Raw genomic sequence first — 40,958 nt, forward strand, 5'->3', positions numbered from 1 at the left:
GGCTTAAGCGATGCTGTTCACGGATGTGAGCCAGGATCACCATATCATCGCGTTGACGCTGGCTCATCGGGCGAACCCGCCACGCGCGAAAACCACGTGATGTGACCCGCATAACTTTGCACAGGAACTCAACTGGCCATTCTTCTTTCCAGGCGTCGATGAACGCAAATCTCACCGGCTTTGGCCTGCAAAGAAGATTGCCGCCTTTTTTAACACTTCCCTCTCCTCGCGCAGCAGACGGACTTCCTTGCGAAGCCGCGTGTTCTCCTTCTCAACGTCTTCATGCGGTCCTGACATCAGGTCATCGTGTTGATGCTGTTGAACCCATTTGTTCAGCGTCGAAAGCCCAACCCCTAAATCTGATGAAAGTTGAGGCCGCGTTAAGCCACTCGTCGTCGCCATGCGCACCGCATCACGCCGAAACTCGTCTGTGTATCTCTTTGCCATTCTCTATCTCCTTCATAGCAAACATTGCTCGAAAGAGACCGGAACTAAACCGCGACAAGACCAGTAATAATTCACACGTGGGCCACTGTTATTGGCCATCATATAGCCTTGCTCGCGCTCAGTGACACCTTCGAGAGATATAACCTCTTCATCCAATTCATGGATCGTGGCGGAACTGCCGAGCTTGCGCAACGCCTCGATTGTGGCCAGCATCATCCCCGGCAAATCGGGTAGGCTATCGGCATCTATTTCAAATCGTCTGGTCATTTCAAATTCCTATGCAGCAAAGCGGCCACCTTGGATCTATTCGGCCTGGCCCAGCGCGGCAAGGCTTTCGAGCCGTGGTAGAACAGCGGTTGGCCTCGATGCTGACGCGCTTCACGCGTTTACCGGTGTTGCCGATTTATAATAACGGTGTAACAAACTATGAAATCTCTTCAGGCACAGCAATCAGCTTATTCTAAATTCGCTCAGTGCGATCAATCATTTTTGACCGAACACGGCGGACGCATGGTCAGATCGGGAGTTTCTATATTAGCACTAATCTAGTGAGTGGCAATGATGCGACATGGGCTGTAGAGAATGTGTACCTCGAACGAGATCAAAGACCGCTTCTTCTCCCGCTCGACCGTTGCATGACTGTGCTGTAGAATGCCCAATGCTGATCGGCAGGCAGCGCCTGCAGCCAGTTTGTCAGCGGGCTGCCTTCTGCGAGAGGTTTGCGTGATGACGTATTGCTATGCCACAAAATGCACCCTAAGGTTGTGAAATGCGTATGGCGTTCACTGTGTCACCCTCATGAGAAATCCTTTGGACATTTCGATCGTTCGGCGTCACGCGGTTTTACGCAAAGGGATGGCTTTGGCGATGCGACCCGTGGGGAACATACAAGCCACCGTCATGCCTGCGGGATCTTGGCAAACGCGGCCCCCTATCATAGTGCATTCTCTGCCCAAAAGCGGAACGCATTTGCTGTTGCAGCAGGTCAGGGCCGTGCCCGGGGGGCGTTATTTAGGGCGGTTTATTGCTTCAAGCCCATCGATTTCACAAAAAACACGCCATCCGCAGGCGATAGTACGGCGACTGCGCAGTGTGGCGCCGGGGGAACGTGTTGGGGGGCATCTGTTCCATTCCGAAAATCTAGTACAGACGCTTCGAGAGCGGAATTTTGTGTCTCTGTTCATTTGTCGGGATCCGCGTGATGTGCTGATCTCTGAGTTGCACTATCTCACAGAAATGAACCGATGGCATCGGATGCACGGATATTTTAAGAGGTTGCCTGATTTTTCGGATCGATTGTCGTTGGCGTTGTACGGGATGGATGATCGTTATCCCGAGTGTAACAAACGGTTTTTGCCCTATGCAGGATGGATGAAATCTAAAGGAACACTTGTGGTCCGATATGAGGCATTGATTGGCCCCGATCGCGACGATGTATTGCGCGAGATCATTGCACGTTTCAAAATCCAGGGCGGATTTATTCCAGATGCAGAATCTGTGTTGTCGGCGATGAATCTAGCTGGGGATCCCTCCACGTCTCATACATTCCGGGAGGGCGGGATTGGAAAGTGGCGTAGAGGCCTCGCAGACCAACAGGCTGAAGAAATTACAGAATGCTTGGCACCTTCCTTGTCGGCATTCGGGTATGTCGATTAGCTTATCTTAACACTGCTCGGGCGCGGAGATGGAGGGCAATGCAGCTGCCAAGAGTTACCGCAAAGCCGAAGTCGGTTTCAGCCGGCGCAAGTGCGAACTTTGCCAACCACATGACCGAGGCCAGTGCGCAAACATCTGTCCAGAAGCTCATGCGATGACGGTGGACGTTTCGGTGAAGCGGATGGAAAAGCCGCATGACCCCAATTGCGCTGGCATAAAGAAGAGGTGCCAGGAACAGGATTAGACCAAGGATCCCTGTTCTATACAGCAAACGAAGAGGCCCAAAGTGTAAGACGAAGGCTTCGCTGGTCTCTGTAAAACGCCAGTCAATCGAGGGGTGATTTGCATTGAGATCGAGCAACAGCAAACGGGCAGGGTAGGTCGCGCCATGGCCATGACCAAAGATAAGTTCCATTGGAGAGGCAATTGACAAGGCCTGCCAAGCTGATTGGACCTCAAGCCCGCGTCGTAAGATGACTTCTGTGTGGAAGCCTTCAAGGGTGGATAGCTTGGCGAGGCGGCGTGCGCCTGGGATCTCGCCGTTTGGCCAAGTTGGGATCATCGGGATGAGTAAGACCAGAAGCCCAATGCATAGAAGCGGAAGGCAGATTCGTAGTTCGGGGCGTGAGAGTCGGGTGAACGTTAATACAAGGCCAAACCCTACGATGATGATGAAATTGACACGAACCTGAGAGGCAAGTGAAAACCCAATGACAATGATCAGTGCGAGGATAGGCATAAGGCTTTTACTGCGTGCAAACCAAATTAATGTGGCTGCCATCAACAGAAAGCCCGGGGGTTCAAATCGGTTGGCTTGCATTAACACCATTGCCAGTGGCGCGCAGAACATCGCGATCAGTTGTGCCGCTAGATAAGCCTTGAGTAGATGTTCATGGCCTTCTTCGCTAAGCTTCAGGGCAAGTACGGTAAAGGCCGCAACTGAGCAATATGTGACAAATGAGCTTAGCACCCACCCCGACCTGATTGTGTCAAAATCGATGAGCGGGAAAAACAGCAAAGCGCTGTGGATCACGACCGTGCTGCACCATATTGGTATAGATGGCTTGGTGCGTATGTGTTTTAGCCCCAGAGCCAAGGCAAAGAAGAATATGAGAAGGAAGCAAATTCCGACCAAAGGTTTTTCAAATGGCAAAATGCGAGCAGAAAAGCCGCTGTAAAACGTGGTTAAAAACAGTGGGATGACTAAGGCATACTTAGGGTTTAGCATTTTATGCCAGACAGGCACGCGAGATTAAGACTGCGTTTAATATGTTTGCGAGGGTCGAAAAAACCTAGCATAGGCCAGAGATTTTCGTTTCCGATCCAGTGCCAGTTATCTTTGGATGTAACCTGATACATAAATACGTCTCCTATGAATTTATACCATAGGTTGCATTTCATTATCACGTGCTAATTGTGGTGAGGGGAATATTTTTGCTTCGGCCAATGACAACAGCATTGGCCTGAAGCGTGTTTTTATTGCGTTAGTGCGATCAGTTCTGAGTTTGTAAGGCCCTGAGGGAAATAGACCAAGCTGTGAGCAACGATCTCGCTGCGATGTCCACTGAAGGAGGCACCGATGTTCAACGTGGAAACTGCTGATGGCAGTAACGCCGATGTATCGCTTAGGACAAACCCGCCGTTCACGAGAAACCGAACGTCATCCGTATCGAATGTGGCTGCTGTTTTTACCAATTCAGGCAAAGACACTGCGGTTGAACCCCCAATCAATGCAGCTTGCGTCGCGGCGTTGGCGCGTGTGACACAAGCAAGCCGCGCGTCCGCTGCGTTGTAAAACACCGAAACGCGGTTGTCGTTGCTGCCGTCATTAAGGTCCAGCAACCGGTCATAGCCCCCGTTGTTTGCCAAAATGCTAGCTTCCAGGACAAAACATCCCGGGCCGTTTGACCACCAGTTGCCCGCTGTCACAGAGACGAGATCAGCTGCGCCACCCCCTAGGCCCGCTGAAATATGCAAGCCACGACGTCCCGTTGCCCAGTCAAAGCCCGGTGTGTCGGCCGTCAAAGCTTGGGGTGTGCCAGTTTCATCGGTTACGACCTTGCCTGAGGCGCGGCTGAAGTTGACCGCCGCACCAAAGCTGTTGTGCGGTGCCCCCGCTTCGGTGCGATAGACCCCGTTCTCAAAGTCAAGCACAAGGGACGGAGGTGGTAAATCTAACCCTTTGGTATAGGCGCTGTGCCAAGCCACAGAGGCTTGGGACACTTGCACAGACCGTCGGCCCTGGTTCTCGGAAATCTGCATCAGACCATGAATCCATGCACGCCTGTTGCAGTGGTCCCTGTGGCATGCACACGGCTTGCCGCAACGGGGATAATCGAAAAGTCGGGCACATTGATGACGCGTGTATTCCCGCGTTCCGTGGTGATGGTTAGACTACCTGCACCTTCGACGTAAAGACCGACACAGAGCGTTTCTAGGTCGATGCCGTCGGCAGGGGTGATGGGCAGCATATCCCGCGCCGGGCCTGACAGATTAGGGGCGCGGCCATCGAATGGGTTGTTCATATCATTCTCCTGAGATCATAAGGCGGGCGTTTCCCGCTCGCGACGCAGAATGTTTTAAACCCGTCTTTAATTTCCTAATGCACCGTTCGATGGGGGCAGCGCTAATTGGTCGCCGCAATATCCATCGGTGTGGTGATAAGGGATGGAGAGATTTGATTTACGACACGCCCCCAACGAGTCACGGGCTGTTCCGCAATGAAGATGATATCATTGGGTCGTAATTCAAATCTGGTTGTCTGCAGCAAGTTAATCGCATTGCGTGCATCCAAGTGCCAAGCGTTCATGGTACTTGGGCCTTCGGTGCGTTCTTGTGTTCTCAGCACATAGATTTCCCGCGGGTTTGCCGTTGCGTTCGGAAGGCCGCCACCACCTTCAAAGATAGCATCGGCAAGCGTCGCACGTTGCTCATAGGGCAAGGTGAACCGGCCCTGTTGTGCAATTTCCCCCGTCAAATATACGAAATCACGCGCAACCGCGCCAAGTTCTTGTCGGGCGGCGAAATTGCTTCGTGCCTCATCCCTGCGCGCCTGTGACAGGGCCATCTCCGCAGATAGGGCATTTAACGCTTCTCGGTGGGCAGACTGGCGTAGATTGGCCAGTTGAATTTGTTCTTCGAAATAAGCACGGGCCTGTTGTGGATCGGTGCCCGCGTCCACATAGACTGCGTCACCTGCGGCAAGGGGCAGGTTCTGAAGATCGGGTTGCGCGAAGTAATCTGACAAAGGAATACGGTATAAGCTGCCGCTTCGATAGAGACGAATAATGGCGGTATCTGTGTCGCTGATTTGCAAGCCACCAGCGCGTGTTAAGGCTTCGTTCATGTAGAGCGGGGTCAATCCAAGATTGGCGATTTGCGGTTGGGCGACGGCACCTGCGATGGATACGCGGCTTGAATTGAACTCAGAGATTTCCACGCTGAACACGGGGTCGATCTGATGTTCAACAAGCGCGCGAAAAATTTCGGCTTCGGCTTCTTCTAGGGTCATCATTGCGACATTGACACGCCCGACGTCTGGAATTGTGATGGCCCCATCATCTTGAACTGTGTAACCTAATCTGCGGTTTTGCGCGGCCAACAGGCCTGTCAGTTCTTCAAGCGATGAGTTGCCTTGCCTCGTTGCCAATACAATCACATCCCCGACGCCGATGTGGTATGGGCTCGGTGTGATTTCTGGCGGAAGGCGCAGGTTTTGCACCATTTCGGTTTGTGGAGCGCGGGACCCGTGTATAGGTATGGTGACCGCGCCACGCGCAGTCGGCATCGTGCCTGTATGTTGGGAAAACATGTTCGGTATGCGGCGCGGCGTATATGGGGATTGGTTCGCAAGAGCCACGTTCTGAGGGGTCATTGGAATGACGTTCACATCCGTGCCATTGGTCGATGTTTCGATGACACGTGGGCTATGATAAGCGACGCCACACGCAGAAATCATGCCCATCAAGATCGTCAGACCTAAGGATTTGATAATATGCCTGTGTGATCTGTGTGTCATACGTTTCCTGATGCCAATTGACTAAACGCCTCTGAGGGGCCTTCCCACTCGTAATGTATAATCAATTAAAATACCGTATAAGTTGTATTTTGTATATTGTTTTCTACATTGCTGCGTTTCGTGGCCTTTAAGGTCGGCATTGCGGGAGGCCTATTCTGAAAGGTTGCGTGAAGCATTCAGGGACAGGTTTGCGGAATGTACTAGTTGTCATAGTAGCCAAGATGTTGCCCCATGCGCCCGCCATAGGCAAAGTCGCGAAGGCCCGCAGGACTGATTTGGTTCAAGACAAAACCAGTGGGTTTGAGGTTCACCATTTCAAACAGGCGCAACCCGGATTTGATCTGTGCGCTTGTGGTCTTATCCCAGCGAACTGTGAATAGGATTGTATCCGCATGCTGGCCAAGAACCCGGGCATCAGGCACAGCAAGTACAGGCGGGCTATCGATTAAGATCGTGTCCCAAGAGGCGCGCGCGGTATCCAGCAAGTCGCCGAACTTGGAGGACCCAAACAGATCTGCCGCGTTTACGCGCGAGGTGTCCCCAGTTAAAATATCAATACCTGACGTTTCTACGTGATACGTTGCATTCCGAAGGGGTTTGCCATCGATCAACACATCTGCAATTCCGGAAGTGTTTGGAATTTGTAGGAATTTGTTTAGCACGCCGCGTCGAATGTCCCCCTCAATCAACAACACCTTTTTGCCGCTCTGCGCAAAATTTTGGGCCAGGGCCAATGTGGTCGTTGTTTTGCCTTCACCTGGAATAGCTGAGGTGGATAAGATGATCTGGGGCGGGTTGTCTGGGTTGGACAGCATCAGTGATGTGCGTAGATTTCGTATGGCCTCCGCAGCGGATGACATGGGTTTTTTGTCAAGATAGTTCAAAACGGCTGCTGTTGTGCCGTCGGCGATTTTGGGGATCTCACCTAACACACTGTAACCGGTCGCGTCTTCGATGTCGCGGGCACTACGGATGCGCGGGCTGATCATCTGGCGAAGCGCGACCACAGTCACGCCAGCTGCGAGACCCATGACCAACGCCAGCGCAAGTATAAGCCCCCGACGCGGCGTCGCAGGTGACGTGGGCACCATGGCTTTTGATAGAACGCGACTATCAGCCTGTTGAATTCCTTGCTGCGCAGAGGTTTCTTTAAAGCGGGTTAAAAAATGTTCATATAATATGCGATTTGCGTCGCCTTCGCGTGTGAGTTGTTGCAGGCGGATTAAGTCTTGGTTTTGCTTGGAAATACGATCTGCCAAGTTCGCCATGGCGATGCGCAGTGTTTCCGCTTGGGCCTGCAGGCGAGATGCGTTCAATTCCGCACGCTGTATAAATTGCGTTGCTGCCTGTTGGAATGCAGTCTGGGCCTGGGGGTCGTCTGTCGACATCCACGCGCGGAACAAAGCCTCTAGGTCGCGATCATTTGCAAGTGCCGTCAACAGTGATGGGTCATCGGTATCTCGTAGGGACTGTACAAACTGTGCCTGGGCCTCTGCGTCGGACTGGGCATCTCCATAGCGCAATCTTTGATCTTTGAGTTGACGTTCCAGCGCGTGCAAGCTTTCTTGACTGATCAGGTCTGTGTTCGAACTGAATGTGTTGATCTGACGCTCAGAGTTCTCCAACGCGACTTGCAGTTCACTAACTCGGCCCGATAGCCATGACGTCGCTTGGCGCATGGCCTCGTTCTTGGCGTCCAATTGGTTCTGAATGTAGACTTGAACGATTGTATCCGCGATCAGCGCGGATTTTTCCGGGTTATAAGTTTCAACCACCACGGTGAAAACCAAACTGAACGGAATATTGCGGACATGGGTCTTGGAGATCAACGCATCGACTGTTTTGCTTAATATTTGGCGTTCTGAAGGTGAAGGCGCAGGATCGAGTCCCAATGCATTTTTGAGCCGCTTATACAATCCGTCGGGGCGTAAGGATTCGTTGAATTCTGCATCTCTCATCAGATCCAATTGTTGCGTCACCTGTTTCATCAGGTCACGTGCACGCAGAACTTCGACCTCTGAATTCACAATGGCGCTGTCGTTTGACAGGCCACTTACAACGCTTTCGATATCAACGACTTGTTCCAGTCTTGTCTCGAGAATGATGTCTGCGCGGGCTCGGAAAATTGGGGATGAGGCGACAAATGCAAAATAGCCGCCAACGCCACAGAATATTGCGGTGAGCCAAAAGATCGTCCATTTCCCACGCCACATCGCGCTGGGCAAGGCCAGAATATTGATCGTGTCCGCAGGGATATGATGGTGTCCGAAGTGTCGATTGAGACTTGGTTCTGTCATGGGGCTCCGATGTGGGTTCTTTACGTCGGTGGTGTCGTTGGATGGGTGAACTATATCAAGAAATCCACGCATCTAAGTTAACGCAAACTATGATGAATGATTGAAAAAAACAACCCTAAGGAAATATTGATACAACTCAGAGGTGTTTGGTGGTATGTTGCACAAACGTGCTTTGCGGACCATCAAGAGGTAAAATCAGATGTTTACAGTCTATCCGGTCATTTTATGTGGTGGGTCAGGGACACGGTTGTGGCCATTGTCACGCAAAAGCTATCCGAAACAATTCGTCCCGGTGGTGGGCGAGAAAACCCTATTTCAAGCCTCAGCAGAACGTATGTCTGGGCGGGGCGAAAGGATGGATTTTGCAAAGCCATTGATACTGACCAACTCGAATTTTCGCTTCATTGTAACCGAACAGCTGAGCGAGATCGGAATCGACCCCGGCGCAGTTTTGATTGAACCGGAAGGGCGCAACACCGGCCCTGCTGTCCTTGCCGCCGCGCTCCATTTGCTGGGGCAAGACCCACATGCGGTGATGCTGGTCGCCCCATCTGATCACGTCGTTCCGAACGTGGCAGCATTTCACAGGGCGATCAGTCGGGGTATGGCCGCTGTCCAAGACGGTCAACTTGTGACATTCGGTATTCAGCCTACCCATGCAGAAACCGCATATGGGTATCTCGAACTTTCCGAAACCCCGGATGCTGACGAGACTGCTGTTGCTCTTAACAGATTTGTAGAAAAGCCCAGTGCAACACGAGCGGCCGAAATGCTGAAGGCAGGAAATTATATGTGGAATGCCGGTATCTTTTTGTTCCGGGCGAGAGATATTGTTGCTGCGTTTAAATCTCATGCGGCGTCCATGATGGAACCGGCCATGTCTTCGGTCGAGAATGCAACATCCGATCTTGGCTTCTTACGTCTTGAACCAGACAGCTGGGCGCAGCTGGACGACATTTCCTTGGACTATGCGGTTATGGAGCATGCCCAGAACCTATGTGTTGTTCCGTTTGGGGGCGGCTGGTCTGACTTGGGGGGGTGGGACGCAGTTTGGCGTGAAAGTACAGCAAATGGGCAAGGTGTTGTGACCTCAAGTCAAGCCAGCGAAATTGATTGTGAGAATACATTGCTGCGTTCGGAAAATTCGGGGGTTGAACTTGTTGGGATTGGCCTGAAAAACGTAATGGCAATCGCGACTAAGGATGCGGTTTTGGTGGCCGATATGTCTCGTGCGCAAGACGTCAAAAAAGCGGTGGATCTCTTGAAGGCTAAGGGAGCGCAGCAAGCGACCGTATTCGCCAAAGATCACCGCCCGTGGGGATGGTTTGAAAGCCTCGTCGTTGGGGACCGCTTCCAAGTGAAACGGATCCACGTGCATCCTCAGGCCTCGCTGAGCTTGCAAAGCCATGTTCACCGATCTGAACATTGGGTGGTTGTTGAAGGAACTGCAACGGTCACGATCGGCAACGAAGTGAAATTGGTGACAGAGAATGAAAGCGTCTATGTACCGCTTGGCGCAGTTCACCGCATGGAGAACGCGGGCAAAATTCCAATGGTTTTGATCGAAGTGCAAACTGGGAGCTATGTCGGAGAAGACGATATCGTACGATATGACGATATATATGCCCGAGGGTAGTTTTGTAGAATACTTCACTGTCGTTACTTTGAAATGCGTAAATGTAAAACGTATACATTCCAATCCCTTACCTAAATACCACCTTAGATTGTGCATATCGTTAAATTTTTGTTAACCAATCTCGCCTTTATTGATCAGGATCATGGTGAATCCCAATTGGCAAAATTCATCATTCATTACGTTCATACGTACCACAGGATACGCAAGGAAATAGGCATGAATGTGAATGGCTTAACATCGAAGGCAACCCCGCGGCCCACCCCTGCCGCCACAGCTTCAACGCTGCGATCACTGTCATCGGATGCTGAGTTTCGACCCAAATTTTATGCGCGTATCGGAAAGCGCGTATTCGATGTTGTTGGCGTGCTGCTGTTACTGCCATTGGTTGTGCCTTTGATCTTGTTATTTTGGATGATCACACGAAAAGATGGTGGGCCCGGCCTATTTGGGCACCATAGAATAGGACAAAATGGGACGCGGTTTACATGTTGGAAGCTGCGGACAATGGCTGTGGATGCAGAAGAACAGCTGGCGCAACACCTGAAGAACTGTCCAGCTGCACGAGCGGAATGGGACGCAAACTTTAAACTAGCCATCGATCCCCGCGTGACCCCGCTTGGGAATTTTCTACGCAAATCGAGTTTGGATGAACTCCCTCAGTTTTTGAACGTGTTGCGCGGAGACATGAGCCTTGTGGGCCCGCGTCCCGTGGTCAGTGATGAATTGGCCCTATATGGGACGCAGGCGGCGCTTTATCTTAGGTGCAAGCCAGGATTGACTGGCCGCTGGCAGATCTCCGGCCGCAACAACGTAAGCTACGCAGAACGTGTGAAAATGGATGTGGAATACATCCAGGAAATGTCCCTTTTTAGGGATCTAAGTATCGTCTTGCAAACCGCTTTCGTGGTCGTGAAGGCGACTGGAAAATAACACCCTTGGCCAGGCAGGTGGCGACGGGGGAAACCCACAAAGGATCACTTGAAGAACGGGAGTAAGTAAATGCAAAGAACAGCCCTTGTATGTGGCGCCGGTGGCTTCATTGGCGGTCATTTGGTCAAGCGTTTGAAAGCTGAAGGCTTTTGGGTGCGTGGCGTTGATCTGAAAGAACAGGAATATGGTGTTTCCGCTGCCGATGATTTTGTGCTGGGTGACTTGCGCGAACAAAGCACCATCCGCGAAGTGATCAATATACAATTTGATGAAGTTTACCAGTTGGCCGCTGATATGGGGGGGGCAGGGTATATATTTACTGGCGAAAACGACGCAAATGTTATGCATAATTCTGCATCCATCAATTTGAACGTCGTGGACCAGTGCCACAAACTCGGCATTAAGCGCGTTTTCTACAGCTCATCCGCTTGCATGTACCCAGAGCATAACCAACTTGACCCGAATAATCCAAACTGTGCCGAAGACAGCGCATACCCGGCAAATCCCGACAGCGAATATGGGTGGGAAAAGCTTTTCTCGGAACGTTTGTATCTCGCCTATAATCGCAATTTCGATATGGAATGCCGGATCGCTAGGTATCACAATATTTTTGGCCCAGAAGGCACGTGGGACGGAGGCAAGGAAAAGGCCCCGGCTGCGATTTGTCGAAAGGTTGCCGTTGCGCAAGACGGCGGCACGATTGATGTATGGGGTGATGGCCTTCAAACGCGTTCTTTTCTCTACATAGATGAATGTGTGGAAGGCACGATTAAGTTGTTGCGTTCCGACTTTGAGGGGCCTGTTAACATTGGATCAGAGGAGATGATCTCGATCAATAACCTCGCAAATATGGCGATATCGATCTCGGGGAAGTCTCTTAAGATAAACAATATCGCCGGTCCCGAAGGTGTCAGAGGGCGAAATTCTGACAATCGATTGATTATGGATCGACTGGGATGGGCCCCGAACCAATCGCTGCGCACCGGAATTGAAAAGACATATCATTGGATTGCCGCCGAACTCATGCGGAAGCACAGTCAGGCCGCATGAGTCCGCACGAAAAGCAACGCCTGCAGAACTTACAGATCTTGCGATTTGTAGCAGCTTTCCTTGTTGTTTGGTTTCATTGGACTTCGTTGTATGCCTCTGTTGGGCATGAGATTCGAGTGTTTCAGATTGGCGTATTTGGGGTTGATCTGTTTTTTGTTCTCAGTGGGTTTATCATGGCGCATATGTATGCAAATGCCCGGCCCACTTCTTTGTGGTTTCTACAGCGCCGTGTTGCACGATTACTTCCCTTGTACTGGTTGGCCACGGTATTGTTCTTTGTGACGGTGCAAGTCGCGACCCATCTTTCCAGCGAACCCGCAACCCTTGTAAAACTGGCCAAATCTCTGGCGTTCATCCCATACCTTCGTGAAAGTGACAAAATTCAGCCATTGTTGTTCTTGGGCTGGACATTGAATTACGAGGTGCTGTTTTACGTTGTATTCGCGATCGGATTGCAAACCCCCAAACCTGTCGGCGTTACGATATGTCTGCTGATTGGTGGCGTGACGGCAGGATATGTATTGCAGCCGACCCAAGTGATTTTCCGTTTTTGGTTGGAGCCAATTCTATTGGAATTTGTTGCGGGCATGGTTGGCTTTAAGATCTACGATATAATGCGCAAACATCCAATGGCCCGCTTATGCGGTGTTGCATTGATGTTGGGTGGGGCTTTGCTCTGTGTTTTGCTATTTCAGCGGTTTTCGCACCTAGGAACACATCGTATCATTGTGTTTTTACTTCCTGCGACAATGATCGTCGTTGGTGCGTCCCTAGCCCCGAATTTTTCCGTTATTTGGACGCAAGTTTCATCCAAACTGGGCGACGCTTCATATGCGATCTATTTGGTTCACCCATACATGATGAAAGTGTTGATCATGGCCTTGCCTGCGACGTTTCCCTTTGCGCTGACCTCGTCGATTATGATCATTACCGTCTGCGCCATGTCTTATGTGACCTTCGTGTATTTCGAACGACCTGCAATGAAAGCTATTCAAAAGGTAAGATTGCGGAAGGAGATAAGAACATGAGCTTGAACATCCTAATTCATGACTATGCCGGGCACCCTTTCCAAGTTGAATTGTCGCGTAAATTGGCCGCCCGGGGGCATCGGGTGACACATGCCTGGTTCCACGCTGATGCGGGGCCAAAGGGAGTGATGAAACGGTTACAGCAAGACCCAACCGAGTTGGTATTTCGGCCCGTAGGTGCGGACATTTCCTATTCCAAAACAAATTTCCTTAAACGCCGTGCCGGTGATCGAAAGTATGGGCGGGCTGTCGCCGATCTTATTGCTGAGATCGCACCAGATGTCGTCATCTCGGGCAACACCCCCACCGAGGCTCAGGATCCGATCGTTCGGGCATGCCATGATCACCACATTCCGTTTGTGTTCTGGTGCCAAGATTTTTTCTCAATTGCTGCGTCCGATTTACTGGCCCAAAAAATGCCGGGAATTGGTCATTCGATTGGAGCTTGGTATCGGTATCTTGAGCGTCGGCAAATGCGGCGCTCGGCGCGGATCTTGCACATAACGGACGCTTTTTCAGAACAAACGGATCGGTGGGGTATTCCCAGATCGAAGGTGGTTGTTATTCCGAATTGGGGTGCGCTTGAAAACATTGATGTTCTAGATCGCGACAGGATGTGGGCGCGTGATCATGACTTGGGGGATGGTATACGATTTCTTTATTCTGGAACACTCGCGCTGAAACACAACCCCGCGCTTCTTGAGGCCCTGGCAGGAGAGCTAAGTCATGCTGAGAAGTTGGTTGTTGTCTCTGCTGGGGTTGGAGCTGAATACCTGCGGAGCAAGCAAAGCAGCGGAAATCTATCTCACCTAACGCTTCTGCCGCTGCAACCATTTGAAATTATGCAGGATGTACTGGCATCAGGAGATGTATTGCTCTGTGTGATTGAACGCAATGCTGGGAAATATTCAGTGCCATCGAAATTGTTAACTTATCTATGCGCTGGTCGGCCTATCGTTTTGGCGGCTCCTGCTGAGAACCTTGCAGTGTCGATTTTGCGCGAAAGCGGTGCTGGCATCGTCGTGGAACCGGAAGATGTCTCAGGCTTCGTAGTGGGAGCTTTGTCATTTCGGGATGACCCAGAAAAGGGGCTACAGGCGGGCAGGGCCGGACGGGCATGGGCCGAGAAACACTTCGACTTGGAGGCGATCTCGGATCGATTTGAAGACTTGTTTCACGCCGCAATTTCGGAAACGAAAGGTCATCGTCGTTGCAGTGCCGAGGCCTCTAGCTCAGCCAGTGTCGGGGCCGGAAGTTGATCAAGCAGATCGAATGTAAGATCGCGGCAGGCTTCCCCGCGCCAATTTGGGGGAAAAAACATATCTGGCAGGTTGGGAATGCGCAGCACGATTTTCCGCCAGCGGTGTACGGTCAACGTCCGTAATGCTGCGCGTTGAACAGGGTCAAAAGTTCCGGCGGCACTGATCATCGCATTGGTCTGGGTCAATGCATGTTCCAATGCGAGTGCGGCGTCAGCCAAATCTTGTGGACAAACAGAACTTTGCATCCAATGTGGAACCGTCTTCGGTGTGATCGCGAAGACCATAAGATCCTTGGGTAGATCCATGTCATCACTGGGGATCAAAGCAAACCGCCGAGACAGCTCTACGGCAGACGTCACTTCACGCAAAACCGGCTCCAAGCCTGTATCACTGGATGCACCTACGATATTCCAATGTTGTGTGGTCGTTCGTGCGCGGGCATAGATGCGCGGTGTCGCGGATACAGTATCCTTGCGCCCTCGTTGGGTGAGCTGGTGCTGACTGCTACGCCCTTCACGAATGCTATCAACCCAGCCTTCCTTGCGTAAACGGTGCAAGGCGACGCGAATGGCCTCAGCTCGGATCCCCATCAGGCCTGCGATTTCAGTAAGGGCAACGCCGCTGATGTGGTCGCCGTCATGCTGTGCTAGGTCGCCAAAAAGCGAAACAATCACAGACCAAACCCGTTGGGGCAGGGGATCCCTCAGTGCCTCAACTGCGTTACTGAAAATATCTATCTTGGAGTTTTGTGAAACAATCATGCCCCCTTATAGGTCAGGGGGCATGCAGATGCTATCGTCCAATCTTAGAAAGAATTCATGGTCAGAAGTTCATATTCCGCCGCAAGTTCGCCTTCTATATCAGTCAGGCTGACGTGCCAGCGCACTTCGCCGTATTCGTCATTCCGGGGGGTTTTCTTTTTCACAGTCAGACGCACTTTGATGCTTTCACCTGCTTCAATTGGTTTCATAAAGCGCAGATTATCAAGGCCAGTGTTCGCAAGAACTGGGCCTTCATTTGGCTCCACAAACATACCCGCCGCAAAGGACAGCAGCAGATATCCGTGCGCGACGCGACCGGGGAAGAATGGGTTCCGTTTCGCGGCGGCATCATCCATATGGGCGTAAAACGTGTCCCCGGTGAAATGCGCAAAGGTTTCAATGTCTTCCAGGGTCACGATGCGTGGATCGGTGTGCAGGGTTTCACCAATGGACAGTTCACCGAATTTGCGTGTGAACGGATGGGATGGGCCTTTGATTTCGGCCGCGCCAGGGACCCATTGTTCGCCAATCGCGGTCAGAATATCGGGGCTGCCCTGAATGGCCGTGCGCTGCATGTAATGCATCACGCCACGCACGCCGCCCATTTCTTCGCCACCACCGGCACGACCTGGACCGCCATGCACCATATGCGGCAGGGGCGAGCCATGCCCGGTGCTTTCCTTCATTGAATCGCGGTTGTTGAAATACAGCCGCCCGTGGAAGGCACCTGCGCCGATGGTAACCTCACGTGCGACGGCGGGGTCATGGGTAATGACCGAGGCCACAAGCGAGCCTTGCCCCTTGTTGACCAGTTCAATCGCGTGATCCACATCGCGGTACCCCATGATGGTGGACACCGGGCCGAAGGCTTCGGTGTCATGCACGCGCTGGGCCGTATCGGGGTTCGCGCAGTGAAACAACATCGGCGGAAGGAACGCGCCTTTGTTGGCGTCTGCACCATCCACGTTGAAGTTTTCGGGGTCGCCATAAACGCGTTCGGCTTCCTGACCAAGGATCGCGGCTTTTTCCAACACGTCGCGTTTTTGACCACCAGACACAAGCGCGCCCATGCGGGTGGTGTCCAACGTTGGATCGCCGATTTGAGTTTTATCCAGGCGTGCAGATAGGACTTTGATCACGGCGTCTACGTGGTTCTCGGGCACCATCATGCGACGAATTGCAGTACATTTTTGACCCGCTTTTGTGGTCATCTCGCGCTGTACTTCTTTCACGAATAGATCAAACTCGGGGGTGCCGGGTGCAGCATCTGGCCCAAGAATGGAGGCGTTCAGACTGTCCTGTTCCGCGACAAAGCGGATGGAGTTCTCAAGGATATGCGGCGCGGAACGCAGGGCAAGGGCCGTCTGCGCAGAACCCGTGAAGCTGACCACATCTTGCAGGGTCAAATGATCCAACATGTCGCCAATCCCGCCAGAGACCAGCTGCAATGCACCCGCAGGTAGAACGCCACTATCGAGCATGATCTTCACAGCAAGTTCAGTCACATAACAAGAATTTGTCGCAGGCTTCACGATCGCGGGAACACCGGCGAGCAGAGTTGGCGCAAGCTTTTCAAGCATCCCCCAAACCGGGAAGTTGAACGCGTTGATGTGCACAGCAACACCCTGCAAAGGCGTGCAAATATGTTGGCCCATGAATGTGCCATGGCGCGAGAGTTGTTCGAGATCGCCGTCTAGGTAAATCTGGGCATCGGGCATCTCACGACGGCCCTTAGATGCAAACACAAACATCGTGCCAATGCCGCCGTCGATATCAATCATGTGGTCAGATTGCGTGGCACCGGTGGCAAAGCTGAGGTCATATAGGGCTTGTTTCTGTTTGCTGATCGCCAGTGCCAAGGCCTTGATCATCTTCGCACGGTCATGGAAGGTCAGCGCACGCAGGGCTGGGCCGCCGACATTGCGTGCGTAATCCAACATACCTTGCACATCTAGGGCGTTGTTCCCCGCGCTAGCAATCACGTCACCGGTGACAGCACTTGCGATATTGCGCGCACCCGCGCCTGGGGCAATCCATTCACCGGCGGCGAAACTATTGATTTGCTGGATGGTCATAACATGTCCTCATCTGAGACGGTATTTAGAAAAGGTTTAGGCTTAAGAAAGCTTAAGACTCGCGGGCAATTTTGCGTAGCCGCGAAAACGAATGCGGCCGCCACGAATAGCGCCCGGCGTCAGGGAATAGTCCGGAAAACGCGCGATAAAGCGTTCAACTGCAATGCGCCCTTCCATGCGTGCCAATGTCAGGCCAACGCAGGTATGTGCGCCCCCAGCAAAGGCCAGGTGTTTGTTGGGACGGCGATCCAGTTGAAGATCGTCAGGGTTTTCAAAAACGCGCGGATCTCGGTTTGCAGCGGCCATCGATAGGTGAATATCGCGGCCTTTGGGGATTATCACGCCGTGAAATTCGACGTCGCGCGTGGTCAGGCGGTTGCCAAATTGGTTCGGGCTTTCAAGACGCAGGAATTCATCGACGGCGGTGGTGATCAGTTTGGGATCGGCCAAAAGATCGGCGCGTTTATCCCTGTGCTGATCAAGCAAAGTCAGAGCATTGCCGATCAGGTTCGTCGTGGTTTCATGGCCTGCGTTTAGGATGAAAATACAGTTTTGATACAGCTCGATTTCACTCAGACCCTCGCCCGTTTCATCGCCGCTTTGTATCAGGCGCGTCAGCACGTCAGTGGCGGCATCACCCGGATGGGCGCGACGATCTTCAATGATGTCACGCAGATAGGCCATGAAGTCAGACACGGCCTGATTGCCCTCAGCCATCTGAGCATCTGTCAGTTGTGGTTCAAGCGCCCCAAGGATCGCCAAAGACCAATCACGCAGGGGGGCGCGCCGATCCCGGGGAATGCCCAGTAGATTACCAATGACCTCAATTGGGATGGCACCCGCGAAATCCTCGATCAACTCGACCTCGTCTTTGCCCGCCATCGCGTCCATCAAGTCATCCACCAGGGTCACTAAACCGGGTTCCATCGCGGCCAGCGCACGTGGATTCATCGCACCAACCATCACCTTGCGCACACGGGTGTGCAGCGGGGCGTCGTTGAACACAAGCGATGTGGTATGATGTTCATATAGCGGGCTGCCGACACCGTATTTCGGACCAAAAACAGCTCGTTTGTCTGAGATAAAGGTCTCTGTGTCGCGGTAAATCACATCAAGATCCGCATGACGTGACAGAATAAAGCTGCCATCGGGCTGGGCACACACAGGGTGATTTTCCCGCAGATCCGCATAATGCGGCCAGGGGTTCTCATGAAAATCCCCTGGAAGGTTTGTCAAATCAAACATCAGTGCCCAATCGCCCCCATTTGTTCTGGCAGAACCAGAACAAGCCATGGAACAAGAACGATCAATGCCAAGCGGAAGATATCCGCGATCCAAAACGGGGTGACGCCTTTGAAGATTGTCGCGGTGGTTACATCGCCCACGACACCCTTCAGGATGAACACGTTGAGGCCCACGGGCGGTGTGATCAGAGAAATCTCTGTCACCACCACAACCACGATACCGAACCAAATGGGATCAAAGCCAAGGCTTGTGACTAGAGGGAAGAAGATCGGCACGGTCAAAAGCAACATAGAAAGGCTTTCGAATACGCAGCCCAAGATGATGTAGATTCCAAGGATCATCAGGATCACCATGAAGGGCGAAACATCCCAAGCGGTGACCAAGCTGATTAACGCTTCCGGTAGGCCCGCAAGGTTTACAAAGTTCGAAAAAATCTGGGCCCCGATGAGCACAGCAAAAAGAGACGCTGCGGTAAAACTGGTTTCACGTAGCACCTCAAATGTGGATTTGATCGTTAATCCACCGCGTGCAAGGGCAATCAGGAAGGCCCCCATTGCGCCCATGCCCGCAGCTTCTGTGGGCGAGAACGTTAGGTTTAATGGCGCAAAATCAAATGCACCATAGAGACCGCCAATGACTAGGAAAAATAGCAAAAGAACGGCCCAAACCGACCCAAGTGCTTTGATGCGTTCAGACCAGCCGGTGCGCTCACCTGCCGGGCCGGAACCTGGATTGCGCCAAACGGTATAGCGCACGGCCAGAAGGTAAAACAGAATGCCAAGCCCACCGGGAATGATGCCCGCCATGAACAGCTTGCCAATGGATGTTTCGGTCAGAAGCCCATAGATCACAAGGATCACGGAAGGTGGGATTAAAATGCCAAGGGTGCCGCCCGCCGCGATGGATGCGGTGGAAAGTTCATCGGAATATCCGTAACGGCGCATCTCGGGCATTGCGACTTTGGACATGGTTGCCGCGGTGGCAAGCGATGAACCACAGATGGCAGAGAACCCGCCACAGGCCGCAACAGTTGCCATGGCAATGCCGCCCCGGAAGTGCCCGAGGAAGGCATTGGATACGGCATAAAGTTCCCGCGCCATGCCGCCTTTGTTCACAAATAGGCCCATCAGGATAAACAGGGGCACAACCGAGAGGCCATAATCCTGGGCCGTATCAGTAATTTGACGGCCAACAACCGACATGGCGGCCTTCATACCGCGTTCGCTTAGCAGATCACCGCCGCGTTCCCAGACGATACCAAAGGTGCCAACAAGACCCATGGAAAAAACAATCGGGATCCGCAGCAAAACAAGGATCAAAACAAGGGCAAAGCCAATAAGGGCAGCAGTCATTATGCGCGCTCCAACAGTCGAGGGGCAAAGAGAATAAGCAGGCCGGTACCCACCATCACGAGGCCAGAGACGGCGACGGATAGGGCAATGAACCAACCGATATAGAATTGAGGAATTGCGAGATACTCGGTCACATCACCGTAATCACGCCACCGTTCCGCGAGGATCCAAATGCGCTGAGCGGGCCAATACATTAACGCGCCACACAGTACATAGCCAAGGCCATCCCTGATATTATGCAGGCGCCAACGGAAGAAGAAGCTGTCCATCAGATCCACGGCAATATGGCCAGCTTGGGCCGAAACTTGGGGCAAAACTGAGAAGACGACGATCGCCATCAGGATGCGCGTCAGCTCGGTTGCGGCTTCGATCGGAGAGTTGAACACAGATCGGAAAATGACATCAAAGAATGTCATAGTCATCAGCGCAAAAAGCGCCATACAAGCGAGCACAACCGGAAAGGGGCTCAGCCAGCGAACGGCGGAAATAACGGATTGCATGGGGGCCTCATTGGCTTGCGGCTGGGGCATGCAGCGGATGCTGCGGTTGGGGCGCTCTGGCGGATTTCTCCGCCAGAGGTGTTTGTTTGACAGAGAGCTTAGTTCGCTGCCATTTCAGATTTCACCATGTCGTATGCTGCTTGGGCGTCGATGCCTGCTGCGGACAGTTCTTCCAACACGGATGCTGTGACCGCTGTGGTGATCTCGGCGAATTTCGCAAGATCAGCTTCGGACGCCGCGTTGATCGCATTGCCTTCGGTTTCAAGCGTTGCTTCGCGACCAACAGTGTCGATTTCATCCCAAATTGCGCCAAGAGCACGGGACAGTGGCTCACCAAAAACTTCATCATTCAGTTTCTGTTGCAGATCTTCAGGCAGGTCGGCGAGGGTATCTTCGTTCATGATAAAGGCGAAAGACCCACGGTACAAACCACCAGGCAGCTCATAGACGTTCTGCGCAACTTCGGTCAGTTTGAAACCACGACGGCTTTCCATTGGCATCACAACACCATCCGCCGCATTGGACGCCAGTGTTTCATATACTTTCGGTGCAGGCACCTGAATGCCGGTCGCGCCCAAAGCCGCACCAACGTCACCGCCAACGCCGCCAGGAATGCGCACTTTTAGACCAGCGATTTCAGACATTTCTGTCACTGGTGTTGAGGAATGCAATTGTGCTGGGCCATGTGTATGGAGCGCGATCAGCTTCACGCCGCGGTGTTCGTTCGCCGCTGCAAGATGCGCCTCATATGTGCGCCAATACGCAACAGAAGCGGCCTCCGCAGAGCCCTCATAGCCGGGCAATTCGATCAGTTTTGTCGCAACAAAACGACCAGGCTGATAGCCGTGGAAAATGATGGAAACGTCAGCGGCGCCATCTTGGATTAGGTCCATCTGTGCCGGGGGTGGGGCAAGGCCCATCTTCAACTCAGCGGTCACCTGACCATCGGTCGCTTCTTCAACCATTTCAACGAATGTTGGCCACATGCGCGCGTTGATGCCATGTGTGGGCGGGGCCCAGCTGGAAATCGTCAATGTGTAGTCAGCTGCAAAGGCAACCGTGCTGGTCAGCGCCATTGTTGCACCTGCAACGATGCTCGCGAGTTTCGTGAAGTTGGTCATGTGTTCCCTCCCAAGATAATTTCGTAAACTTTCTGATGTGAAAGTTCGCCGTCAAAGAAATTCAGTCCGATGTGCCGAAAGATTCTCCCGTTTCGGCGCTCTGAGGAATTTATTGACCAACCGTTCGGTTTATGCAAGAAAATTATCAAAATTAGCCTGCGGATGAAATTATGAACCCCACTGACAGCCAGACCGTCCTTGTAGAAGTCCATGAAAATTGGGTTGAAATCACACTCAACCGCCCTGAACGCCTGAACTCGTTTAACGAAGAAATGCATCTTGCGTTGCGTGCGGCATTCGAATCAGCGCGGGACAATGGGGCGCGAGCGGTGCTGTTAACTGGTGCTGGACGTGGTTTTTGTGCCGGGCAGGACCTGTCAGATCGTGACCCTTCCAAATCCGAAAAGCCCCGTGATTTGGGTGAAACCGTTGCAACCTTCTACGCGCCGCTTGTGCGCTTGATCCGGTCGCTGGAATTTCCGGTCGTCTGCGCGGTGAATGGGGTCGCGGCCGGGGCAGGCGCGAACCTGGCGCTGGCCTGTGATATCGTGGTCGCCACGCAAAGTGCGAAATTCATTCAAAGCTTTGCGAAGGTCGGCCTGATCCCGGATACCGGCGGGTCTTGGCATCTGCCGCATCTGATCGGCGAAGCCCGCGCGAAGGGTTTGGCCTTTACCGCACAGCCCTTACCTGCCCAGCAGGCCGAAGATTGGGGGCTGATCTGGAAAGCCCTTCCCGATGAAGGGTTTATGGATGCCGCGCGTGAGATAACTGAAAATTTCGCCAACGGTCCGACTTTGGGTTTGGGTCTGACGAAATCCTGTATTCAAGCCGCCTGTGTCAACACGCTTTCTGATCATTTGGATTTGGAAACCGAAGCCATGCGCGCCTGTGGGAACAGTGATGATTACCGCGAAGGGGTGGCGTCCTTCCTTGAAAAACGCGCGCCTAGGTTCACAGGAAAATGACTTTGACGCCGCAACAACGCGCCGAAAAATCGGCAGAGGCCATGTGGTCCGGTGACGGTGCCAGCACCTGGCTTGGGATGGAGTTGGAAGAGGTTCGCGAAGGCTATGCCCGTCTTGGCCTGACCGTACAGCGCCACCATACCAACGGCCATAAAACCTGCCACGGCGGCATCAGTTTTTCCCTCGCGGACAGCTGTTTTGCCTTCGCCTGCAATTCGCGAAATCAGGCCACCGTCGGCCAGCACGCGATGATCAGCTACCTAAAACCCGCCTTTGAAGGCGACCGATTGACGGCTGAGGCGCGTGAGGTGTCCCTTACTGGGCGCTCGGGCGTTTATGACGTGCGCGTCACCAAGGAAAACGGCGATGTGATCGTAGAATTTCGCGGCATGTCCCGCGCGGTCAAAGGCCAATTGTTCGACGAAATGACCGATGAAGCCCGTAAGGGCTGATGAGGAGAGAGACCCATGAAAGACCTGACACCAAAGAAACCCGATCTCGACCCGATTGAAATCGCTTCCCGCGATGAAATCTCGGCGTTGCAGCTGGAACGCATGAAAAAGACCCTGCGTGCGGCTTATGAAAACGTGCCGATGTATAAGAAGCGCTTTGATGATGCTGGCGTGCATCCCGATGACCTTAAGGATCTGAAAGACCTCGCGAAGTTCCCCTTCACCTATAAGAACGACCTGCGCGACAACTACCCATTCGGCCTGTTCGCCGTGCCACGTGAACAGATCGTGCGTCTGCATGCGTCATCGGGCACCACCGGCAAGCCAACCGTTGTGGGTTATACCGCCAATGACATTTCCAACTGGGCGGATCTGATTGCGCGCAGCCTGCGTGCCTCCGGCGTGAAACCCGGCAATATCGTGCATAACGCTTATGGATACGGATTATTCACAGGCGGCCTTGGTGCGCATTATGGTATTGAACGCTTGGGCGCGACGGCTGTGCCCGTGTCTGGTGGACAGACCGAACGTCAGGTCAATCTGATCCAAGATTTCCAACCACATGCGATCATGGTTACACCTTCTTATATGTTGAACATCCTGGAGCAATTCCACAAAGCGGGTCTTGATCCCAAGGAATGTTCGCTTGATGTCGGTGTTTTTGGGGCAGAGCCTTGGACAAACGCGATGCGCCTCGAGGTCGAAGCGGCCTTTGATATGCATGCCGTTGATATTTACGGTCTATCTGAGATCATGGGCCCAGGTGTCGCAAATGAATGCGTGGAAACCAAAGACGGTTTGCACATCTGGGAAGATCACTTTTACCCGGAGATCATCAATCCTGAGACTGGCGAAGTGTGTGAAGACGGTGAGATGGGCGAACTTGTGTTCACCACCTTGACCAAAGAAGGTCTGCCGATGATCCGCTATCGCACCCGCGATTTGACACGTCTTCTGCCAGGCTCGGCGCGTTCCATGCGCCGGATGGAAAAAATCACGGGTCGTTCTGATGATATGATCATCTTGCGCGGGGTAAATGTCTTTCCAACCCAGATCGAAGAACAACTTATGGCAACTGGCGGCCTTGCGCCGCATTTCCAGATTGAACTTTATAAATCTGGGCGTATGGATGCGATGCGCGTGTTTGTTGAGGCTGAATCGGATGCAACTGACAACCTGTCCAGAACCGCTGCCGCACGTATGTTGACCAAACGGGTTAAAGATATTGTCGGCGTTTCATGTGAAGTTGTCGTCGGAGACCCCGGCGCAGTGGCGCGCTCCGAAGGCAAAGCGCAACGCGTTGTCGATAACCGCAATAAGTCTGAGTGAGGATAACCCCCTGGCCCGTACCATCGCAAAAGATCATGATCAAAAGCGGCTTTCAATCCTGAAAGCGGCAGCAAAAACCTTTGCAACAGAAGGGTTTGATGGCGCATCCATGGCCCAATTGGCGCGCGAATGCGGGATATCCAAAGCCAATATTTATCACTATTACGGCAGTAAGGATGCGATCCTGTTTGATGTTTTAGATGCCTATTTGACTGATCTACGCACCCGGATTTGTGATTTTCCGTTGACGGGGACGCCTGCGGAAAATCTGCGGGCGTTGATTGGCGAAATCTTGATGGCTTATCAAGGGGCGGACCACGAACATCAAGTTCAGGCTGGGGGGATGACGTCCTTGCCTGAAGAGCAACAAGTTCTCTTGCGCGGTTATCAACGAGACATGGTGCACAGTTTGAACGATGCGATCCGCGCGGTAAAACCCGATGCTTTTGCCGATGATAAAGAAAAGCTGCGCAATATGACGATGTCGGTGTTTGGCATGTTGAACTGGTATTATATGTGGAATTCAGGTGCGGGAAGTGCGGCGCGCGAAACCTACGCAAATCACGTTGCGGATCTCACACTTGGAGGGCTGATTGGTTTGTAAAATCAGCTGAAGCGTTCCAGTTTATGACGCAAGTTCATTCTCACGGCCGACCATTCCCCGGAAATAATCGAAAAACAGACCGTATCACGCAAGCTGCCATCCGGGCTGACCATGTGATTGCGCAGAATACCGTCTTGCTTTGCACCCAATCGCGCAATGGCCGCGCGGCTTGCTTGGTTCATGAAATGGGTGCGGAATTCAACGGCGATACAGTTCAGATCTTCAAAGGCATGAGACAGTAACAACAGTTTCGCCTCGGTGTTCAGCCCGCTGCGCTGAACAGATTTTCCGTACCAAGTAGACCCGATTTCTACCCGACGATTGCCAGCGTCGATGTTCATGAATGTGGTCATGCCAACAGGCGTGCCATCCGGGGTCATCACCGTGAACGGCTGCATGTCGGGAAGGGACAGACGGCGGGTGATCTCTGCTTCCATACCTTCTGGCGTGGGCACGGATGTGTACCAAAGGCCGGGGATTTCCGCGCAGGCCCGTTTCAGATCATCGGCGTGATCCATGGAAAGCGGGGCAAGGATGACGTGGTCGCCTTGCAGGGTAACGGGTGCAGGCCAAGTGCAAGTTGGTGTCATGGTGGTCCCTCAATATATTGGGACCAGCCAATCATGCAAATCGTCAGCGGGCAACCGAATTATGCTGGGCTTAAACCGATTTGCTTCAACACGCCTGCGGCCTCGGCCTGCCAGCGGGTGCGCATTTCGTCCGGGCTGTTACGGCGCAGCCCCATGGTTTTCAGGCTTTCAATACGGTCAGAACCCGCCGCGCCAAAGCTTGCCGCAACTCGGGGCCACCAATAATCAACCGAGGTCTGAAGCGTCGCGGCATCGGTATCCGCGATCAGGGCGACCAGCCCTTCTTCGGCCAGTTCCGCATGGCGTGCTTCCACCGGTGTGATCGTGCGAAAAACTTCGGCCAGCGGTTGATAGGACACCATCTGAAAATCGGCCAATTGCACACAGACGGCACGACCCATGAGCAGATTCATCACCACCGCATCGGCCCATGTCGTTAGAGGATAGTTGAACACCGCAAGGCGCATATCTTGTTGCACACGTTGGGTGCCGATGGCGGCGTCACGGTCAAGGCGGGCTGTCCAGGGATGGTGATTGGCGTAACGTTCCGCATCAACGCCAAATTCCGCCATGAGCTTAAGAACCATGTCGGCATGATCGGTCTTTTCCAGCACGATTTTTGCCGCCGCAATGCGGGATTTGATGCCAGGCCCAAGGTTGATGATATCGGCGAAACCAGCAGCGCCCGCCAATTCGCTGTCCACAAAACTGGTCATCAATTTCAACAGTTCGGCGCGATAACGGGGCGGCACGTTATGTGGGTTACTCAGAACGCCACCCTTGGCCAGATAGCTTTCAATCGACATATCTTCAGACATCTTTTTTCCCTCACGTCTAAAACGAAAAACCCGCCGGATAAGGCGGGTCGTTCAGAAATTATTGATCGTAATCCACAACAACCTTATCGGTCACCGGGTAGGATTGGCAGGACAGAACATAGCCCTTCGCCACCTCGTAATCTTCAAGCGCATGGTTCGCGGCCATCTCGACCTCGCCCTCAATCACCTTGCAGCGGCAGGTCGAACAGACCCCGGCCTTACAGGCCCAAGGCGCATCCATGCTGTTGTTGCGCGCGGCGTCCAAAATGGTCGTATCGCGGTCCATGGTGATGGTTTGGGTGGACCCATCCAGCGTGATCGCCGCCGTGGTTTGTCCTTCAGAACTGGTTGCGCCTGTGCTGGCGGCTTTCTTTTTGGCGCGTCCGGGTTGTGAAGACGCAAACAGTTCAAACTTGATCTGTGCATCTGTCAGGCCAGCACCGCGCAGAGCGCTTGCAATGCCCAACATCATCGGTTCCGGACCACAGATAAAGGCTGTATCCACATGTTCAATGTCAATCCAACCTTTGAACAGTTCAGCGCATTTTTCCTCAGTCACAAGGCCGGTGAATAGATCAATTTCCTGGGCGTCGCTTTCCAGAATATGGATGACATTAAAACGCCCCATATAGGTGTTTTTCAGGTCCTCAAGTTCTTCGCGAAACATGATCGAAGTCACGGATTTATTGGCATAAACCAGCGTGAAACGGCTTTGTGGTTCAGCGTTTAGCGTGGTCTTGACGATCGACAACACAGGCGTAATGCCGGACCCGCCTGCAAAGCCCAGATACTGTTTCTGGTTCGCAGCATCCAGCGGGGTAAAGAAACCACCCATCGGGGGCAGGGCCTCAATCATATCGCCTGCTTTTAGGTCCTCGTTGGCCCAAGTGGAAAAGGCACCGCCGTCCACACGTTTGATGCCAACCTGCAAAACGCCATCATTCTTGCCTGCGCAAATCGAATAGCTGCGGCGCAGTTCTTCGCCGTCAAAATCTTGGCGAAAGGTTAGATACTGGCCTTGGGTAAAATCGAAATCGCCTGCCTGCGCATCATTGGCAGGTTTCAGCGTCACAACCACCGCATCGCGGATGGTTTTTTGAATATCGGTAACGATAAGCTCGTGGAAACGGGCCATAGTATCCTCCCTTAAAGCATCCGCATCAGATGCATTTGAAGTAGTCAAAAGGTTCAAGACAGCCCAAACATTTCCACTGCGCTTTGCAGGGGGTCGAGCCGAATTGACTAAGTTTCTCAAGATGTGTGCCGCCACATTGGGGGCAACGTTTGGGGCCGCCCGCCGCTGTTGGCGGGGCAATGCCGTATTTTTCCAGTTTTTCCGCACCTTCTGGGGTCAACCAATCGGTGGTCCAAGGTGGAAAAATCTGTTGTTTCAGACGGATATCCGTCATCCCTTGGTCCCGTAGGGCAGTCTCGATATCAAGGTTGATGATCGAGGTCGCAGGACAGCCGGAATAGGTCGGGGTGACAGTGACAACCAGGGTCTCACCATCATAAGCCACATCGCGGATGATCCCCAGATCGGTCAGGGAAATCACGGGGATCTCCGGATCGGGAACGGCGTGCAGCCAGTCCCAGATCTGATCAATAGGGGGATGTTCCGCAATCTGTGTCATATCACCAGCTCGCATCCGGATAGACCCGCTGCAGCCATTGCATGGACGTCAGCAAATGGCCCAGATGTTCCGTATGGATCGATCCATCACGCCCGCCCTTATGTGCAAATGTGCTTTGCGGGATGTTCAGCGTGGCTTGGGTCAGAACGCGGGTGATGATCGCATCAAATTCACCGCGTAGACCGGCTGGGTCCGTCGCAATACCTGCTGCAACCATGTTTGCATCCACATCGTCAGATGCGAACATCTCACCGACATAGGGCCAGAGATATTCAAGCGCGGCCTGCATGCGATCATGGCTTTCTGCGGTGCCATCACCAAGGCCAACAATCGTGTCACTGGAACGCTCCAGATGATAGGCAACTTCTTTAGAAGCCTTCGCAGCAATGCCTGCCACACGCTCATCCGATGATTTCTGCAGATGCGCGAGGGTCACAGAGGCCCAGGCATCAAACAGGAACTGACGCATCAACGTCTGCCCGAAATCGCCATTGGGCATTTCGCAGATCAGGAAGTTGCGAAAATCCCAGACGTCCCGGCGGAAGGCCAGCGCATCGGCGTCTTGGCCTTTGCCTTCGACTTCGCCTGCAAGACCCAGCCAGAATTGCGTCTGACCGATCAGGTCAAGGGCCGTGTTCGCCAGCGCGATATCTTCTTCCAGCACTGGCGCATGCCCGCACCATTCCGACACCCGATGCCCAAGCACCAGCGTGTTGTCACCCATGCGCAGCAGGAACTGAAACAGGGCCTGTTGATCGACATTTGCCATTACATATGCCCCACTTCGTCAGGGATGTCATAGAAGGTCGGGTGGCGGTAAACCTTGCTTTCGCTTGGTTCAAACAGTGGGCCTTTATCGCCAGGTGCGGTTGCTGTGATGTGCTTGGCTTCTACCACCCAGATTGACACACCTTCGTTTCGGCGTGTGTAGACATCGCGCGCGTTTTTCACGGCCATTTCAGCGTTTGGCGCATGAAGTGAGCCGACGTGACGGTGGCTCATGCCATGTTGACCACGGATAAAAACTTCCCAGAGGGGCCATTCGTTTTGCATTTGATTTCTCCTCGAAATTTTATTCAGCGGCCAGTTTGGCAGCGGCTTTTTTCTGAGCATGGACCATCAGCCCTTCGCGCACCCAAGCACCATCGTCCCAGGCTTTGTTGCGCGCCGCGAGGCGATCAACATTGCACGGACCATTGCCTTTGATCACGTCAAAGAACTCGTTCCAGTCAGGATCGGTGTAATCATGCTGACTGGTTTCCTCATTCCAAACAATCGCGTCATCCGGCAGATCGAGCCCCAAGAATTTGATCTGTGGCACGGTCTGGTCTACGAATTTTTGACGCAGCTCGTCATTGGTGTTGATCTTAATTTTCCAAGCCATGCTCTGTGCGGAATGCACGGAATCTTTATCCGAGGGGCCGAACATCATAAGCGACGGATACCAAAGACGGTTCAATGCATCCTGCGCCATTTTCTTTTGCGCAACAGTGCCTTCCGCCATCTTGCGGATCGCGTCATAGCCCTGACGTTGGTGGAAACTTTCTTCCTTACAAATGCGGATCATCGCACGCGAATAAGGGCCGTAAGATGTGCGTTGCAGCGGCACCTGGTTCATGATCGCCGCCCCATCCACAAGCCAGCCCACCGCGCCAATATCGGCCCAGTTCAGCGTGGGATAGTTGAAGATGGAAGAATATTTCATCCGGCCATCGAGCAACATTTCTGTCAGCTCGTCGCGGGTCACGCCAAGGGTCTCAGCAGCGGAATACAGATACAGACCATGGCCCGCTTCATCCTGCACTTTTGCCAGCAAAATCGCTTTGCGCTCCAAGGTCGGGGCGCGGGTGATCCAGTTGCCTTCGGGCAGCTGCCCGACGATCTCAGAATGGGCGTGTTGACCCATCTGGCGGATCAATGTCGCGCGGTAATCATCGGGCATCCAGTCGCGCGGTTCAATCTTGATATCCGCGTCGATCTTGTCCTGAAAATCACGTTCTTGATCCGTCATCTCTTCACGAGATTTGACGCCAGTGCCTGCGGATTTAACCATTTGTGCATACATCGGTGATCCTCCCCTATACGCGTTCGATGATGATGGCGGCCCCTTGGCCGACACCCACGCACATGGTGCAAAGCGCATAGCGCCCGCCTGTGCGTTTCAGTTGATAGGCGGCCGCCATCACAAGGCGTGCACCAGACATGCCCAGCGGGTGACCAATCGCGATCGCGCCGCCATTTGGGTTCACATACGCTGCGTCATCAGGCAGGCCTAATTCACGCAATGTGGCGATGCCTTGACTTGCGAAAGCTTCATTGAGTTCAATGACATCCATGTCCTCAATCGTCAGACCAGCACGTGCCAAAACCTTACGTGTTGCGGGCACTGGGCCAATGCCCATGATGCGCGGTTCAACGCCTGCGGCTGACATGCCAACGATCCGGGCCATCGGTGTCAGGCCGTGTTTTTCAGCGGCTTCTTTTGAGGCAATCAACAAGGCCGCAGCACCATCATTCACACCCGAAGCATTGCCTGCGGTGACGGTCAAATCAGAGCCGTTCACGCCTTTGAGTTTACCCAATTTGGCGGCATCTGTACCGGGGCGCGGGTGTTCATCTGTGTCAACGACAATCGCGTCGCCCTTGCGCTGCGGCACTTGAACGGCTGTGATCTCATCGTTGAAAATACCCGCGTCATTTGCGGCGGCCCAACGGGCCTGACTACGTGCGGCAAAATCATCCTGATCGGCGCGGTTTACATTGTAATCCGCCGCTACATTATCAGCGGTTTCAGGCATGGAATCTGTGCCATACATCTTTTGCAGTTTCTTGTTGATAAAGCGCCAGCCGATGGTTGTATCAAACATCTGCGCCGCACGTCCAAACGCCGAGGTCTGCTTGCCAACGACAAAAGGTGCGCGCGACATGCTTTCAACACCGCCAGCAATTGCCAAATCGTAATCGCCAGCCTTTACACCACGAGCTGCCATGCCCACCGCATCCATGCCAGAGGCACAGAGGCGGTTCACGGTCGTACCGGGAACATCTACCGGCAGACCAGCCAGAAGGGCTGCCATACGAGCCACGTTGCGGTTGCTTTCGCCAGCCTGGTTTGCATCACCAAAGATCACATCATCAACGCTGGACCAATCCACTTGGGGATTGCGCGCCATCAAGGCGGCAATCGGAAGGGAGGCCAAATCATCAGTGCGGATAGAGGATAGCGCGCCCCCGTAACGACCAATCGGTGTTCGCGTTGCGTCGCAAATATATGCGTCCATTAATGTGCTCCCTTATTCGGTGGCATGCGTTCGTACAGGTCAATAGCCGACCGTGTGGTTGGGATATGCCGGATTTTGATTCGTTGCAATTTAAATGTTACAGAATTTTTGATAATGTTGATTGCTGTAACGTATTTCGTGACGTTTCTTGCTGTTTACACGCTTCATCATAGACCTGTATTTTGTAACGGCATAGTTTGCTCGGATATAGATAGGTGTTGAGAGAACATGGATAATTCCAACTGGATCGAACGTTTCATGGGGCTTTCCCAACTTAAGCCTGCATTGCGAGAGCAACTGACATTGCGCAGCAAAATCGTGACCTTGCCTGTAGGGGCCGTGATTTTTGGGCCAGATAAGACCCCGGAAAATCTATTGTTGCTGCTGGAAGGGTCGGTTCGGGTTCAGCAGTTGTCGGAAGGTGGTCGCGAAATCGTGCTGTATCGTGTAAACGCGGGCGAAAGCTGTGTGATGACCACAGCCTGTCTATTGGCATATGACGATTATTCCGCCGAGGGGATTGCTGAAACCAAAGTGACCGCCGCCGCCATCCCGCGTGTTGTGTTCGAGGAATTGATCTCGACCTCGGAAACCTTCCGCCGGTTTGTGTTTACCGCCTATTCCCGTCGGATCACGGACTTGTTTCGGGTGATTGAAGACATCGCGTTTCAACGTATGGATATTCGTCTCGCCCAACGCCTGCTTGAACTTGCTAAGTCCGGCGATGTGATCCAATCCACACATCAAAAAATGGCAGCCGAACTGGGCACGGCACGGGAAGTGATCTCGCGGCAGTTGCAGGAATTTCAGCGCCGTGAATGGGTGGCGCAGCGAAGAGGTACAATCACTTTGCGTGACAGGGATGCTCTGGAAAGCCTGGCGGCGACGGTAGTCTAATGGCTTTGGTGACAATGTCACCGATACCTTCAAGGCACCGAACTATGAGAAGTAAACATGACGCGGTTTAAGCGGCGACACCCTTGTCAGCTTTTGTGCGCTCTGTACACTTGCGGGTATCAGAACGAGGCGCTGCGAAGCCAAAGAGGAGACCGGAATATGACTGACGACCAGATTGTCACGGGCGTGGAAATGCCTATTTCGATGGATGTGCAGCCCGAGGTTGCCGCTTTCTTTGACCCGGCGACCAATACCATCAGCTATGTAGTGAAGGATCCGGCCTCTCGAGCTTGCGCAGTGATTGATAGCGTGATGGACATTGATTATGCGGCGGGGCGGATCACGTCTAAAAATGCGGATAAAATCATCGCATTCATTCAGGAAAATAACCTAAACTTGGTGTGGCAAATCGAAAGCCATGTACATGCGGATCACCTTTCCGCAGCGCCCTATATTCAGGATAAGTTGGGCGGAAAAATAGGTGTCGGACAGAACATCACTATGGTGCAAGACGTCTTCGGTAAGGTGTTCAATGAGGGTACCGAGTTCCAGCGCGATGGCAGCCAGTTTGATCGGCTGTTTAAGGAAGGTGACGTGTATCACGTCGGCGAAATGACATGTTTCGCCATGCACACGCCGGGTCACACTCCGGCCTGTATGGTGCATGTGATGGGCAATGCGGCCTTTGTAGGGGACACGCTGTTCATGCCTGATGGTGGCTCTGCTCGGGCTGATTTCCCGGGGGGATGTGCCGCGGAACTATACGACAGCATTCAGCGGGTTCTTGCGTTACCTGACGAGATGCGCCTGTTTATGTGTCATGACTATGGTCCCAATGGCCGTGAAATTCAGTGGGAAACCACCGTCGCCGAGGAGAAGGCGACCAACATTCATGTGGGCGGTGACAAAACAAAGGAACATTTTGTTAAGTTTCGCACAGAACGTGATGCAATGTTAGATATGCCGAAATTGATTATCCCGGCGTTGCAGGTAAATATGCGTGCGGGGGAAATACCTAGGGACGAGCACGGCGATCCTGTGCTTAAGGTGCCCGTAAATAAACTTTGAAGGAAGTACACATGAATTTGCGTCAGGTTTCCGACACTTTAAGTGTTTGCCCGCAGCTTACATCAAGCGACATCGCAGGCGTCGTAGATGCTGGCTTTAAGTCTATCGTTTGCAATCGCCCCGATGGCGAAGAAGGGGCGCAGCCAATGTACGGCGAGATTGAACTCGCGGCCAAACATGCGGGTCTTGAAATCCGTTATGTTCCGGTGACTGCGGGTGCGATCAGTGAAGACAATGTGTCTGAGTTCTCGCAAGCGTTGAAAGAACTGCCCACGCCTATTTTGGCCTATTGCCGCAGTGGCGCGCGTTGCGCGATGTTATGGTCCTTGTGCGAAGACGGATCGTAAAAGTCACTGACATCATGTGTCGTTTCAATTGAAAAATTGGTGACGAATGTAACAATATCACCGACGGCCGCGTTGGATGCAGGCAGTATCTCCCCAATACCGAAATTTTCGGTTCGTTTCATAACGGGAGACAACTCATGTCTGTTCATTCACACAATACGGCCAGCGAGAACTGGTCGCCGCTTTATTTTCTGGCCGCGCTCGGGGCCGGTGGCCTGTCGGTCACTTTTTTCATGTATTTGATGTTTTGGGTGCCGCATCCTGGCCGTCCTGTTCCGGTGTTTGAGGACATGATGTCATTCTTTGCCAGCGCTGGTGGATTGGGCAAAGCCACAGTGATTATTGCCATGATAGGGATCGCTGTGATGACGGCCCTGCATCTGTATCTGATGGTGTTTAACATGCGCCAATTGACAGCATTCAAGAAAACAAAAGCCTATCAAATGCTGATGGGATCCAACGCCGAGACACAGTTGTTGGCTGCCCCCTTGGCTGCCGCGATGACGATCAACGCAGGGTTTATTGCAGGTTTGGTCTTTGTTCCGGGCTTATGGGGCATCGTAGAATATCTATTCCCATTGGCTTTGATCGCATTTGTGGCGGTTGAGGTTTGGTCGTTCAGCCTATTGGGTGGCTTCCTCGTTCGTGTTTTTACAGAGGGTGGGTTTAACCACAAAGCCAACAATTCCTTCGCGCAAATCTTGGCATCTTTCACGTTATCTATGGTTGCCGTTGGCATGGCCGCGCCTGCAGCGATGTCCGAAACGCCTTGGGTTGTGGCTGCGTCCCTGTCTCTGTCCAGTTTCATGATGATGACGACCGTGGTCGTTGCGGCAGTTGCGCTTGTGTTGGCTGTTTGGTCTATCCTTGAACATGGCGTGAATGAAGAAGCCGCACCAACGCTTATGGTGATTGTCCCATTGTTGACGGTTGTTGGGATTGCATTGCTGCGGATTGATCATGGGTTGCACACAACGTTCGACGTGTATGGCGCCAAAGGTGCAACCTTCTTGATGCTGACACGCATACTTGCTGTACAGATTTTGTTTCTGATGCTTGGTGTCGCTGTTCTCAAGCGTATCAATTACAACGCAAAGTTTCTGACCCCTACAAGCAAGCGGTCCGCCGGTTCTTACGCGTTGATTTGCCCCGGGGTCGCGCTTTCCGTGATGTTGCATTTTTGGGTGAACAAGGGGCTTGTTGCTAACGGGGTGATCGAGAAGTTCTCAACTGTATACTGGATTGCGAACATTCCTGCCTTGGCCGCACAGCTTGCGATGATTGCGCTGCTTCTTAAGTTGCATCGCCTGCACTTTGCCAAAGGGTCACATGCCGGTGCGACCATGCCCGCAGAATAAATGGCCTTGATACGCCCCGGGCCTAAGCACGGGCCTAGATAACATGGGCCTAAATAACACGGGCCGGGGCATATCTTTGGCGAATGCCCTATCGGGTGGCGTTGAAAGTGAACAGTTTTTCGCCATCGATTTCATAGGCGTCAATCAAGCTTTGGGCGCGTTCTGATGTCAGCCAGTTTTCAAGCTGTGCCGCCAGATCAGACTTAGCATGTGGGTGCAATTCGGGATTAATCGGCAAGTAGGCATATTGGTTGAACAGGGCTTCGTCGCCTTCAAAGACAAGCAGTAATCCAGCCTTGTTCCCAAAGTTCAGCCAGCTGGCCCGGTCTGACAAAATATAGGCATCGATGCCCGCTGCCGTATTCAAAGCAGCCCCCATCCCTGATCCAGTTGCGCGGTACCAATCTGCGGTCTCGGGCTGAATACCAGCGTTTTCCCATAGGCTCGCTTCGCGCTTATGGGTGCCGCTGTCATCTCCTCGGCTGACAAAAGGTGCCGCGCCGCTGGACACAGCCCAGAGAGCTTCGGTGACGTTGTGGGCCTGCCCCGCCTGCGCGGGGTCTGCAGCTGGCCCAATCAGAACGAAGTCATTATACATGATCTCGCGCCGATGTGTGGCAAAGCCTGCTGCAATAAAAGCATCTTCTGCAGCGCGCGAATGCACAAGAATGGCATCGACATCTCCGGCTTGCCCAAGACGAAGGGCTTGACCTGTGCCAACGACAAGAAGCTGGGCTTCGATGCCGGTGTCTTCAAACAGGGCGGGCAGCAGGATATCGGAAAGCCCCGAATTGTGAAACGAGGTCGTGACCGCAAGTTTCAATTCTTCAGAGATGGATGGGGTGGCGAACACAAAAATAGCGGCCAATGTCGTAAATATTCGACGTATCATTCCAATATGTCTCCTTTAAGAAATGCGGTTGCTTGAGGGGTTTGCGGCGTCTCAAAAAACACCGAAGAAGGACTGTGTTCCACCAATGCGCCTTTGTGCATAAAGATCACAGTATTGGCCAGGCGCTGTGCTTGGCCAATACTGTGTGTGGACATAATAATACCTGTGTCGCGTAATTTTGCTTGGTTTAATAGCGCTTCGATCTCGCGCGTAGAGGGGCCATCGAGATTGGCGCAGGGTTCGTCCAGAAACAAAACTTGTGGGTTGCGGATCAACGCGCGTGCAAGTGCAAGTTTTTGTTTCTCGCCCCCAGACAGGCGCGTGGCGCGAAGCCCTTCATGCCCAGATAGGCCGATGTCGGCGCAGGCTTGTAGCGCGCGTTTCTCTGCTTCTTTCTTGGCCATGCCAATGAGGTGCAAAGGGTATGCAAGGTTTTCAAGAACGGTGCGCCGCAAGATGACAGGGGTTTGAAAAACAAAGGCTTGCTGAGCGCGTGCAACGGTGTCTGGCACAGCCCATGTGACACTGCCGGTGGAAAGTCGATCAATCCCGTGCATCATGCGCAAAAGTGTCGTTTTGCCCGCGCCGTTTGGTCCCATGACAATGGTGATACCATCTCGATTTAGGGCCAAATCAATCGGGCCGGCTAAGGTTTTGCCGCGTCGCTTGACGCTTGCTTCTTTTAGGGTGAGGGGGAAAAGCGCTTTTACCATCGGCCCGCGCGCTCCGTTCCGGTCAACCAGTGGATCGTCAGGTTCACTGTCACGGCCAAACCGATCAGCACCATGCCAAGGCCCAACGCCATTGCGAAATCACCTTTGCCGGTTTCCAACGCGATTGCGGTGGTCAAAACGCGTGTCGCGTGATCGATGTTGCCGCCAACCACCATGATCGCGCCGACTTCGCCGATGGCACGGCCAAATCCGGCCAGCGCGGCGGTCAGAAGATTACGGCGACCATCCCACAGAAGTGTGCGTACCCGTTGCCCGAGGCTTGTGTTCAGCGAGATGAGTAAATCGTGATATTCGCTCCACAGATCACGTAAAGCTTGATGTGTAATTGACGCGATCAACGGCGTGATGATCACGACCTGGGCGATGATCATGGCGGTGGGGGTGAACAGCAAGTTCAACACGCCAAATGGCCCGGATCTTGACAGCATCAGGTAAACGACCAGCCCGACCACAACGGGGGGCAGGCCCATCAGAGCATTCAGCATGGCGATCACGAAACGCCGCGCCCAAAAGCGTCGCAACACCAAAAGGGCCCCCAATGGCATCGCGATCAGGCAGGATATGAAAAGGGCGGACACAGTGACACGCAAAGATCGCAATGTGATCTCGTACAGATCGGCGTCAAAGCTGATCAGCAGCCAGGCAGCAGCCCGTAAACCTTCCCAGATGTCGCCCATTACGTGTCGTACCTTTTGTTTCACGGGCTTATTGCCGCAAATTATAACCAAGCGAAAGCTGCAAGACGACGGTCCAACCCTTCTTTGCGAAAAACACGGTTTTAACTGACCAACATCCGCAAGCCCTGTGTGGCGTCAGCCCGTACCGCAAGACGCAAGCCTGGTTCATCCCCAGCGCGTAAAGCAGCGATGATCAGCCGGTGATTGGCCGGGGGCTCTGCCCGGCGCAATCGCCCATATAGCGCGCGCATCGTCGGTCCCATCTGCAGCCAAACCGTCTCAATCATCGCCAACATTGCAGGGGCTTGGGCACGCAAATACAGGGTGCGATGGAATTCGAGGTTTGTGCGAATATAGGCGACGGCGTCTTGTTTTACGACGGCTTCGGCGACGCTTGAGTTGATCATCTGCAACCGATCAATCAACGCCATATGTGCCCGTGGAAGTGCGCGCGACGCCAATTCTGGTTCCAATAATGCACGCAGGGCAGCCAATTCTTCAATGCGATCATTGGACAGGGTGGGGGTGGATACCCGGCCTGAGGCAGATATCGTTAACGCGCCTTCGGCGGACAACCTGCGCAGGGCTTCACGCGCTGGGGTCATCGAAAGGTTCCACTTGGCTGCCAACCCTCGCACGGTCAAGGATTCGCCCGGTGCGAGTTCACCATGCATGATCTGGGTGCGCAAATTACGATATAGCACATCATGGGCTGGCGATTGGGATTCTGTTGGCTTGGGAACACTGTGCATGTCAGACTGTGATCACAAAACATGACCCTTGGTCAAGGGTGCCCGAGGTTTTGCCTATTAAGAATGGGTTAGAATTTCCATGCATGCAGTTGCCCGCCATTTTCGCGAAGCCAAGCACGCGGCCCTTCATAGTTGGGAAAAATTTGGGCAACCAAATTCCAGAAATCTCGCGAATGGTTCATCTCGCGTAGATGCGCGACTTCATGGGCTGCGACGTAATTTAACACGTCCGGCGGGGCCATGATCAGACGCCAAGAATACATCAGTTTGCCTTGTGAAGAACAAGATCCCCAACGTGATCGGGTGTCGCGCAACTGTATCGCGCTATAGCTCACACCGAGGGCGTCAGAATAACGATCAGACGCTGACACCAATCGGTCACGCGCCAAAAGCTTCAACAAGGCTTCCAGTTTTTTCCGGGAAATCTCGGGTGATCCCGGTGCATAAAATACTTCATCGATCAGCTTTGCAGCGCGCCCCGTGCCTGGTTTGATGGGATGGTTGCGTCCTTCAAACAACAGATGATCGCCAACGGAAGGGCTTTGCATCGCGTGCTGCCCTTCCAATTGCTTGCGGATCCATGGGGCTTTTTCTTCCGCGAAGGCGCGCGCGTCCGATTCTTTCAGGCGTTTGGGAACGGAAAGCGTTACCCGCCCATCCAGGCGTGACACCCGCAATGTCATCCGCCTTGCCCGCGCATTTCGCTTTAGCTCGACTGCGACAGGGGGATCACCCGACAAAATCATGCGGATATGCTTTTGAAGAAGTCTGTTAAGATACGCGCGGTCTCTTCCGGGGCTTCCTCGGGCAGAAAGTGACCACAGGGCAGGGGGGCACCGCGAACATTTACCGCGACGTCTTCCCAAGCAGCGATCACATCATAGAGCTTGGCAACCAAACCTTTGTTGCCCCAAAGCGCCAACACAGGTTGTTGCAGTTTCTCCCCGGTGCTGCGGGCGTCGTGATCCAGATCGATGGTGGCGGCGGCACGATAATCTTCACAGGTTGCTGCGATCGTTTCTGCTGTGAAACAACGTTCGTATTCAGCCAAAGCCTCGGGCGTGAAGGCGGCGGTATTGCCTTTGCTCCAGGCGGATAGATTGCTGTGCAAATAGAAACCTGGGTCAGCGCCTATCAACTTTTCAGGTAGTGGTGCGGGCTGAATCAAGAAGAACCAATGGTAATAGCCGGTCGCAAACTCGGCGGTTGTGTTGGCGTACATATGCGCGGTCGGGGCAACATCCAACACGGCCAAGGCCCGGACCGCATGCGGGTAGTCACGCGTCATACGGTGGGCAACGCGCGCACCACGATCATGGCCCGCCAGTAAGAATGTCTCATGCCCCAATTTCCGCATCAAACTCATTTGATCCGCAGCCATGGCCCGCTTGGAATAGGCAGCATGGTCAGCAGAGCTGATGGGCTTATCCGAGTCGCCATAGCCGCGAAGATCGCTGATCACGACATGATATCCCGCAGCCACCAACAAGGGGGCAACCTTATGCCAGCAGACATGTGTTTGCGGGTAGCCGTGCAATAGCAAAATCGCGGGTCCTTCACCAGCGGTGCGCACACGCAAGGTGATACCCGTGTCAACGTCGATCAATTGGTCTGTGAAGCCTGAAAACATATTGCTCGTCTTTGTTATGCGCTGTTGTGATATACGTGATTTTGCGCGGGTCCGAACACTCTATATGGGCTGATTTACACTCACAACCACTGTTGTGGCGTATAAAACGCTTCAATTTCGTATGGATTGGGCAAAAGCCTTTGACCTTTGCCCAATCATGTGGCAGTTCATCGCGACTCTCTTAAGCAGACTCGCACAGCGAAGGGAAATTCCATGCCCAAAGAAGAATGGGGCGTAAAACGTCTTTGCCCGACAACCGGGAAACGTTTTTACGATCTGAACAAAACACCACCCGTCAGCCCATATACTGGCGAGGTTGTTAATATCGACACCAGCGGTAAGGCACGCAGCCTTTCTGCCGACAAAGCCGAAAGTAAACCAGAAGATCTGGTTGATGACGCAGAAGTTGTTTTGGATGATGCAGACGACGACACCACAGATGTAGATCTGGGTGATGACGTTCTGGATGATGAAGACGAAGGCAATGTCTCTCTCGAAGAGATTGCAGACGTTCCAGCCGAAGACGACGACAATTGATTTTCCGGTGGGGTTTACGTCCCGCCGCGAAAAAATAAAAAATTACGTCGGGGCGGCGATATCTACTTGAACTGCCCGGACGAACCTTTTAGACACCGCCTCACAGACTTAGATCTGCTGCGGCGATCTAAAGATGGGGCCTTAGCTCAGCTGGGAGAGCGCCTGCATGGCATGCAGGAGGTCAGCGGTTCGATCCCGCTAGGCTCCACCAATCACCAATTCCAGCTTTATAAATAAGATACTTCCTTATTACACTAGGCTTTTGGGTGGATTTTACTACGATTTGGTACTACGAGTTGCCTATGCTTCATCCACGTACCGCACCCAAAATATACCGACAAAATGACACTTGGCATGTCCGTGTTTATGTACCCAAACCTGTGGTGCATTTGGTTGGGAATAGAGAAATTCACCGCAGTACTGATGAGACCAATCGTGCGGCGGCGCTCAAGGTGGCGGAAAAGAAACGTTCGGATTTATATGTTTGGTTTAATGAGTGGTCTTGTCCCGCTTACGTTCCGGTCTCTGAACTCATTTATGCGGCCTTTCGCTCAAAAGCCAAGGGACTTTTCCCGCCAAGCGATGAGTGGCGACGGCGCGGGTTATAGAACCCGTTGATATACTGGAAGATCGCGCCTTCAGCCTGACGGCGTGTGTCCCAACGGTTGCGCCAAATCAGCTCAGCCTTAATGGATTTGAAGAACGTCTCGACCATAGAATTATCATAACAATTTCCCTTGCCGCTCATCGAGACCTTGAAACCGTGCTTGGACAAGCGCTTCTGATACTCATTTGAGCAATATTGTGAACCACGATCCGTATGGTGAATGCAATCCTCCGGTGGTTGGCGCAAAGCAACGGCCATATCTAACGCCCGGATTGCCAGATCCTTCTTCATGCGGTTACTGATAGCCCATCCGATGACGCGGCGAGAATACAGGTCAAGGATGACGGCAAGATACAGCCAACCTTCGCTGGTCCAAATGTAGCTGATGTCGCCAGCCCATTTCTG

The 40,958-nt window shown here is 53.1% G+C and carries 45 protein-coding genes and 1 tRNA gene; 18 read left to right on the forward strand and 28 right to left on the reverse strand.

All coding sequences use genetic code 11. From position 1 onward, the window contains the following. Window positions 1–171: 171 nt before the first annotated feature. A complete protein-coding gene (locus tag RJ38_RS05290; RefSeq protein ID WP_039017620.1) occupies window positions 172–447 on the reverse strand; it encodes an IS3 family transposase in 276 nt (91 codons plus the stop codon). Between the two features lie 12 nt (window positions 448–459). Beyond that, the gene (locus RJ38_RS05295) at window positions 460–714 is read right to left on the reverse strand and encodes a hypothetical protein (protein WP_039017861.1); all 255 of its coding nucleotides are present in this window, start codon (window positions 712–714) and stop codon (window positions 460–462) included. Between the two features lie 633 nt (window positions 715–1,347). On the opposite strand from RJ38_RS05295, the gene RJ38_RS19415 reads away from it, so the two are divergent. Next, on the forward strand, window positions 1,348–2,103 hold the full coding sequence (locus tag RJ38_RS19415) for a sulfotransferase domain-containing protein (RefSeq protein WP_337588968.1): 756 nt from the start codon (window positions 1,348–1,350) through the stop codon (window positions 2,101–2,103). Window position 2,104: 1 nt separating this feature from the next. On the opposite strand, the gene RJ38_RS05305 is transcribed toward RJ38_RS19415, so the two are convergent. Then, the gene (locus tag RJ38_RS05305; protein ID WP_156121768.1) at window positions 2,105–3,073 is read right to left on the reverse strand and encodes a hypothetical protein; all 969 of its coding nucleotides are present in this window, start codon (window positions 3,071–3,073) and stop codon (window positions 2,105–2,107) included. Between RJ38_RS05305 and RJ38_RS18800 the strand changes: the two genes are divergently transcribed. After that, window positions 3,054–3,281, forward strand: coding sequence for a hypothetical protein (locus tag RJ38_RS18800; protein WP_156121769.1), 228 nt, complete (start codon window positions 3,054–3,056; stop codon window positions 3,279–3,281). The genes RJ38_RS05305 and RJ38_RS18800 overlap by 20 nt on opposite strands. 298 nt (window positions 3,282–3,579) lie before the next feature. On the opposite strand, the gene RJ38_RS05310 is transcribed toward RJ38_RS18800, so the two are convergent. The 4 genes from RJ38_RS05310 to RJ38_RS05325 all read right to left on the reverse strand — a co-directional run bounded on the left by RJ38_RS05310 (window position 3,580) and on the right by RJ38_RS05325 (window position 8,418). Next, window positions 3,580–4,365, reverse strand: coding sequence for a hypothetical protein (locus tag RJ38_RS05310; RefSeq protein WP_039017864.1), 786 nt, complete (start codon window positions 4,363–4,365; stop codon window positions 3,580–3,582). Next, window positions 4,365–4,628, reverse strand: a complete 264-nt coding sequence (locus RJ38_RS05315) for a spike base protein, RCAP_Rcc01079 family (protein WP_039017865.1) — start codon at window positions 4,626–4,628, stop codon at window positions 4,365–4,367. Before RJ38_RS05315 ends, RJ38_RS05310 begins: the two co-directional genes overlap by 1 nt. Before the next feature lie 101 nt (window positions 4,629–4,729). Continuing rightward, window positions 4,730–6,121: a polysaccharide biosynthesis/export family protein gene (locus RJ38_RS05320; protein ID WP_238321652.1), complete on the reverse strand. Its 1,392-nt coding sequence runs from the start codon at window positions 6,119–6,121 to the stop codon at window positions 4,730–4,732. A gap of 200 nt (window positions 6,122–6,321) precedes the next feature. After that, entirely contained in the window at window positions 6,322–8,418 is a 2,097-nt protein-coding gene (locus tag RJ38_RS05325) for a polysaccharide biosynthesis tyrosine autokinase (protein ID WP_052245210.1), read from the reverse strand. A gap of 199 nt (window positions 8,419–8,617) precedes the next feature. On the opposite strand from RJ38_RS05325, the gene RJ38_RS05330 reads away from it, so the two are divergent. The 5 genes from RJ38_RS05330 (at window position 8,618) to RJ38_RS05350 (ending at window position 14,321) form a co-directional block, all read left to right on the forward strand. Next, window positions 8,618–10,054 (forward strand): mannose-1-phosphate guanylyltransferase/mannose-6-phosphate isomerase, encoded by a 1,437-nt coding sequence (locus tag RJ38_RS05330; RefSeq protein WP_039017866.1) that lies wholly within the window; start codon window positions 8,618–8,620, stop codon window positions 10,052–10,054. Between the two features lie 216 nt (window positions 10,055–10,270). Further along, window positions 10,271–10,984: a sugar transferase gene (locus tag RJ38_RS05335; protein ID WP_052245211.1), complete on the forward strand. Its 714-nt coding sequence runs from the start codon at window positions 10,271–10,273 to the stop codon at window positions 10,982–10,984. A gap of 69 nt (window positions 10,985–11,053) precedes the next feature. Beyond that, window positions 11,054–12,034 (forward strand): NAD-dependent epimerase/dehydratase family protein, encoded by a 981-nt coding sequence (locus tag RJ38_RS05340; RefSeq protein ID WP_039017867.1) that lies wholly within the window; start codon window positions 11,054–11,056, stop codon window positions 12,032–12,034. Next, entirely contained in the window at window positions 12,031–13,062 is a 1,032-nt protein-coding gene (locus RJ38_RS05345; protein WP_039017868.1) for an acyltransferase family protein, read from the forward strand. Before RJ38_RS05340 ends, RJ38_RS05345 begins: the two co-directional genes overlap by 4 nt. Next, window positions 13,059–14,321 (forward strand): glycosyltransferase family 4 protein, encoded by a 1,263-nt coding sequence (locus RJ38_RS05350; protein ID WP_202903867.1) that lies wholly within the window; start codon window positions 13,059–13,061, stop codon window positions 14,319–14,321. Before RJ38_RS05345 ends, RJ38_RS05350 begins: the two co-directional genes overlap by 4 nt. On the opposite strand, the gene RJ38_RS05355 is transcribed toward RJ38_RS05350, so the two are convergent. The 6 genes from RJ38_RS05355 to RJ38_RS05380 form a co-directional block, all read right to left on the reverse strand. Further along, window positions 14,264–14,998, reverse strand: a complete 735-nt coding sequence (locus tag RJ38_RS05355) for a PaaX family transcriptional regulator C-terminal domain-containing protein (protein ID WP_162183552.1) — start codon at window positions 14,996–14,998, stop codon at window positions 14,264–14,266. The two genes, RJ38_RS05350 and RJ38_RS05355, sit on opposite strands and share 58 nt — an antisense overlap. Window positions 14,999–15,129: 131 nt before the next feature. Next, window positions 15,130–17,160 carry a phenylacetic acid degradation bifunctional protein PaaZ gene (gene paaZ / locus RJ38_RS05360; protein WP_039017870.1) on the reverse strand — a complete coding sequence of 677 codons (2,031 nt, stop codon included), beginning with the start codon at window positions 17,158–17,160 and terminating at the stop codon, window positions 15,130–15,132. Between the two features lie 42 nt (window positions 17,161–17,202). Beyond that, window positions 17,203–18,405, reverse strand: a complete 1,203-nt coding sequence (locus RJ38_RS05365) for a cytochrome P450 (protein WP_039017871.1) — start codon at window positions 18,403–18,405, stop codon at window positions 17,203–17,205. Next, the gene (locus RJ38_RS05370; RefSeq protein ID WP_039017872.1) at window positions 18,405–19,757 is read right to left on the reverse strand and encodes a TRAP transporter large permease; all 1,353 of its coding nucleotides are present in this window, start codon (window positions 19,755–19,757) and stop codon (window positions 18,405–18,407) included. Before RJ38_RS05370 ends, RJ38_RS05365 begins: the two co-directional genes overlap by 1 nt. After that, complete coding sequence (locus RJ38_RS05375) at window positions 19,757–20,287, reverse strand: TRAP transporter small permease (protein WP_238321653.1); 531 nt, start codon at window positions 20,285–20,287, stop codon at window positions 19,757–19,759. Before RJ38_RS05375 ends, RJ38_RS05370 begins: the two co-directional genes overlap by 1 nt. A gap of 68 nt (window positions 20,288–20,355) precedes the next feature. After that, a complete protein-coding gene (locus RJ38_RS05380) occupies window positions 20,356–21,378 on the reverse strand; it encodes a TRAP transporter substrate-binding protein (RefSeq protein ID WP_039017874.1) in 1,023 nt (340 codons plus the stop codon). Between the two features lie 170 nt (window positions 21,379–21,548). Here RJ38_RS05380 and paaG point away from each other — a divergent pair, with 170 nt between their 5' ends. The 4 genes from paaG to RJ38_RS05400 are packed head-to-tail and all read left to right on the forward strand — an operon-like array spanning window position 21,549 to window position 24,731. Continuing rightward, a complete protein-coding gene (gene paaG / locus RJ38_RS05385; protein WP_039017875.1) occupies window positions 21,549–22,346 on the forward strand; it encodes a 2-(1,2-epoxy-1,2-dihydrophenyl)acetyl-CoA isomerase PaaG in 798 nt (265 codons plus the stop codon). 2 nt (window positions 22,347–22,348) lie between these two features. After that, entirely contained in the window at window positions 22,349–22,798 is a 450-nt protein-coding gene (gene paaI, locus RJ38_RS05390) for a hydroxyphenylacetyl-CoA thioesterase PaaI (protein ID WP_039017900.1), read from the forward strand. Between the two features lie 15 nt (window positions 22,799–22,813). Next, window positions 22,814–24,127 (forward strand): phenylacetate--CoA ligase PaaK, encoded by a 1,314-nt coding sequence (gene paaK / locus RJ38_RS05395; protein ID WP_039017876.1) that lies wholly within the window; start codon window positions 22,814–22,816, stop codon window positions 24,125–24,127. A 10-nt stretch (window positions 24,128–24,137) separates the two neighbouring features. Further along, complete coding sequence (locus RJ38_RS05400; protein WP_039017901.1) at window positions 24,138–24,731, forward strand: TetR/AcrR family transcriptional regulator; 594 nt, start codon at window positions 24,138–24,140, stop codon at window positions 24,729–24,731. 2 nt (window positions 24,732–24,733) lie between these two features. On the opposite strand, the gene RJ38_RS05405 is transcribed toward RJ38_RS05400, so the two are convergent. The 8 genes from RJ38_RS05405 to pcaF are packed head-to-tail and all read right to left on the reverse strand — an operon-like array spanning window position 24,734 to window position 31,054. Beyond that, entirely contained in the window at window positions 24,734–25,321 is a 588-nt protein-coding gene (locus RJ38_RS05405) for a GNAT family N-acetyltransferase (RefSeq protein ID WP_039017877.1), read from the reverse strand. 59 nt (window positions 25,322–25,380) lie between these two features. Then, on the reverse strand, window positions 25,381–26,139 hold the full coding sequence (locus RJ38_RS05410) for a Phenylacetic acid catabolic protein (protein WP_039017878.1): 759 nt from the start codon (window positions 26,137–26,139) through the stop codon (window positions 25,381–25,383). Window positions 26,140–26,197: 58 nt separating this feature from the next. After that, a complete protein-coding gene (locus tag RJ38_RS05415) occupies window positions 26,198–27,274 on the reverse strand; it encodes a 2Fe-2S iron-sulfur cluster-binding protein (protein WP_039017879.1) in 1,077 nt (358 codons plus the stop codon). A gap of 25 nt (window positions 27,275–27,299) precedes the next feature. Beyond that, window positions 27,300–27,773, reverse strand: coding sequence for a 1,2-phenylacetyl-CoA epoxidase subunit PaaD (paaD, locus tag RJ38_RS05420; protein WP_039017880.1), 474 nt, complete (start codon window positions 27,771–27,773; stop codon window positions 27,300–27,302). A gap of 1 nt (window position 27,774) precedes the next feature. Continuing rightward, on the reverse strand, window positions 27,775–28,542 hold the full coding sequence (paaC, locus tag RJ38_RS05425) for a 1,2-phenylacetyl-CoA epoxidase subunit PaaC (RefSeq protein ID WP_039017881.1): 768 nt from the start codon (window positions 28,540–28,542) through the stop codon (window positions 27,775–27,777). Then, window positions 28,542–28,826 (reverse strand): 1,2-phenylacetyl-CoA epoxidase subunit PaaB, encoded by a 285-nt coding sequence (gene paaB / locus RJ38_RS05430; protein WP_039017882.1) that lies wholly within the window; start codon window positions 28,824–28,826, stop codon window positions 28,542–28,544. The genes paaC and paaB overlap by 1 nt, the downstream gene beginning before the upstream one ends. A 19-nt stretch (window positions 28,827–28,845) precedes the next feature. Beyond that, window positions 28,846–29,838 carry a 1,2-phenylacetyl-CoA epoxidase subunit PaaA gene (gene paaA, locus RJ38_RS05435; RefSeq protein ID WP_039017883.1) on the reverse strand — a complete coding sequence of 331 codons (993 nt, stop codon included), beginning with the start codon at window positions 29,836–29,838 and terminating at the stop codon, window positions 28,846–28,848. A 13-nt stretch (window positions 29,839–29,851) separates the two neighbouring features. Continuing rightward, window positions 29,852–31,054 (reverse strand): 3-oxoadipyl-CoA thiolase, encoded by a 1,203-nt coding sequence (gene pcaF / locus RJ38_RS05440; protein WP_039017884.1) that lies wholly within the window; start codon window positions 31,052–31,054, stop codon window positions 29,852–29,854. A gap of 228 nt (window positions 31,055–31,282) precedes the next feature. Here pcaF and RJ38_RS05445 point away from each other — a divergent pair, with 228 nt between their 5' ends. The 4 genes from RJ38_RS05445 (at window position 31,283) to RJ38_RS05460 (ending at window position 34,724) form a co-directional block, all read left to right on the forward strand. After that, entirely contained in the window at window positions 31,283–31,951 is a 669-nt protein-coding gene (locus RJ38_RS05445) for a Crp/Fnr family transcriptional regulator (protein ID WP_039017885.1), read from the forward strand. A 159-nt stretch (window positions 31,952–32,110) separates the two neighbouring features. Next, a complete protein-coding gene (locus RJ38_RS05450; RefSeq protein ID WP_238321654.1) occupies window positions 32,111–33,019 on the forward strand; it encodes an MBL fold metallo-hydrolase in 909 nt (302 codons plus the stop codon). Between the two features lie 11 nt (window positions 33,020–33,030). After that, on the forward strand, window positions 33,031–33,366 hold the full coding sequence (locus RJ38_RS05455) for a protein tyrosine phosphatase family protein (protein ID WP_052245212.1): 336 nt from the start codon (window positions 33,031–33,033) through the stop codon (window positions 33,364–33,366). Window positions 33,367–33,503: 137 nt separating this feature from the next. Next, window positions 33,504–34,724, forward strand: coding sequence for a TsoY family (seleno)protein (locus tag RJ38_RS05460; protein WP_039017886.1), 1,221 nt, complete (start codon window positions 33,504–33,506; stop codon window positions 34,722–34,724). Between the two features lie 88 nt (window positions 34,725–34,812). Here the strand turns inward: RJ38_RS05460 and RJ38_RS05465 are convergent, their stop codons facing one another. From RJ38_RS05465 to RJ38_RS05490, 6 genes are all read right to left on the reverse strand, one after another. After that, window positions 34,813–35,616: an ABC transporter substrate-binding protein gene (locus RJ38_RS05465; protein ID WP_039017887.1), complete on the reverse strand. Its 804-nt coding sequence runs from the start codon at window positions 35,614–35,616 to the stop codon at window positions 34,813–34,815. Further along, window positions 35,613–36,329 carry an ATP-binding cassette domain-containing protein gene (locus tag RJ38_RS05470; RefSeq protein ID WP_039017888.1) on the reverse strand — a complete coding sequence of 239 codons (717 nt, stop codon included), beginning with the start codon at window positions 36,327–36,329 and terminating at the stop codon, window positions 35,613–35,615. The genes RJ38_RS05465 and RJ38_RS05470 overlap by 4 nt, the downstream gene beginning before the upstream one ends. Next, entirely contained in the window at window positions 36,323–37,027 is a 705-nt protein-coding gene (locus tag RJ38_RS05475) for an ABC transporter permease (protein WP_039017889.1), read from the reverse strand. Before RJ38_RS05475 ends, RJ38_RS05470 begins: the two co-directional genes overlap by 7 nt. Before the next feature lie 101 nt (window positions 37,028–37,128). After that, window positions 37,129–37,779, reverse strand: a complete 651-nt coding sequence (locus RJ38_RS05480) for a GntR family transcriptional regulator (protein WP_039017890.1) — start codon at window positions 37,777–37,779, stop codon at window positions 37,129–37,131. Window positions 37,780–37,847: 68 nt separating this feature from the next. Next, window positions 37,848–38,525 (reverse strand): M48 family metallopeptidase, encoded by a 678-nt coding sequence (locus RJ38_RS05485; protein WP_039017891.1) that lies wholly within the window; start codon window positions 38,523–38,525, stop codon window positions 37,848–37,850. Then, window positions 38,522–39,409 (reverse strand): alpha/beta fold hydrolase, encoded by an 888-nt coding sequence (locus RJ38_RS05490; RefSeq protein WP_039017892.1) that lies wholly within the window; start codon window positions 39,407–39,409, stop codon window positions 38,522–38,524. Before RJ38_RS05490 ends, RJ38_RS05485 begins: the two co-directional genes overlap by 4 nt. Window positions 39,410–39,622: 213 nt before the next feature. Between RJ38_RS05490 and RJ38_RS05495 the strand changes: the two genes are divergently transcribed. The 3 genes from RJ38_RS05495 to RJ38_RS19485 all read left to right on the forward strand — a co-directional run bounded on the left by RJ38_RS05495 (window position 39,623) and on the right by RJ38_RS19485 (window position 40,554). Further along, window positions 39,623–39,946: a TIGR02300 family protein gene (locus tag RJ38_RS05495; RefSeq protein ID WP_039017893.1), complete on the forward strand. Its 324-nt coding sequence runs from the start codon at window positions 39,623–39,625 to the stop codon at window positions 39,944–39,946. Window positions 39,947–40,081: 135 nt separating this feature from the next. Next, a tRNA-Ala gene (locus RJ38_RS05500) sits at window positions 40,082–40,157 on the forward strand. 91 nt (window positions 40,158–40,248) lie between these two features. Next, the gene (locus tag RJ38_RS19485) at window positions 40,249–40,554 is read left to right on the forward strand and encodes a DUF6538 domain-containing protein (RefSeq protein ID WP_420319410.1); all 306 of its coding nucleotides are present in this window, start codon (window positions 40,249–40,251) and stop codon (window positions 40,552–40,554) included. Here the strand turns inward: RJ38_RS19485 and RJ38_RS05505 are convergent. Further along, on the reverse strand, window positions 40,482–40,958 hold a 477-nt coding region (locus tag RJ38_RS05505; protein ID WP_039017894.1), incomplete at its 5' end, for an IS3 family transposase. The genes RJ38_RS19485 and RJ38_RS05505 overlap by 73 nt on opposite strands.

It is taken from the genome of Halocynthiibacter namhaensis, from assembly GCF_000812685.1.
GTDB lineage: Bacteria > Pseudomonadota > Alphaproteobacteria > Rhodobacterales > Rhodobacteraceae > Halocynthiibacter > Halocynthiibacter namhaensis.

Excerpts from the sequence above, each read along its gene's own strand:
- RJ38_RS05320 (WP_238321652.1), bottom strand. The coding sequence starts at position 6,121 with ATGACACACAGATCACACAGGCATATTATCAAATCCTTAGGTCTGACG.
- RJ38_RS05370 (WP_039017872.1), bottom strand. The coding sequence starts at position 19,757 with ATGACTGCTGCCCTTATTGGCTTTGCCCTTGTTTTGATCCTTGTTTTG.
- RJ38_RS19485 (WP_420319410.1), top strand. The coding sequence starts at position 40,249 with ATGCTTCATCCACGTACCGCACCCAAAATATACCGACAAAATGACACT.
- RJ38_RS05495 (WP_039017893.1), top strand. The coding sequence starts at position 39,623 with ATGCCCAAAGAAGAATGGGGCGTAAAACGTCTTTGCCCGACAACCGGG.
- RJ38_RS05290 (WP_039017620.1), bottom strand. The coding sequence starts at position 447 with ATGGCAAAGAGATACACAGACGAGTTTCGGCGTGATGCGGTGCGCATG.
- RJ38_RS05350 (WP_202903867.1), top strand. The coding sequence starts at position 13,059 with ATGAGCTTGAACATCCTAATTCATGACTATGCCGGGCACCCTTTCCAA.
- RJ38_RS05405 (WP_039017877.1), bottom strand. The coding sequence starts at position 25,321 with ATGACACCAACTTGCACTTGGCCTGCACCCGTTACCCTGCAAGGCGAC.
- RJ38_RS05465 (WP_039017887.1), bottom strand. The coding sequence starts at position 35,616 with ATGATACGTCGAATATTTACGACATTGGCCGCTATTTTTGTGTTCGCC.
- RJ38_RS05330 (WP_039017866.1), top strand. The coding sequence starts at position 8,618 with ATGTTTACAGTCTATCCGGTCATTTTATGTGGTGGGTCAGGGACACGG.
- paaB (WP_039017882.1), bottom strand. The coding sequence starts at position 28,826 with ATGCAAAACGAATGGCCCCTCTGGGAAGTTTTTATCCGTGGTCAACAT.
- RJ38_RS05485 (WP_039017891.1), bottom strand. The coding sequence starts at position 38,525 with ATGATTTTGTCGGGTGATCCCCCTGTCGCAGTCGAGCTAAAGCGAAAT.
- RJ38_RS05335 (WP_052245211.1), top strand. The coding sequence starts at position 10,271 with ATGAATGTGAATGGCTTAACATCGAAGGCAACCCCGCGGCCCACCCCT.
- paaG (WP_039017875.1), top strand. The coding sequence starts at position 21,549 with ATGAACCCCACTGACAGCCAGACCGTCCTTGTAGAAGTCCATGAAAAT.
- RJ38_RS05340 (WP_039017867.1), top strand. The coding sequence starts at position 11,054 with ATGCAAAGAACAGCCCTTGTATGTGGCGCCGGTGGCTTCATTGGCGGT.
- RJ38_RS05490 (WP_039017892.1), bottom strand. The coding sequence starts at position 39,409 with ATGTTTTCAGGCTTCACAGACCAATTGATCGACGTTGACACGGGTATC.
- RJ38_RS05375 (WP_238321653.1), bottom strand. The coding sequence starts at position 20,287 with ATGCCCCAGCCGCAAGCCAATGAGGCCCCCATGCAATCCGTTATTTCC.
- RJ38_RS05460 (WP_039017886.1), top strand. The coding sequence starts at position 33,504 with ATGTCTGTTCATTCACACAATACGGCCAGCGAGAACTGGTCGCCGCTT.
- RJ38_RS05455 (WP_052245212.1), top strand. The coding sequence starts at position 33,031 with ATGAATTTGCGTCAGGTTTCCGACACTTTAAGTGTTTGCCCGCAGCTT.
- RJ38_RS05325 (WP_052245210.1), bottom strand. The coding sequence starts at position 8,418 with ATGACAGAACCAAGTCTCAATCGACACTTCGGACACCATCATATCCCT.
- RJ38_RS05480 (WP_039017890.1), bottom strand. The coding sequence starts at position 37,779 with ATGCACAGTGTTCCCAAGCCAACAGAATCCCAATCGCCAGCCCATGAT.
- RJ38_RS05365 (WP_039017871.1), bottom strand. The coding sequence starts at position 18,405 with ATGTTTGATTTGACAAACCTTCCAGGGGATTTTCATGAGAACCCCTGG.
- RJ38_RS05345 (WP_039017868.1), top strand. The coding sequence starts at position 12,031 with ATGAGTCCGCACGAAAAGCAACGCCTGCAGAACTTACAGATCTTGCGA.
- RJ38_RS05445 (WP_039017885.1), top strand. The coding sequence starts at position 31,283 with ATGGATAATTCCAACTGGATCGAACGTTTCATGGGGCTTTCCCAACTT.
- pcaF (WP_039017884.1), bottom strand. The coding sequence starts at position 31,054 with ATGGACGCATATATTTGCGACGCAACGCGAACACCGATTGGTCGTTAC.
- RJ38_RS05380 (WP_039017874.1), bottom strand. The coding sequence starts at position 21,378 with ATGACCAACTTCACGAAACTCGCGAGCATCGTTGCAGGTGCAACAATG.
- RJ38_RS05415 (WP_039017879.1), bottom strand. The coding sequence starts at position 27,274 with ATGGCCCGTTTCCACGAGCTTATCGTTACCGATATTCAAAAAACCATC.
- RJ38_RS19415 (WP_337588968.1), top strand. The coding sequence starts at position 1,348 with ATGCCTGCGGGATCTTGGCAAACGCGGCCCCCTATCATAGTGCATTCT.
- paaC (WP_039017881.1), bottom strand. The coding sequence starts at position 28,542 with ATGGCAAATGTCGATCAACAGGCCCTGTTTCAGTTCCTGCTGCGCATG.
- paaD (WP_039017880.1), bottom strand. The coding sequence starts at position 27,773 with ATGACACAGATTGCGGAACATCCCCCTATTGATCAGATCTGGGACTGG.
- paaA (WP_039017883.1), bottom strand. The coding sequence starts at position 29,838 with ATGTATGCACAAATGGTTAAATCCGCAGGCACTGGCGTCAAATCTCGT.
- RJ38_RS05470 (WP_039017888.1), bottom strand. The coding sequence starts at position 36,329 with ATGGTAAAAGCGCTTTTCCCCCTCACCCTAAAAGAAGCAAGCGTCAAG.
- RJ38_RS05410 (WP_039017878.1), bottom strand. The coding sequence starts at position 26,139 with ATGTCTGAAGATATGTCGATTGAAAGCTATCTGGCCAAGGGTGGCGTT.
- paaK (WP_039017876.1), top strand. The coding sequence starts at position 22,814 with ATGAAAGACCTGACACCAAAGAAACCCGATCTCGACCCGATTGAAATC.
- RJ38_RS05475 (WP_039017889.1), bottom strand. The coding sequence starts at position 37,027 with ATGGGCGACATCTGGGAAGGTTTACGGGCTGCTGCCTGGCTGCTGATC.
- RJ38_RS05450 (WP_238321654.1), top strand. The coding sequence starts at position 32,111 with ATGACTGACGACCAGATTGTCACGGGCGTGGAAATGCCTATTTCGATG.
- paaZ (WP_039017870.1), bottom strand. The coding sequence starts at position 17,160 with ATGACCATCCAGCAAATCAATAGTTTCGCCGCCGGTGAATGGATTGCC.
- RJ38_RS05295 (WP_039017861.1), bottom strand. The coding sequence starts at position 714 with ATGACCAGACGATTTGAAATAGATGCCGATAGCCTACCCGATTTGCCG.
- RJ38_RS05315 (WP_039017865.1), bottom strand. The coding sequence starts at position 4,628 with ATGAACAACCCATTCGATGGCCGCGCCCCTAATCTGTCAGGCCCGGCG.
- RJ38_RS05310 (WP_039017864.1), bottom strand. The coding sequence starts at position 4,365 with ATGCAGATTTCCGAGAACCAGGGCCGACGGTCTGTGCAAGTGTCCCAA.